We start from the raw sequence: 56,157 nt of genomic DNA on the forward strand, positions 1-56,157 counted from the left end.
CCCGCACGACCACCGTACGGACCCGTCCTGGGGCCTGTTCTGGGACCATTCGTCCGGCTGGAAGCGCGACCTGAACGTCCCGAACGGCCGCCACTACAGCTTCGTCGACTACCAGGCGCTGATCCCGTGGTTCCAGCGGTTCTTCACTGTCCCGGAGGAGCTCATCGCGAACACCATCGGTACGGCGAACGCCGACCAGGTACTGCGCGCCATGCGCACCTACATCCCGGCGTTCTTCGACCAGCATCTCCGGCACCGCCCGTACGACTGGACCCGTGCGCTGCCGGAGACGAGGTTCATTGCTTGATCGGGGCGCCGGTCTTCTCCTGGAGTTCGTCGAAGGTGACGCCCTCGGCGAGCTCCACCAGCTGCAGACCGTCGTCCGTCACGTCCAGGACGGCGAGGTCCGTGATGATCCGGTTGACCACGCCGCGGCCCGTGTACGGCAGGTCGCACTCCTCGAGGATCTTGTGCGAGCCGTCCTTGGCGACGTGCTCCATCAGCACGATCACCTTCTTCGCGCCGTGCACCAGGTCCATCGCGCCGCCCATCCCCTTGACCATCTTGCCGGGGATCATCCAGTTCGACAGGTCGCCCTTGGCCGACACCTGCATGGCGCCCAGGATGGCCGCGTCGATCGCGCCGCCGCGGATCATCCCGAAGGACAGCGACGAGTCGAAGAACGAGGCACCGGGCATCGTCGTGACGGTCTCCTTGCCGGCGTTGATCAGGTCCGGGTCCTCGTCACCCTCGACCGGGTACGGCCCGACGCCGAGGATGCCGTTCTCGGACTGCAGTACGACGGTGACGCCGTCCGGGATGTAGTTCGGGACCAGGGTCGGCAGGCCGATGCCCAGGTTCACGTACGAGCCGTCCTCGAGCTCGGCGGCGGCCCGGGCGGCCATCTGCTCACGGGTGAGTGGCATCTCAGGCCTCCAGCTTCTCGCGCTGAGCCTCGTAGGACTCCCGCGGTTGCACGGTGCGCTTCTCGATCCGCTTCTCGATGTCCTTGCCGACCGCAACGACGCGCTGGACGTAGACACCGGGTAGGTGGATCGAGTCGGGGTCCAGCTCACCAGGCTGGACCAGTTCCTCGACCTGCGCGATGGTCACCCGGCCGGCCATCGCGGCCAGCGGGTTGAAGTTCCGCGCGCTGCGGTCGAAGACCAGGTTCCCGTGGGTGTCGCCCTTGAGTGCGTGCACCAGCCCGAAGTCGGTGGTGATCGATTCCTCCAGCACGTACGTCGTACCGTTGATCTCCCGCGTCTCCTTGGGCTCCGACGCCTTCGCGACCGAACCGTCCGCGTTGTACTTCTGCGGCAGCCCACCCTCGGCGACCTGCGTCCCGACGCCGGCCAGGGTGAAGAACGCGGCGATCCCGCAGCCGCCGGCCCGGAGCTTCTCGGCCAGCGTGCCCTGCGGGGTCAGCTCGACCTCCAGTTCCCCGGACAGGAACTGCCGGGCGAACTCCTTGTTCTCCCCGACGTACGACGACGTCATCTTGGCGATCCGCTTGTCGGCGAGCAGGATGCCGAGTCCCCAGTCGTCGACGCCGCAGTTGTTCGACACGACGCTGAGCCCGGAGACCCCCTTGTCGTGCAGAGCGCTGATGAGCTGCATCGGATTGCCGCACAACCCGAAGCCGCCGACGGCCAGGCTTGCGCCGTCCCCGATGTCCGCCACCGCTTCCTGCGGCGACCCGTACGTCTTGTCCATCAGCTGCTCCGTTGCAGTGGCCGGTGTGTCTTCTGCCGATTCGCTCCGACTCTAACCAGCCGACCCGTGTCCCGCGATGTGAGTGGTACCACTCAGGTATGTGGTCGGGTGCTACGCGGAGGCTTCGGACGCATTCAGTGCCGCCAGTTCGTGCAGTGCCTCGTAGTGCGCGTCGTCCAGCTCAGGGATGGTGAGTACGGCGGACAGGTGCGCGCGGGCGGCCTGGAGATTGCCGAAGCCGCGCGCCGTACGCGCCAAACCGACCCGTGCCGCCGCAACGGTCTCCGGTTGATCAGCGTGCTCTCCGATCGACAGGGCCCGGCTGTAGTCCGCGTGCGCGTCCTCCAGCTTCCCCTGCCGTCGGTAGAGCTCGGCACGCTCGCACAGCAGCAGTGCGGTCTCGTCTGCGAGGCACAGCTGCTCGGCGAGCTCCAGCGCCTCGGTGGTGACGTCCAGCGGCTCGTCTACGACCTGCCGGAGCGCGCTGAGGGCAAGGAACATGCCCCACCGGTCCTCCAGCATCCGGAAGCGGCCCAGCGCCGTACGTAGGCTCTGTGCCGCGTCACCCGGTGCGGCTGTCGTCAGACCGGGGTAGCCACGGCACAGCTCCACAGCTGCCCGTGTCCACGCGTCACCGGCCTCGTTGCGCTCCAGCACGTCCTCGACCACAGCAGCCGGTTCGAACGGCCCGAACACGAGTGACCACAGCAGCACCGTCACGGAGTACCGGAACGGGCCGGTGGTCGTCAGCACGATCTGCTGGGCCAGCTCCACCTGCTCCTGCTCAGCCGAGGCCGCGCCATGGATGACGGCCAGCAGATACTCCTCGTCGAGCCCGACCGGGACGGTCCGGCCGAGCATGCTGAGCACCCGCTCGGCCGCGGCCGCAGCCTCGTCCTGGAGCCCGTTCGACCACCAGTACGCCGAATAGCGCGCAACCAGCCGTAAGGCGGTCCGCAGGTCGCTCTCACACGCGCGCTCGATCGCGCTGACGACCTGGTCCGCCTCCAGACTGTGTGGTTCGCCGGAGCCCCCCAAGTTCACGTGCTTCATTGTCGCTCGCCCGTGTTAACGCCGTGTCACGGGGTCAGAAACGGAGAACGCCCCAGGTGGCGGGCCGGTGCATGTCCGCGATGCCCTGCGGTGACCAGACCCAGAACTCGCAGTCGTCGCCCTTCACGTACGCGCCGTCGACGACCTCGTGCGGCCACTCGCAGCGCATCAGGTTCATCCGCCACTCGTCACCCGGGTTCGGCGGCGTCGCCCGCCCCTCGTTGTACGGCGCGAGCTCGGCCCACGGTACGGCGATCTCCGCCGACCACCCGGTGTCCGTGTCGGACGGGTCGTTGAGCGTGCCGTCGACGTGGACCGCGGTCCGCAGACCGGGCAGGTTCGTCGGGTCGATCGGCACGCCGCCGTCGACGTACGGCTTCGGCAGCGTGAGCTCCCAGATCGTCCCGAGTGGGTTGATCTCGAACTCGTAGTAGTTCTGCCCGTCTCCGTCCGGGTCGAGGAACAGTTCGAAGTTGTTCTCGTGGAACAGCTTGCTGTTGTGCTCGGTCATCGTCGACCAGACGTGTGGCTCCTCGAGCAGGCCGCCGACGTACAGGTACTCGTCGTCGTACATCAGCTTCGCCCGGGTCAGGAACCGCGGCGTGGGGCCGTCGTGGATCGGGACGAAGGCGGTCGTCCACGGCGCGGCCTGCCAGGCCGGGTCGGTCAGGGTGCCGTCGAGGTTCGGCGTGGTGGCGGTCCGCGGGCACTCGTAGACGGGCAGGTCAGGCATCGGCACGCTCCAGCAGTCGGGCGAGAAGGTTGGCGAGCAGGAAGGTGACGGCGGTCAGCACCGGTACGACGGCGAGGATCCACGGCGAGTCGAGATGGCCGGTCAGGAACGCCACCACCAGCGCGACCATGAACGCGACGCCGAGGAACGGGATCAGCTTCGGGTGCGGCATCGCCAGCCGGCTGAGCGCCGTACCGCCGAGCACCATCGTGACGACCACGATCAAGATCAGCAGCGGAAGCCCGAGAGCCCCGCAGTTCGTGGTGTCCCGGAACCGCTCGCAGCCGCGCTCACTCAGCCACACCAGCGCGATGGTCGCGAACCCGCACAGCAGCCCGACGACGGCAAGAATCAGCCCCGGCGGCAGCGGCGGCGCGTCGTACCGCCCCGGGCGCTCCTCCTCCGCCTCGTCGTCGGCGGCCTCCAGCACGGCCTCCAGATCGTCCGGCATCCGGTCGCCGTCGTCCTCCTGACTCATTGCGGCAGGCTATCGGGCTCCCAGGCTGTTCGCGATGGCATCGCGCACCTCGGCGTCGGTGGGCGCGGCGAGGCCCTGCTCCGCGGCCAGTTCGGCGAGCGAGACCATCGTGACGTCGTGCAGCCCGCAGCTGGTGAACGTGTGAAACACGGTCATGTCCGGGTCTACGTTCACCGAGAACCCGTGACTGGTCACACCGCGCCGGATCCGCATGCCGATCGAGCACAGCTTCCGGCCGTCCTCGGTCCAGACACCGACGAGGCTGCTGGCGCCCTTCGGCGTGTCCCGGCGTACGAGCGGGAAACCGAGCGACCCGAGAGCCTCGATCAGGCCGTTCTCGACCCAGCGCACGATGTCGACCGGTCCGCGCTGGTGCAGGTCGATCACCAGGTAGCCGACCAGCTGTCCGGGGCCGTGGTACGTCGCGAAGCCGCCGCGGTCGACCTGCACCCTCGGGATCGCGGCCGCCTCCGCGGGCAGGTCGTCGAGGACGGTCCTTGGTCCGTAGGTGATCACCGGCGGATGACTCAGCAGGAACAGACGGTCCTCGGCCTTCCCCTCGACGCGCTCTTCGACCCAACCACGCATGTCCTTCGCGGCGACGTCGTACTCCACCTCGCCGAGATCAACCCGCTCCATGCGTTCAGATTAGGCCGTACGGTGCGCGGCGCAGGACGTCGTACAGGAGCCGGCGGTCGAGCACGTTGCCCTCCGGCTCCAGCCAGTTGAGGAGTTCGCGGTCGGCGGACCGTGCGGACAGGCACGTCACGGCGGCCTCGGAGCCGGAGTCCGTCATGATCCCGCCCTGGCCCTCCACGGTCGGGTGGACGATCAGGAAGCCGCGTACCTGAGCCGTCCGCAGCCGTCCGCTCCAGGCAGCAACGGCGGCCTCCAGCGCGGGCACCGGGCTGTCGATCGGCTGGCCGTTGAAGACGAGGGACCCGTAGGCGTCGAGGGAGTACGCGCCGGGCGATCCCACCAGCGACACGATCAGCGCGACGCGGTGCCCGTTGAGCAGCATGTGATCGACGGCGACGGCACCGAGTTGCGCACCGTGCACCAGCTTCGCCGCGGGCAATGCGCCGACCACAGGGTCGAGGAGGCTGGCCGTACGCCGCTGCAGCAGCACGTCGTACGCCGAGATCGGTGCGGCGAGCGCATCGTCGACGAGCGGCTCGCCGGGACGGCCCCACAGGTTGAACTCGTACGCCGCGGTCCGGTCGATCGCGAGATCCAGCGCGTGCGCTTTCGACCAGCGACCGGTGAGGATCCGAACCACCACCAGACCCGCGACGACCGCGCCGAGCAGAATCCGGCCGACCGTGGACGCGCCGCTCGCCGCGAACGGATTGAACGTCAGGATCAGCGCCAGCAGGAAGAAGGCCGCGGTGAGGACGCCGAGCGTCTTGAACAGGCCGCCGAGCGGCACTCGCCTGCTCCAGTGCGGTGGCATCGCCACCACGATCATCGCGGCGGTGCCGACGCCGAAGACAACGTCCCAGAAGCCGTGGTAGTCGATGCTGACAAGGATCCAGATGACGAGCGCGCAGAAGACGGTCAGCGCGACGAGGGCAGGAGCCCGCCAGCGGCCGAAGGGCGGACCGACGAGGATGGGCCCTGCATCCACCGGTTGGACCCGCTCACCGGTCGTCCTGGGCTGCTCCGGCTGCTCGCTCGACGAGCTCGACGTGCTGGACCAGGGCTGGTCGGTCGACCAGCTCCAGGTGGGCTCAGGCTCGGGCTGTGGATCAGGGTGGGGCTGCGGATCCGGCTTGCGGGTGGTCGTCGTCGACTGGCCGGCGAGCAGGCGGTCGTAGGAGGCGCGCTTGGCCGGGTCTGAGAGCGTGTTCCAGGCTTCCTGCACGAGGCGGAAGAGTGCCGCGTTGCCGCCCTGGTCCGGATGGACCTGGCGAACGAGCTTCCGGTACGCGGTCTTGATCTCGGCGGCGCTGGCCGTGCGCTCGACATTCAGCACTTCGTAGTGATCGGCCCCGCTCACCCCAGCACCTCCGCGACACGACAGAACGCACTGAGGGCCAGTCACCGCAGTGACTGACCCTCAATGGTGGTCGGGCTGACAGGATTTGAACCTGCGACCTCTTCGTCCCGAACGAAGCGCGCTACCAAGCTGCGCCACAGCCCGAAGTCGCGAGTAGCTTACATGGGCTCAGCGTCCGGACGAAATCGGGTTATTGCGTGGGACGAGGGTGAGCAAGGTCGCCTCGGGGCGGCAGGCGAAACGGACCGGCGCGTACGGCGACGTACCGAGCCCTGCCGACACGTGCAACGCCGCCTGACGGCCGCCGTACCCCCAGGTCGACAGGCCCTTCACGCGCGACGTGTCGAGGTCGCAGTTCGTCACCAGGGCGCCGTACAACGGCACTGCCAGCTGACCGCCGTGCGTGTGACCGGCGAGGACCAGCGGATAACCGTCGCCGACGAAGCCGTTCAGGACCCGCTGGTACGGCGCGTGCGTGACGCCGATCGACAGGTCCGCCGTCGGGTCGATCTCGCCCGCGACCTCGTCGTACCGGTCGCGCCTGATGTGCGGGTCGTCGGTGCCGGCGAAGTCCAGGCGCAGGCCGTTCACCTTCAGGGTGGCCTTGGCGTTGTTCAGGTCCGTCCAGCCGGCGCCGCTGAACGCACGGCGCATCTCCTCGTACGGCAGGTCGGGCCCGTGCGGCTTGTGGCGCTGCTTGTTCGCGGGCAGCAGGTACTTGCCCGGGTTCTTGAAGTGCGGCTTCCAGTAGTCGTTGGAGCCGAACACGAACACGCCAGGAAGATCGAGCAGATCGCCGTACGCACGGAGCAGAGGAGGAACCGAATGCTCGCTCGCGAGGTTGTCGCCGGTGTTGACGATCAGGTCGGGCTCGAGCGCGGCCAGGTCGTTGACCCAGCGGACCTTCTTCTCCTGTGTGGGCATCAGGTGCAGGTCGGACAGGTGCAGCACCCGCAGCGGCGCGGTCCCCTCCGGCAGCACGGGCACCGTCACTCTGCGCAGGGTGAACCAGCGCACCTCGATGCCCGCCGCGTATGCGACACATGCGGCGCCGATGGCGCTGACAACGCCCGTAGTCTTCAGGGCGGTCCTGACGATGCTCATTTCACCAGCCTGCCACAATCTCAGGTATGTCCAACTCCGGAATGAAGCAGCGCCTGCACGACGACATGACCGCCGCCCTCAAGGCGCGCGACGAGATCCGCAAGTCGACGCTGCGGATGGCGCTCACGGCAATCACCAAGGCGGAGGTGGCCGGTAAAGAGGCCCGCGAGCTCACCGACGCCGAGATCGTCGACGTACTCAGCTCCGAGGCCAAGAAGCGCCGCGAGTCCGTCATCGCCTACCGCGACGCCGGCCGCGCCGAGCTCGCCGAGAAGGAGCAGGCCGAGGCGGACATCCTGGCCGACTACCTCCCCGAGCAGCTCACCGAGGACGAGATCAAGGCCCTGGTCACCGAGACCATCGCCGCCACCGGCGCCGCCGAACTCGGCCCCCGCGGCATCGGCAAGGTCATGGGCGCCCTCCAACCCAAGGTCAAAGGCAAAGCCGACGGCGCGGTCGTCTCCGCCGAAGTAAAACGCCAACTCGGCGCATAGTGAACTTCTTGCAACAAGCTGCAATTCTCCGTAGGAACCTTGCAGGGCCTGCCGGTCTGCCCATAAGTTGTGACGGCACGACTACGTAAGGTTCACAAGGGGGCAAGTGATGCGTGTCCGAAGAACAATCTCAACTCTGATTGCAGCTGTCGCCGCCGTCGCGGGGATCTCAGTGCTGAACACGGTGCCTGCAGCGGCGGCTCCGTGCACATATGCGGGATGTAACGGCCTAGATCCAGAAACTACTGGCTGCTCGAACGACGCCGTAACCAAGCTCGACCTGATCACGACCTATGGGTTATACCTGGCGGAGCTCAGGTGGTCTCCGAGTTGCCACGCGTTCTGGACGCGCATCCGCCCGCACGACTCAGAGGGTGGGGATGGGGCGCAGGCTTACATCGCAGGCGGCGTCTATGACGCCAATGGAAGCCCTGTCACTAAAATTGTGTACACCTCAGTCCCCCAGAATGGGGAAACCTGGACGAAGATGATCTCTCAAGCGTATCCATGGGAGCGATTCTGCGCCTTCATTGGTTTTGATTCGGGGTGCAAGATTACTACCCTTTGACGAACCTGCTCTTTCCGCAAATCTCCTTCCGCGGAAAGACTCTTCGGCGTGTGCGGGTCGCCTAGATATGTGCGCTCTTGGGTTTGGTTGCGCTGATCCTCGGGGGTCGAAGGTGGGGGTGATGGCCAGCAAAACCGGCTGTGCGAACGACGCTGCAATCAAACTGGTCTGCTGAAAAAGCTCGGTGGTTACCGGGTGGGGGGAGCTCGATCGGTCGCCCTGGGTCCGCGTATTCTGGACAGGGTCAGTCCGCTGAGGGCGTCGAACGGCAATACGCCAACATAAGTGGGGGGTGTGCGACGCAAGCGGCCGCGGTCACGGACATCGTATACGCGGCAGAGTCTGAAAAAGCCGACGTAAGCCGTGTCCTGGACGGCGATTACTTCGTGGGCGTATCCGTTGATACACCAGTAGCCACAATGATGGTGGCTGAAAATTACAACCTGCAGTACTTGACCAGTCTTTCTGTCCGCCCGTAGTGGAAAGGCTTTTCGATGTTCATAAGGTCGTTTCGGTGTACCCTGTTTGCTGTTTTGGCACTGGTTTCTGGGATCGTTGCACAAGGTGCGCAGCCGTCGTCGGCCGAGGCGCATGACGGCCACGGGCAGTCATCTGCCGACTCTTCGAGCGGACCACCCGTGGCTCCAGCGAACGGTGCGGACCTGGCGTCTGTCAGCCCACGCTGGTGGGAAGGTGACGATGTTCTCCTGTCTGGACGCAGCCACTCCGACGGCTACACGCTGTACGTCGCCTTGGAAAAGGAGAAGTACGTCCTGCGCCCGTTGGCGACCATCAGGCCGGCCGGATACGCCGGTGACGATTGGCTCGGCTACACCTGCCTGACTGGTGACCGGCGTTTCGCGGTCGCGACCTTGATGCCGCGGTGGGCGGTCAACGTGCCGCGGCTGCGAGATCGCGGTGCGCTCGCCTATGTCGTGTCAACCGCCAACGGCAAGATCTGGCCACTGGCTAACGAGGTGGCGTTCAAGTACCACGCCACGAACTGTGGAGTGGGTTCAAAGGTCGCCCTCATGCGAAATCTCGGCGATGACCAGCGGCAGAGCGAAGTGCTCGTCGCGGACGCGGCGACCAGGCGAGTGACGAGTCTCGGAGTCGTTAGGCAACAGTTGACGTCACCCGTGCCTGACGGTACGGCGGCCGTCGCACTAGGGCTGGGCGGCATCCTGGCCGTGCAACCAGGCGGAAATACCGTCCTGCGCACCAAGATTGTGGGCGGAATCCCCTATCGGATGGTCGCCAGGGGGACGGGGCAGACCGTCGCCGTGCTGCGTGGTGAGAACGTCGATGCCTATGCGGTCGAGGGATCCCGGCTTCTCCTCGCCGGCTCCGGCGCCAAAGACGACGCGCAGATCTACGCATCGGAGGGCTCGATTCCTCGGCTGAGCGGCCTCCAGGCACCGCCGAAGCGTGCGATCGCGACGAGCCCAGTCGCTCGGCCGAAGCTAACGGCTAATGACGGAGCCGGCGTAGTTGGCCGGGATCTGGCCATCGACGCGGTCAGTGCCGAGGGCAAGGTCGTACTGGCAACCACGACTGCCGGAATGATTTCCCAGCGCACCGTCGTGCCTGGCGAGCCTGAGTCGGAGACGACGCAGGCAGCCCCCGCACCGGAAGAGAAGCGACTGTTCTCGGCGCTGACTGGAGCGCTTTTGGTCGGTCGGTTCCCCGTCGAGTCGGCCGCCTCAGTGAGCGAGGTGGTGCCGACGACGGTGACCAAGGCAGGGCGGTTCGCGCCGGCCGGTAACTTCACGACTCCGAAATGCGGTGTACCCCGGAACGAGCCGACCCGCATGGCGTACGGCGCGAACGACGTGCAAGCCCGGTGGGCTGTCGAGCAGGCCAGTCGCAACTCCCTGCCGACGCGCCCCACGGACTACCTGAAGAGTGGACTGCCGTCGTACAACCCGAGCAGCGACTTCCGCCTGCAGACGATCAAGCCCTCCGGCGGAAATGTCCCGCCGGCGGTCTTCAATGGCGTCCTCGCTCAGGAGTCCGCGTATCGACAGGCCTCCCGGCGTACGTTGCCCGGCTCAGGCGGCAACTCGGTCATCGGCAACTACTACGGCGCGGGCGGAACGCTCGACGTCATTGACTACACGAAGGCGGACTGCGGTTACGGCATCTCGCAGGTTACGTCCGGTATGGCGACATCCGAAACCTCGATCACGCCGAACGGCAAGGCCAAGATCGCGATCGACTACGCCGAGAACATCCAGGCCGGCATGAACATTCTCGTCAAGAAGTGGAATCAATTGCAGGATGCAGGTATCAAGCTGAACAACAGCGACCCGGCGGCGGTCGAGAACTGGTACCTGGCGCTGTGGGCGTACAACTCGGGCGTGCAGCCCGACGCCCGCTTCGGGAACACCACAGGTTGTACGCCGAGTCCGACATGCACCGACGAGTTTGGCAACTGGGGCCTCGGCTGGAGCAACAACCCGCGCAATCCTGACTATCCACCGACTCGCAATGTGTTCCTCCGTGCCACGTACGCAGACGCCGAGCATCCCTCGGACTGGCCCTACCAGGAGCGGATCATCGGGTGGGCCGAGACGCCCATCAAGAACTACAAGGGCGAGGACGCTTACGAAGCGGCAGCGCCCGGGACGAACTACCCCTACCCGAACATCAATACTTTTTGCACCGCTGCGAACTCGTGCGACCCGGCGACGGTGACGGGCTGCACGCGAGCGGACTACCGCTGCTGGTGGCACGAGCCGGTGAGCTTCAAGAGCTGCTCGCCCTTGAACCTTTGTACGACCTCAAACTTCACGACCACAGTCGGTGCCCCTGAGCCGTCGGCGCCGAACCCGTGGGAGCCCGCGTGCGACTCAGAGCTCGGGCCGGACGCGATCATCGTCGACGACATCCCGGATCCGTCGAAGAACATCTTCTGTCCGAACCGCAACTGGACCAACCAGGGCACATTCACTTATGAGGTCGGGAAGGACGCCTCGGGCGCACCGCTGGGGGTCATCGACTTTCATCAGGCTGCCGTCGGCTTTGGTGCCCACACCTTTTTCACCGGCAACCGGGTGGCGAGTGACACCGCGCACAAGGTGACAGGGACCTGGAAGCCGGCCAACCTCCAAGGGTCATACCTGGTCCGGGCACATATTCCGCGTGCGGGTGCGAGCGTCTCGTCTGCGGTGTACAAGATCACGACCGCCGACGGTAACGTCAGTGAGAAGGTGGTCAACCAGCATGAGCACTTTAACCACTGGAAGACCCTGGGGGCTTTCCAGTTGGACTCCAATGCCCAAGTGCAATTGACAAACGTCACCCAGGACGACGTCATCGGGGGTGCTGGCACCGTCGCGTTCGATGCGGTGGCGTTCATCCCTGTTCTGGGCGTCGCCGTCAACGAGGACATCGACGCCTACGCCTACTTCGACCCTGATACCGACGTGACCACGTCCGGTACGACGTCGTGGCTGGCGGGACCGCTCGGCGGCCCGCAAGCTCTGTACGACTGGGGTGCCGCGAGAGCGCCTGGACTGGTCCAGGACGGAGGTCCGGCGACCCGGCTCATGGGCACGGTGTGGCGCGACGAGAACCTTGCCGCCTACACCAGCCCGGACGCCGACGACGACGGCATGAGCCCCGCTGTCCTGTTGGGCGAGGCGAACAAACTCGAGTACCGGCCGACGATCGCCCAGAAACCACCGGAGTTCGACACGGATGCGGACGCGTACAAGGTGCGGACAACCGTGAGGGTCAGCTATGTCAGCACTGGTGTCAACCAGATCATGGAGGGATCCGCGGATGTCGACTACCGCCAGCGGGCAGGCAACACCTACATACCGCGGCTGATCACCGACTTCTTCGACGCGGTTACGCAGGACTATGGCATCGCCAAACCGGACCTGAGCTACTCGACCACCAATCTGAACACCTACGACCATCAGATCAGATCGGTCACCCCTAACACGACGTTCTTCCCCGCGCGTGCGTTCAAGCCCGCCGGTCGGGCGCCGTTGCTGGTGAACGAGTCCGGCCAGCCGGGAACGGACTGCATTTTCGCGATCCACACGTTCGGAGGCGTGGATGGCTTCCGACCTATGCTGGGCGTCGGGTACGTCTCCAGCCGGGTCGAAGCGTGGAAAGAGCGAATCAACGATCGCACTGACATCCCGGCAGCGGTGAAGAACGTCGCGAAGGACATCTACGACGTCTGGTTCGACACGGGTGCATTCAATGGGGCTCCGCCCGCATCGGTCTTCAACCAGGCACCACCAATCTGGCAGGAACTGGCGTTCACCATTTGCGCGAACGGCAAATTGATCGCTCCGCAGTCTCAGGGCCACGTCCTGCGTGCTTCCTGGATGACCGACCAGTACCTGTACCGCAACGGCGCCGCCGTCGAGAACACAGGCGAATGGCGGTTCTCCCCCGATCCCTTGATGCGCGGCGATTTCGTCAAGTTCAGCCGCATCCCCGACCCTGACAACTTCTGGGACAACCCGTTCGGGGAGTGTGACACCAATACCGGCAGATCAGGTAACCCGTGGGGCCTATTCGCCGGTCTGAACGCACCAGGCGTCGACCCGGCGAGTGTGCACTTCTGCATCGATAAGGATCTCGGGGTCGATCCGGACGCCGGCGGGTAATCGTGGCGCTCTGGCTCTACCTGTTAAGTGTGCCGGTGCCAGGTCTTCTGCTGGCCTGCATTCCGGTGCGGCGGGCGCGCAACAAGGCACTCGCCGCAGCGGAACTGCGCTGGAGATACCTGACCAGAGTCCTGATCCTTCTAGCCGTGACTATCGCCCTGACGGCGATCGCCGTGTCGCTCAGCCGTAACCACCCGAACACCCCGCTCTACCCGCTCCTTGCCTGTGCTCCTGGCCTGTGCCTGGCGCTCCTCCGGCTGGCGCTCGAGGCGAGGTATCTGAAGGAAACGTTTATCAACCACGTGCGGTGAACCATGCGACTTCTGAGGATCTTCCTGGCCTGTGCAACGCTCCTGACCGGAGTATTCGCCCTAGGCGCGCCGAGTGCGTATGCCGTCGGGTGCGTCGGCGAGTCGCGCTACAACAAGGGACCGGTGTCGATGGGCTGCACCAAGGACCAGCGCGCCATTGCCGTCGATCCACTGACCCGAGAGCTCCTTTGTCAATTACTCGCCCGCGTGCCAGGCGGTCTGGGCGATCTCGTTCGAGCCTCCCAGTATTGGATATCCCTGCCACACGGTGCAGCTCGAGCGGGCCCGGAGCAACCTGATCGTTCAAGCCCGACTGACGCAGACGTTTTGTCCTGAAGGGACGTCGGAATGGACGAATATGTTCCCTAAGGGATGGTATTTCCGCGGGATCACCAAATCCGGGGGAGGATCTCCGGACGACTACACGCCGTGGGTCTTCCGCTAACAGTATGACTGAGGGCCTCGTCCGCGGTGGGCGAGGCGCTCAGTGGTGTCAGCGGTGGCCGCGGCCGCCGCAGTTGGGGTATTTCGGGTTCCAGGGTGGGCAGTTCGGGTTGATTGTGGTCGGCGACCCGGGTGGTTGCACGGTCTGTGTGGTTGTCGGCTTCCCGGGCTTGACCTGTTTGCTGCCGTTGGAGACGTAGATCGTCACCAGCGAGCCGGCGGGGGCGCCGTCGCGCTGCCTCGGGTCCGTGTAGGCGACCGTGCCGGCGGTCTCCTCGGAGTTGACGGTGCCGGAGGCGATGGCGACCTCGAAGCCGGCCTGGCGAAGCTTGTTCGCGGCGTCCTCGGGGTTCATACCGTTGACGAACGGCAGGCTCTTCACGTCACCGCGCTGCGTCTTGTCGGTAGGCGCAACGAAGCGCGTGGTCGGGTATCCCTGCAGGGCCGCCTTCATCGCGGCCTCCCAGATTGGGCCGGCCGTACCGGAACCTGACGGGTCGTTGATGCGCTTGCCATTCAGTGTCTGGTTCTGCAGCTTGGTGTATGGCACCGATGCGTCGGCCACCGTTGCTGCCGCGGCGAGCTTGGTCGAGTAGCCGGCGTACCAGACAGCCTTGGCGTCGTTGATGGTTCCGGTCTTGCCGGCCAGGTCGCTCTTGCCGAACTTCAGCTTGCCGCCGGTGCCGTTCGGCTCCATGACCTGATGCAGGACCGCGTTGACGCCGTCCGCGACCTCAGGCGCCAGCACCTGCTTGCAGTTCGCGCCGGGGACGCTGACTGACTTGTTGGCCGAGTCCTTGACCGATGTGATCAGCCACGGCGTGCAGTACATGCCCCGTGCGGCGAAGGCGGCGTACGCGTTCGACAGCTGCAACGGAGTGACGTAGTCGACGCCGAGGGTCATCGACGCGACCTGCTCGAGTGGCTTGAGGTTCTGCGCGTTGTACATCCCCAGGGAGCCGGCGAGCTTGGCGATCGGGCACAGGCCGACCCGCAGCGACAGTTGCAGGAAGTAAGTGTTCGTGGACTTCTGCGCGGCCTCGATCATGGTTGGGTCCGCGACATTGGTCGTCGAGTTCTTCGGCGAGTAACCGTCCGGGATCTTGCGAGGTCCGTCGCAGGTGCTGTACTTCATGCCGCCCATGTCCAGCGGGCTCGGCGAGTTGATCTTGTAGTTGAGCGGGATGCCCTTCTGGATCGCGGCCGCGATCGTGAATGCCTTCATCGTCGAGCCGTTCTGGAAACCGCCGTACCCGCCCGGATACGTCTTCGGGGCGTTGTAGTTGTACGCCGTCTGGCCGCGCTTGCTGCCGTACCCGCGGCTCTGCGCCATCGCCTTCACCAGACCCGTGCCCGGCTCGACGATCGTGATCGCCGCGATCGCCTGGTCGGTCGGCTTGGAGTGGGTGTCGATCGACCGCTGGGCGTCGGCCTGGATCTTCGGGTCGAGCGAGGTGCGGATCGTCAGGCCGGCGGTTTTGATGTAGTTCGCACGCTCGGTCTTCGTCTTGCCGAAGGCCGGGTTGTCCTCGAGCTCGGCGACGACGTACTCGCAGTAGAACGGGTATGGGCCGTTGCCGCAGCCGAGTTTGTTCGGGCGGACCTTGTTGGGGTCGATGACCGGGGTCTTGAGGGCCGAGTTGGCCTGGGCGACCGAGATGACGTTGAGTTCCAGCATCCGGCGGATGACCACGTCGCGGCGGTCCTTGGCGCGCTTGGCGTTGTTGGTCGGGTCGTAGCCGGTCGGGTTCTTGACCAGGCCGGCCAGCATCGCGGCCTGCGGGAGCGTCAGCTGGGACGCGTTCACCGAGAAGTAGTGCTGGGCGGCGGCCTGGATGCCCCACGCGCCGTCGCCGAAGTTGGCGAGGTTGAGGTACTTCTCCAGGATCTCGTTCTTCGAGTACTGCTTCTCGACCGCGACCGCGTACCGCAGCTCGGCGACCTTGCGCTGGTACGTGTCGGCGGTCGCCGCGGCCACCTCGGCCGGCGTCTTCGCCTTCTCGACCAGGCTGATCTTCACGTACTGCTGGGTGATGCTCGAGCCACCCTGCTGCACCGAGCCCGAGGACTGGTTCTGCAGCAGCGCGCGCAGCGTGCCCTTCGCGTCCAGCGCGCCGTGCTCGTAGAAGCGGTCGTCCTCGATCGCGACGATCGCCTTCTGCATGATCGGCGCGACGTCCTTGAGCTTCACCGGAACCCGGTTCTGCTCGGCGAGCGTGGCGATCACCGTACCGTCGGCGGCCAGGATGGTGCTCTTCTGCTTGAGCGGCACCTCGTCGAACTGCTGCGGCAGGTCCTGCAGCGTGTCGGAAGTCTTCTCCGTGGTGAATCCGGCGAGGCCGGCGAACGGGATGGCGAGACCGGCGGCCAAGGCCCCCGACAGCACGCTCACCCCTAGGAACAGAACCACAGATTGGACGACGCCTCGGTCGCCCTTTTCCCTGACGCGCATGGTTGTTAAGACTACGGGACCGCAGATAAGGGTTACCGCTCCGCGTGTGAGTTCGGTCACCCTCGCTGGACAAAGTTCATCCAAAAGGAGGAGGGCCCGAGCAATTGCTCGGGCCCTCCTTCGGTACGCCCGGTCAGGCGGCGAACTGGTGTGCGCCGACCTCGGCCGGCTCCAGCGCCAGATCCAGCACCTCACGGACGTCGCTCACCGGGTGCACGGTCAGCTCCGCGAGCACGGACGCCGGCACGTCTTCCAGGTCCGGCTCGTTCCGTTTGGGGATCAGGATCGTGGTCAGCCCGGCCCGGTGCGCGGCGAGCAGCTTCTGCTTCACCCCACCGATCGGGAGCACCCGTCCGGTCAGCGACACCTCACCGGTCATCGCGACCTCCGAGCGGACCGGCCGCCCGGACAGCAGCGACGCCAGCGCCGTTGTCATCGTCACACCCGCCGACGGTCCGTCCTTCGGGACGGCACCGGCCGGCACGTGGATGTGCGCGTTCCGCTCGGCCAGGTCACCGACAGGCAGCCCCAGCTCCGCGCCGTGCGAGCGCAGGTACGACAGGGCGATCTGCGCCGACTCCTTCATCACGTCACCCAACTGCCCGGTCAACGTGACTCCGGTCGGGCCGGTCTCCTTGTCGGCCAGCGACGCCTCGACGAAGAGCACGTCACCACCCGCACCGGTTACTGCCAGTCCGGTCGCCACACCCGGAAGCGCCGTACGCTCCGCCGACTCCGGCGTGAACTTCGGCGAACCCAGGTACCCCTTCAGCCCACCGCCGTCGATCGTGAGGTTCCCAACGTCCTCGCCCAGAGCGAGCTTCGCCGTCACCTTCCGCAGGACCCGCGAGATCGACCGCTCGAGCTGCCGTACGCCGGCCTCCCGGGTGTACTCACCCGCGAGCACCCGGAGCGCCGACTCCTCGATGGTCACTTCGTCCGCCGTCAGGCCCGCCCGCTCCAGCTGACGCGGGAGCAGGTGGTCACGGGCGATGATGACCTTCTCGTCCTCGGTGTACCCGTCCAGCTGCACCAGTTCCATCCGGTCCAGCAACGGCGCCGGGATGGAGTCCAGCACGTTCGCCGTGGCCAGGAACACCACGTCGGACAGGTCCAGCTCGACCTCCAGGTAGTGGTCCCGGAAGGTGTGGTTCTGCGCCGGGTCGAGGACCTCGAGCAACGCGGCCGTCGGGTCGCCCCGGTAGTCCGCACCGACCTTGTCGATCTCGTCCAGCAGTACGACGGGGTTCATCGAACCCGCCTCGGTGATGGCCCGGACGATCCGGCCCGGCAGCGCGCCGACGTACGTCCGCCGGTGGCCACGGATCTCGGCCTCGTCCCGCACGCCACCCAGGGCGACCCGGACGAACTTCCGGCCCATCGCACGCGCCACGGACTCACCCAGCGAGGTCTTACCCACACCAGGAGGACCGACCAGCGCCAGTACGGCGCCACTGCGGCGACCGCCCACGACACCGAGACCACGGTCCGCACGACGACGCCGTACGGCGAGGTACTCCGTGATGCGCTGCTTCACGTCGTCCAGGCCGGCGTGGTCCGCGTCCAGCACGGCCCGCGCCTCACGGATGTCGTAGCTGTCCTCGGTCCGCTCGTTCCAGGGCAGCTCGAGAACGGTGTCCAGCCAGGTCCGGATCCAGCCGACCTCGGGAGACTGCTCGGAGGTCCGCTCCAGCTTGTCGACCTCGGCCAGCGCGGCCTTCTGCACGTGCTCCGGCAGGTCGGCCGCCTCGACGCGGGCCCGGTAGTCCTCTTCCTCGGACTCGGCCTTGCCGTCGAGCTCGGCCAGTTCCTTGCGGATCGCGGCCATCTGCTGGCGCAGCAGGAACTCCCGCTGCTGCTTCTCCATGCCTTCCTGGACGTCCTTCTGGATCGTCTCGGAGACCTCGAGCTCGGCGAGGTGGTCCTTCACCCAGCCGATCAGCTTCTCCAGCCGCTCGGAGACGTTCGCGTTCTCCACCAGCCAGGACTTCTGCTCGTTGTTCAGGTACGACGCGTAGCCGGCCAGGTCGGACAGCTCCGCCGGGTCGTCGACCTGCTTGATCGAATCGATCACCTGGTACGCGCCGCGCCGCTGCAGCACCGAGGTGGTCAGGGTCTTGTACTCGCGGGCCAGCTCGACGGAGCGGTCGTCGGTGATCTCGTGCATCACCGTCGCGCCCACCCAGAGCGCCGCACCCGGGCCGGTGGTCCCGGCGCCGATGCGGACCCGCTGGGTCCCGCGGATCACGGCCGCCTGGGCACCGCCCGGCAGCCGGCCGATCTGCTCGATCTCACCGAGCGTCCCGGCCTTGGCGTATTTTCCGTCCAGCCGCGGGACCAGGAGCACCTGGTCCTGACCGGCGGCCTGCGCGGCATCGATCGCCGCCCGGGCCTCGCTGTCGGCGAGTCGGACCGGCACGACCATTCCCGGCAGGACCACGACGTCGTCCAGCGGCAGTACAGGAAGATTCAACGTATCGGTCACGCTGTCACACCCTTTTCCAAGTTGAGTCTGATGGGCTCAACCACAGGTGTAAGCAAGTAATTCCCGACGCTTCCCGACGTTCGCTGACGGTGAAATCAGGCAGTCAACAGGTCGCCGATCTGGCGTAGACCGGTCAGGTCGTGCACGTCGTCGGCCAGTGCGGGCACCTCGACGGTCCGGATCGCGCGGTGACCTCGCCGGAAGCGTTCGGCCCGCTTGTGGTCGCCTACGACCTGCTGCATCTTGTCCGCGTGCAACCGCAGTACGGCGGCCGTCAGCGGCGACTTGTCCGCTTCCTCCAGCTTCTCGGCTGCGGCGAGTGACCGCTCCGCCGACAGTTCCGGCGCTTCCGTGTTCGTCACGCGGTTCAGCACGACGCCCGCCAGCGGCATTCCCTCGGCCCGCAGCCGCTCCGCGAAGTACGACGCCTCCCGCAGCGCATCGTTCTGCGGCGAGGCCACGACGAGGAACGCGGTGTGCGACTCCCGGAGCAGCGCGACCGTCTGCTCGGCCCGCTGCCGGAACCCGCCGAACAACGTGTCGAACGCCGCCACGAACGTCTGTACGTCGGTCAGCACCTGAGCGCCGAGCACTTTGTTCAGCACCGACATCGCCATGTTCACCCCGGCCGACATCAGCTTGAATGGGCCACGAGCCGGCGCCAGGAGCAGCCTGAGGAAGCGGCCCTCGAGCAGCGACGCCAACCGCTCAGGCGCGTCCAGGAAGTCCAGCGCCGACCGCGACGGCGGAGTGTCCACGACGATCAGGTCCCACTCGCCGGTCCGCTCGGCCTGCTTGTGCAGCTGCCCGAGCTTCTCCATCGCCATGTACTCCTGCGTGCCGGCGAACGACGAGGAAAGCGCTTGATAGAAGGGATTCGCGAGAATCTGCTCGGCCTTCTCCGGCGTCGCATGCTGCAGGACGACGTCGTCGAACGTCCGCTTCATGTCGAGCATCATGGCGTCCAGCCGGCCGCCGTTCTTCGCGTTCACCTCCGCCACCGCACGCGGGGTGTTGTCGAGCTCGGTCAGCCCCAGCGACTGCGCCAGCCGCCGGGCGGGGTCGATCGTGAGGACGACGACCTTCCGGCCGCGCTCCGCCGCGCGCAGACCGAGCGCGGCCGCGGTCGTGGTCTTCCCGACCCCGCCGGAACCGCAGGTGACGATGATCCGCGTTTCGGCGTCGTCGATGAGCGCGTCCAGATCCAGATTCATGCCCGGAACTCCTCGGCCAGGTCGATCAGGGTGCCTTGGTCGATCCCGTCCGGCTGCAGCGTCAGCTCCGTCACCTGTTTGCCCAGGGCATCGATCCGGTCGCGGTTCTCGCGTTCGAGCCCGACCCGGATCGCGTGGTCGTGCGCCTCGCTCGCGAGCGTCTGCACGAGGTCGTCGCCGATCGTGAGACCGGCTGCCTTCAGGCCTCTGGTCAGCTCGGCAGCAGGCAGTTTCTCCTTCACCGCAAGGGCAAGTGCGTCGTCGTCGAGCGGGCTGTTGCGGACCATGTTCACCACGATCGACCCGATCCGCAGGTCCAGTGCCTCGAGTTGCCCGACCGCGTCGAGGGTCTCCTGGACCGGCATCTCCTCGAGCAGCGTGACCAGGTGGATCCGGGTGATGTCCGAGCGCAGCATGCCCATGATCGCGTCCGCCTGGTTGCGGATCGGTCCGACCTTGGCGAGTCCGGCGACCTCGGTGTTGACGTTCAGGAACGGCGCGATCCGCCCGGTCGGCGGGGCGTCCACCACCACGGCGTCGTACGCGAGCTTCCCGTGCACCTTGCGGCGGGTGGCCTCGTACACCTTCCCGGTGAGCAGTACGTCGCGGAGCCCGGGGGCGATCGTGGTGACGAAGTCGATCGCGCCGACCTTCTCGAGCGCCTTCCCCGCGCGGCCGAGGTGGTAGTACATGTCGAGGTACTCCAGGAGCGCGGCCTCGGCGTCCACGGCCAGCGCGAACACCTCACCCCCGGCGGGGCCGTGCGCGATCCGGCGTTCGACGTACGGCAGGGGTGGTACGTCGAAGAGCTGGGCGAGACCCTGACGGCCCTCGACCTCGACCAGCAGGATCCGTTTGCCCTGCTCGGCCAGCGCGAGCGCCATCGCCGCCGCGACGGTGGTCTTCCCGGTGCCGCCCTTGCCGGTCACCACGTGCAGTCGCGCCATAGGTCCCAGGGTAGGACGTGTCCCGCGACACACCGTTAGAGTCCCCTTCATGAAGAAGTTCGAGTACTTCACCGCGCCGCTGCTGGTCCACTCGACCAAGGAGATCCTGGACAACTTCGGCCAGGACGGATGGGAGCTGGTCCAGGTGATCCCGGGCCTCAACCCGGAGAACCTGGTCGCCTACTTCAAGCGGGAGATCGAGGACAAATGAGCCACCCCGAGGAGAAGCTCGCCGAGCTCGGCCTGAAGCTGCCCGAGGTGGCCAAGCCGGTCGCCGCGTACGTCCCGGCCGTCCGGACCGGTGACCTGGTCTACACGTCCGGCCAGCTGCCGCTGCGCGAGGGCACGCTGATCGCCACCGGCAAGGTCGGCGACGCGGTCACACCCGAGGTGGCCGGCGAGTGCGCCCAGCAGTGCGCGCTGAACGCCCTGGCCGCGGTCAAGGCGGAGATCGGCGACCTGGGGAACGTGAAGCGGATCGTGAAAGCGGTCGCGTTCATCGCCTCCACGCCGGACTTCACCGGCCAGCCGCAGGTGGCGAACGGGGCGTCCGAGCTGTTCGGCCAGGTCTTCGGCGGCGCCGGGCAGCACGCCCGGAGCGCGGTCGGCGTCCCGGTCCTCCCGCTCGATGCCCCGGTCGAGATCGAACTGATCGTCGAGGTCGGCTGACCGCTCGTGCGGGACCTGAAGTCGCAGCTGATGACCGGCCGGATGGCCGAGGTGGCCCTCGAGTACGCCGCGGGCACCCGGACGCCGGCCGATCCTCGCCCCGCCTCCACGGTCATCCTCCTCCGCGACCCACCACCGACCACACCGGCCGCCCCACCCCGACCCGCCGCACCAGCGAGCGGGCGCCCGGAGGTCTATCTGCTGCGACGGCAGCGGACCATGGCGTTCGCTGCCGGGATGACGGTGTTCCCCGGCGGGCGGGTCGACGCGACGGATTCCACCGTCGCGGACTCCTGGTCGGGACCTTCGCCGGAGTGGTTCGGCGAGCGGCTCGGCTGCTCCGCGCAGACAGCCGCGGCGTACGTCGCCGCCGCCGTCCGCGAGACATTCGAAGAGTCGGGCGTCCTGCTCGCCGGACCGTCGGACGACTCGGTCGTCGGCGACACCACCGGAGCCGACTGGGAGGCCGACCGGGTCGCCCTGGAAACCCGTGAGCTGGGCTTCTCGGAGTTCCTGCACCGCCGCGGGCTGGTTCTGCGCGCCGACCTGCTCGGCCCCTGGACGCACTGGATCACCCCGGAGTTCGAGCCCAAGCGGTACGACACCGCGTTCTTCGTCGCCGCGCTCCCCGCGGGACAGGTCACCCGAGACGTGACGAGCGAGTCCGACCAGGTCACCTGGATCCGCCCGGCGGACGCGGTCGCGGCCGTCGAGGCGGGCGAGATGCTGATGCTGCCCCCGACGTACATCTGCTGCCACGAACTCTCGCAGTACGACGACGTCGCGGCGATCCTGGACGCGGCCGGCGCGCGGGAGATCCGCGCGATCATGCCCACCGTGCGCGTCGACGGCGACCAGGCCTATCTGGAGACCACATGAACGTCACCGAGTACGCCACCCTGGTGCGGGCCGACAATCCCGGCCTGATGACGCTGGACGGCACCAACACGTGGATCCTCCGTGCCCCGGACGCCGAGCGGTCCGTGGTCGTCGACCCCGGCCCGATGCTGGAGGACCACCTCCGCGCGGTCCTGGACGCGGCCGGCAAGGTCGCCGTCGTACTGCTGACCCACAAGCACCCGGACCACTCCGAGGGCGCCGCGTGGTTCGCCAACCAGGCCGGCTGTGGCGTACGGGCTGTGGATCCCGAGTTCCGCATCCCCACCGATCACGCCCACGGCCTGACGGAAGGGGACGTGATCACCGCCGACGGCCTCCGGATCGAGGTGCTCCCGACGCCCGGCCACACGCTCGACTCGGTCTGCTTCTGGCTGCCCCAGGACGGCTCGCTCCTCACCGGAGACACCGTCCTCGGCCGCGGTACGTCGGTCGTCGCGTACCCGGACGGTGCCCTGGGCCCCTACCTCGACTCCCTCGAGCGCCTCCGGGCCTTCGCGAACTCCCCGGCCGACGTACTCCGTCTACTCCCCGGCCACGGCCCCGTGATCGACGACCCGTCCGACGTCCTCACGTACTACCTGGAACACCGCCAGGACCGCCTCAACCAGGTCAAAACCGCCATCGCCGAAGGCCACACCACCCCCGAGTCCATCGTCGAGCAGGTCTACGCCGACGTACCCCAATCCCTCTGGCCCGCCGCCGAACGCTCAGTCCGAGCCCAACTCGACTACCTGAACCCCTAGCTCCAGATGGGGTTGCCCACCGACCCGGAGGGTTGCCCCCTCATATTTTCAGTGGGTAACCCTCCAACCGAGGGGATGCCCACCGAGTTGGAGGGTTCGCGGTTATCCACAGGTTGGGGTTTGTGGCAGCCGGGGGAGGGCGATTCGGTTGATGCTTGGCTGGTGAATCCGAAGTTGAAGCTCCTCGCAGACACCCAGGGCGGGGTGTACAGCCGTGGTCAGGCCGCAGATTGCGGTTACACCCCAGGGCAGATCAACGACCGGATCCAGGACGGACGCTGGGAGCGGATCCGCCACGGGCAGTACGCCGAGGCAGTCGAGCTGGACCATCTCCCGGCGTGGGACCAGCAGAGCCTGAAGCATCGTCGACTCGTCCACGCGGTGATGAACTCGATGAGCCCCGGCAGGGTTGCCGTGAGCCATCAGTCCGCCCTGGTCCTGCACCGAGTGCCGCTGTGGGGGCCCGAGCTCGCAGAGGTTCACGTGAATCGACTCGACCGGCACCGTGGGGGTCGGATCGCCGGTGTCCGCCACCATCGCGGCAAGCTCACCGATGTCGATCTGACCGTCACGGACGGTCTGCTCGCGACGACCGTGCCGCGAGCCCTCTTCGAGACGGCGTGTACGTCGTCCTTCGAAGCGGCTGTCGTCAGCGCGGACGCCGTACGTCGGGATCATCCGATCAGCGAGGTCGACGTACAGCGTTTGCTGGAGGCTACCGAGTTCTGGCCGGGGAGTGCGACGGCGAGGGCGGCCCTCGGCTTCAGCGATCCGTTGTCGGAGTCGGTCGGCGAGTCGCGATTCCGGGTGCTGGTGCATACCTATGGACTCCCCGCGCCAGTGCTCCAGGCGGTGTTCACCGACGCCGCCGGATTCGTCGGCCGGGTTGACTTCTTCTTCGCCGCGGAGCGGACCGTGGTCGAGTTCGACGGTTTGCTCAAATACGGCGACGGGGCACGGGAAACCTTGATCCGGGAGAAGCTGCGGGAGGACCGTCTCCGCGCCCTCGGACTGCAGGTCGTCCGCGTCACGTGGGCGGACCTCGACCACCCCGCCAGCCTCATCGCGCGCATCCGCGCCGCCTTCGCCCGCGCCTGACCCGACCGAACGTTGCCCACTGATCTGGAGGGTTGCCCCCTCGTATTTTCAGTGGGCAACCCTCCAGTTGAGGGGATGCCCACCGAGCTGGAGGGTTCGCCGGCGGGCGGGAGTGGGGCTAGCGGGCGCGGCGTTGGAGGCGGTCTACGTCGAGGAGGACTACCGAGCGGGGTTCGAGGCGGACCCAGCCGCGGGAGGCGAAGTCGGCGAGGGCCTTGTTGACGGTTTCGCGGGAGGCGCCGACCAGTTGGGCGAGCTCCTCCTGGGTGAGGTCGTGGTGGACGTGGACGCCGTCGTCGGCGGTGCGGCCGAAGCGGCTGGCCAGGTCCAGGAGGGCCTTCGCGACCCGGCCCGGTACGTCGGAGAAGACGAGGTCGGCCACCACGTCCGAGACCTTGCGGAGCCGGCCGGCCAGCTGCAGCAGCAGGCCGCGGGCCACCGCGGGGCGGCCGTCGAGCCAGCGGAGCAGCTCGTCGTGGGTCAGCGACATCAGCTGGGCGTCGGTGACGGCGGTGACGGTCGCGGACCGCGGTCCCGGGTCGAACAGCGACAGCTCACCGAACATCTGGCCCGGCCCGAGCACGGCGATCAGGTTCTCCCGGCCGTCGGCTGAGGTGCGGCCCAGCTTGACCTTGCCCTCGACCACGACGAACAGCCGGTCACCGGAATCGCCCTCGTGGAACAGCACCTGACCGCGGCGCAGCCGGCTCTCGGTCATCGATGCGGCCAGGGCGTCGGCCGCCTCGTCGTCGAGCTGACTGAACAGCGGTGCCTGTCGGAGCACTGCGGCATCCACTTCTGGGCCTCCTAGGACCTTCGACCACGACTACGAACGTGGGATCCGCCACGTCCGTCGACCGATATGTGTACACCCGGTCGCCCCAAAACCGTAGCTCCTCGGGTGTCGGCACCGCCATGTAGGCTCGCCCCGACTCGCCGGAGCACCACACAGTGTGCCCTTCAGCACCCTCAGTAACCCGCGATTGCCTCGCCGCAGCCGCTGGGCAACGGCAGCGTGGGTTGTCGGTGGGCGGACGTAGGCTGGCCTCCATGCCATCCCCGCGCGTCGCGGAGCCCCTCGTGGCGGTCCCGCTCAAGCTTCCCCGCAAGGCCCCGGTGTACGTCGACGAGACGCATACCCAGCTGGTCCGCCGGGCCCGGAAAATGCACAAAGTACTGACCGAGACCTACCCCGACGCGCACTGCGAGCTGGACTTCACCACCCCGCTCGAGTTGCTGGTGGCCACCATTCTCTCGGCCCAGACCACCGACGTCACGGTGAACAAGGTGACCCCCACGCTGTTCGCGAAGTACCCGACCGCGCAGGCGTACGCCGAGGCCGACCGGGACGAGATGGAAGCGATCCTCAAACCGACCGGCTTCTTCCGGGCGAAGACCAACAGCGTCATGAAACTCGGCCAGGCGCTCGTCGACGACTACGACGGCGTCGTACCGAACAAGCTCGAGGAGCTCGTGAAGCTCCCGGGCACCGGCCGGAAGACGGCGAACGTGGTCCTCGGCAACGCGTTCGGCGTCCCGGGGATCACCGTCGACACGCACTTCGGCCGCCTGGTCCGCCGGTTCGGCTGGACCGCCGAGGAGGACCCGGTCAAGGTCGAGCACATCATCGGCGACCTGTTCCCGAAGAAGGACTGGACGATGCTGTCGCACCGGCTGATCTTCCACGGCCGCCGCCGCTGCCACGCGAAGAAGCCGGCCTGCGGCGCGTGCCCGATCGCCCAGTGGTGCCCGTCGTACGGCGCCGGACCCACCTCCCCCGACGTCGCCGCGAAGCTGGTGAAGGCCCCAGCGTGAGATCCGGTACGTCGTCCCGCGGCACGCGATCGCTCCTAGGGCATGTCTGGCAATCCATCGCCTACTGCGGGGCGGTCGCGTTGGTGTTGTCGGTGACACTGGCGGCGTGTGGATCGGAGCAAGCAGGTGACAGCGGTACGCCGTCGTCCGGGCGGAGCGCGGTGCCGGGCGCGGACCGGCTCAAGGCCTGCCCGTCGGCGCCCTCGAAGCCACCGGTCAGCAACGGCCTACCGGACATCAGCCTGCCGTGTCTGGGTACTGGACCGGACGTCCGGCTCGCCGATCTCCGGGGGCCACTGGTGATCAACGTGTGGGCGCAGTGGTGCGGCCCGTGCCGCGACGAAGCGCCGTACCTGGCCGCGCTCGCGAAGTCGGGCAAGGTGACGATGCTGGGGATCGACTACGACGACCCGCGGCCGGAGCTCGCGGTGAAGTTCGCCGACGCGGAGGGCCTGGCCTATCCGCATGTCGTCGACCAGGACAAGGCGATCCAGCGGGCGCTGAAGGTCGGCGGCCCGCCCTTGACCGTCTTCGTCGACGACAAGGGCACGGTCGCCTACGTGCACCGCGGCGTACTGACGTCCCGGCAGCAGCTGGATCAGCTGCTCGAGGAGAAGCTCGGGGTGACCCGATGATCTTCAGTAACGTCGGGATCCCGGACTGGCTTGGGCCGCTGGCGAAGGCCTCCGAGGACGTGGATCCGAACGTGTTGTCCCGGTTCCTGCCGCCGGACGACCCGTCGGTGCGCAAGTCCGCCGTCCTGATCTTGCTTGCTGACGGCAACGACGGGCCGGAGGTGCTGCTCACCGAGCGGGCCTGGACGCTGCGCAAGCACGCCGGGCAGATGGCGTTCCCGGGCGGCGGCGCCGACCCGGAGGACGGTCCCGGGGAGAGTGGTCTGGTCCGCACGGCCTTGCGCGAGGCCGAGGAGGAGACAGGCCTCGACCCGGACGGAGTCGTACCGTTCGCGATCTGGCCGGCGCTCTGGGTGCCGGTGAGCAACTTCGGCGTGTCGCCGGTGCTGGCCTGGTGGCGGGAGCCGTCGCCGGTCGCGGTGGTCGACCCGGCCGAGGTCGCGTCCGTTCACCAGGTGCCGGTCAGCGCGCTCGCCGACCCGGCGAACCGGATCAGCTGCCTGCATCCGAGTGGTTTCACCGGCCCGGCGTTCATCATCGGCGACCTCTACATCTGGGGGTTCACGGCCGGGTTGCTGGACAAAATGCTGCAGCTCGGCGGGTGGTACCGCGACTGGGACCCCTCGAACGTCGTACCGTTGCCCGACCGACTGGTCGAGGCGGCCTGGCGGAGCGAGGGACGACGGCCGGAGGACGTGCGGCGGATGACCGCCATCGAGCACGATCTCGGCCGGACGCCAGGTGACAAGTCGGAAGGCGTGGAATGAGCTTGCTCGACTGGGTGGTCGTGGGTGCGGCGGTAGCGCTGGCCATCTCGGGGTACGTCGAGGGCTTCGTCGTCGGAGCGTGCGCAACGCTCGGCCTGCTCGGTGGTGCGGCGCTCGGTGTCTGGGGAGTCCCCAAGGCGCTCGACAACTTCTCACCGAGCGTCACCGTGTCGTTCGTCGCGTTGTTGCTGGTGGTGGCGCTCGCGTCGTTCGGGCGATGGCGTGCCGCCGTGATCGGCGCCTGGTTACGCAACAAGATGTCGTGGCGGCCGGTGCGCTTCCTGGATGCACTCGCCGGTGCGGCGCTGGCGGCCGCGTCGGCGCTGATCGTCGCGTGGGTGCTCGGGGTCGCTGTGAGCGGTGCCCGGATCCCGAGCGTCACGTCTGCCGTCCGCGGGTCCGAGGTGCTCGCGAAGGTCGACGAACTACTGCCGAACAGCGCCGACCGCGCGTTGCAGTCGTTCAACGACGTCGTCAACACGGACCTGTTCCCGCGGTTCCTCGACCCGTTCGTCCCGGAGCGGATCCGGGAGACGCAGCCGCCGGACAGCGCGATCGCCCGGCAGCAGCCGGTCCGGGACGCGTACACCCGGATCGCCAAGGTCACCGGCGTCGCCAGCTGCTCGCGCGGCCTGGAGGGCAGCGGGTTCGTCTACGCGCCGAAGCGCGTGATGACCAACGCGCACGTCGTCGCCGGCGTCAGCTCGCCGCAGGTCGAGGTGAACGGGAAGAAGTACGACGCCAAGGTCGTGGTGTTCGACCCGGAGACCGACATCGCGGTGCTGTACGTGCCGAAGCTGACCGAGGCCCCGCTGTCCTTCGACCTGACCGGTAAGGCCGACGATCCGGCGGTCGTGCTCGGCTACCCGGAGAACGGCCCGTTCGACTCCGAGCCGGCCCGGATCCGCTCCGAGGAACGGCTGCGCGGCCCGGACATCTACGGCGACAGGACGGTCACCCGCGAGGCGTTCTCGATCTGGGCCTCGGTCCGCCCGGGCAACTCCGGCGGTCCGCTGCTGTCCGCGAAGGGCGTCGTGTACGGAGTGGTCTTCGCGGCCTCCGTCGAGGACAACCGCACCGGCTACGTCCTCACCGCCCGGCAGGTCGCCGACGACGCCCGCGCCGGCGCCTCCGCCACCCAAGAGGTTTCCACCCAATCCTGCACCTGATGCAGCAGGTCGTGGTGCTCACCGCGTTGAAGGACTGTGGCGGTGGCAGCGAGTGAGGTGGGGCGTGAGTTGTCGTTCGACGAGCTGGTAGCGGCGAACGAGCAACGGTTGCTGCGGTTCGCCGTCATGCTGACGGGCGGACGGCACAGTGCGGAGGACCTGGTCCAGACCGTCTTCACGCGGGCGTACCGCAAGTGGAGCCGGATCAGCGAGGTCGATCAGCCCGATGCCTACTTGCGCCGGATGGTGCTCAACGAGTTCCTCAGTTGGCGCCGGCTGCTGAAGCACGGCGAGCTGCCGGTCGCCGAGACCCGCGACGTACCCACCGACGAGGACATCGGCAACCGTCACGCCCAGCGCGATGCGGTATGGCGGCTGCTCGCCGGGTTGCCCCGCAAGCAGCGCGCCGTGCTCGTCCTGCGGTACTACGAGGACCTTCCGGACGACGAGATCGGCAAGCTACTCGACATCACGCCGAGCACAGTCCGATCCAACGCTTCCCGAGCCCTCGCGGCTCTTCGCGACCAACTGCCCGCAGAGGAGGCCTGACATGACCAAGCCGACCCGGCTGACCGACGAGGAGCTCGGCGACCTCCTCCGCGAGACCTTCACCGAGCGCGAGACCCTGGCCGATCATTTGCCCGAGGCAACCAAGCGCCGGAACCCGGTCCCGGTCCTGCTCGCGGCCGCCGCGGTCCTCGTCGTCCTCGCCGGCGTCCTGTACGGCGTCCACCGGCCCGACCGCCCCAGTCAGCCTCTGGCAGCGACCCCGGCGGCGACGTCGCCGGACTCCGATGACGGCCGCATCTGGGCTGCCGCCGTCGTCTCGATCGCGCGCCGGGTCGAGCCTTCTGACGGCTGGCAAGTCGTGCAGGTATTCGGCCAAGGCCAGCGTGCAGAAACTCAAGCGTTGAAAGCATCCCCGGCCCCGGTCGTGACATTCTCCGCCACCGCGAAGGCGCGGATCGAGATGGCGGTCCGGCCGCTGGCGCCGGTCACGTTCGACGGCGAGGACCCGTCCTGTGCCGACCGACGGGTTGCGACCGTCACCGTCGGCCCCGTGGTCAGCAAGACCGACCACAAGGAAGTACACACCAGCATCTTCTACGACTGCGGCCGCGGCTCGATCCTGACCTACCGGATCGAGAAGGTGGACGGCAGCTGGAGGGTCACCGGCATCATCGGCCGCATCATCGGCGTCGTGCCTGCGGGTGGATGTCCTTCAGCCAGTCCACGAGAAGGGTGTTGAACAGGTCCGGAGCCTCCTCGTGGGGGAAGTGGCCGGCGGGGGTGATGAGTTCGTGGCGCAGCGGTGCTGTGACCAGATCTGGGGGTGTGACCACGGTGGGGGACACCGCTGCGTCCCGTGCGCCTTGGAGCTGCAGGACGGGTACGGCGACCGGCGTACGCATCTTCGCCGAATACTTGCGGCCGTCCGGGCGCAACCGGGACCGGGCGAACCAGCGGTGGTACTCGAGCGCGCAGTGCGGTGCCGGCCAGACCTGGAGAGCGGCCCGGTAGCGCCGCGACGCCTCCGCGTCCGGGAAGGTCCCGCCCGGCGCGGCCCAGGCGCGGAGCAGACGCTCGATGTGGATCCCGTCCTGCGCCAGCAGCCGGCGCTCGGGCAGGATCGGCAGCTGGAACCACGCGCTTCGCGTCAGCGCCTTCGTCTGCCCGGACCGGGTGAGCAACAGCGGGTGCGGCGCCGACACGGCAGCCAGCCCCCGGACCTGCCGCGGCGTCAGTACGGCGGCCGACCACCCGATGAACCCGCCCCACCCGTGCCCGACGACGACCGCATCCGTTGCGCCGAGCGACCGGATCACCCCGGACACGTCGGCGGCCGCGGTGTACGGGTCATAACCACGAGGTGTCTTGTCGCTGGCGCCGTACCCCCGTAGATCCATCGCCACCGCGCGGTACCCGGCGGCCGCCACAACGGGCAGTTGGTGTCTCCAGGCCCACCAGAACTCGGGGAAGCCGTGCAGGAACAGGACGAGCGGATCCTGCGCCGCGCCACACTCCGCGACGTGGAACCGGGCCCCGTTGGCCGCGACCAGTGAGTGCGACCAGGGGCCGTCGACCAGGAGGTCGACGACTCCTGCCGGGCTCAGCGCCGTACGCCCGGCTCAGGCAAGGCCAACGTCTCGTCGTCGCCCTTGCCGATCGACTTGAGAACCTCGACCGACTCCTTCGAGGTCTCGATGGTCCGCGTCGGACCCTTCGCGCTCTTCAGCGCCCGCATCCCGATGAACACCAGGATCGCGCCGATCAGCAGGAAAGCGCCGGCGACGATCAGGAACGCGATGGCCGGGTGCAGGCCCGCCGCGGTCAGGCCGTACGCCGCGGCGATGCACAGCAGGATGACCGCGAGCAGCCCCAGGAACGCGGCCGCCGCGAACATCCCGGCTCCGGTTCCGGCCGCGACCGCGGTCTTCTTCAGCTCGGTCTTCGCGAGTTCGATCTCGCTGCGGACCAGGCTGGACAGCTCCTTGCTGGCATTCGCGACCAGCTGGCCGACCGTGGGCTCGTCCCCATTCATCGACATCGCGACTCCTTCCCGCACGTCCGTGCTCTGACACTACCGCCCACGCCCGCGGGTCAATCGGTGTACGCGCGGTTCCGGCGAGCCAGGAGCAGCGCGGCGATCAGCGCGGCCAGCACCGAGGCGATCAGTACGGCGGCCTTCGCGCGCTCGACCTGGGCGGCGTCCGACCCGAACGCGAGCTGCGCGATCAGCAGCGCGACCGTGAATCCGATCCCGGCCAGCACCGACACCGCGGCGACGTCCCGCCAGGCCAGATCGGAGTTCAGCTCGGCCCGGGTGAAGCGCGCGGTCAACCACGATCCGCCGAACACCCCGATGGTCTTCCCGGCCAGCAGCCCGGCGACGATGCCGATCGCGACCGGGTCGGTCAGCAACTGCCGTACGGCGCTGCCGCTCAACGTCACCCCGGCGGCGAACACCGCGAACAGCGGTACGCCGACCCCCGCGGACCACGGCCGCAGCCGGTGCTCGATCCGCTCGGCCGGCGCCTCGTCCTCACCGGGATCCGCGACCACCCGCGTGACGAGCCCGAGCGCGACGCCGGCGATCGTTGCGTGGATCCCCGACTCGTGCATGAACCACCAGGCCCCGATCGCGATCGGCACGTAGAGGAACGGCGTACGGACGCGGCGGCGCTGGAGGACGTACCAGAGCGCGACCAGGGCGACCGCGGCGAGCAGCTGGAACGGGTGGAACCCGTGCGAGAAGAACACGGCGATCACCAGGATCGCGCCGAAGTCGTCGACCACGGCGAGGGTGAGCAGGAACGCCCGCAGCGCGCTCGGCAGCGACGATCCGACGATCGCGAGGACAGCGAGCGCGAAGGCGATATCGGTTGCCGTGGGCACCGCCCAGCCCTCCGGCTTGCCGTCGTTGGTCACCAGGTTGGTGATCAGATAGATCATTGCCGGGAGCACCATTCCGGCGATCGCCGCGACCACCGGAACGACGGCCTCGTTGAGCTTCGACAGCGTGCCGACCACGATCTCGCGCTTCAGCTCGACCCCGGCCAGGTAGAAGAACAGTGTCAGCGCGCCGTCGGAGGCCCAGGCCTCGACGGTGAGCGGGCCGAGCTGCGCTTCGCGGACGTGGTGGTAAGCGTCCTGCCAGGGCGAGTTCGCCCAGACCAACGCGACCACGGCCGCGGCGAGCAGCAGCAGACCACCGGTCGTCTCGGCGCGCAGCGTGTCGGCGAGAAATGCCCGTTCACGGCCGAGAATGCGGGGAAATGCGCGCCTACGCTGCCGGATCCGTGGGTGCTCGCTCATGGACGGCCCTTCGTTCGGGGTCGGTCGGACGGACTGCCGACCAGACTTCCCGGCGCACCAACGCCATCCTAACGTGTCCCGACCGCTACTCCCGGATCAGTTCGGCCAGGGCCTCGAAGTCCGCGGCCGTGTGGTCCGGCGTGCCGAACACCTTCGGGTACGGCGTTTTCCGGCGGTCGATGTAGAAACCCTGGAGCCCGGCGCGCTGGGCGCCGTCGATGTCCCACGGGTGCACGGCGGCGAGACCGATCCGTTCCACGGGCACTCCGCAGACCTCGGCGGCGTACCGGTAGGCGTCGGGGTGCGGCTTCCAGCGTTGCGGCACCGACACATCCAGCCGGTGCTCGAGCAGGGGCAGGATGCCGCCGTCCCGGAACACGTTTTCGGACATCGCTGCCGAGCCGTTGGTCAGGGTGACGATGCGTACGCCGGCCTCGTGGATCTTGTGCAGACCCGGCGCGACGTCGGCGTGCAGCGGGAGGCGGGTGAATCCGGAAAGTACGTTCTTTGTGGTTTCCGCGGTCGGCTCGATCCCGGCCGTGCGGAGCTGCGCCTCGAGGAGCTCGGCGGCCAGGTCGCGGAAAGCGGCGTACGCACCGACCGCGGTCAGCGCGAAACCGTCCCGCAACGTCGCGGCGAACCAGGCGTCGAGGCTGTGCCGGGGCAGCCCGGCCGCCTCGAACCCGTCCCGCAGCGGCTCCATATCGGTCAGCGTTTCGTTGACGTCGAGCACCAGTACGTCGATCATCACGACTCCTCGCTATCTTGGATCGGTCGTTCCAAGATATGATGCCGGGTATGCCCGATGTCAAACATTTCGACGAGGCGGAGGCATTGGCTGCCGTCGAGCAGTTGTTCTGGCGCCGTGGGAGTGCGGCGACCGGGATCCAGGACGTGGTCGCGGCGACCGGACTGAGCCGGTCGAGCCTGTACAACGCGTTCGGCAGCAAGGACGACCTGTATGCGGCGGCCGCGCGGCGGTACCTCGAACACCGGTCGCGGCCGATGTTCGACGAGCTCGCCGCGGACGGCCGAGGTCTCGTTGCGGTGCGCGCGTTCTTCGAGCAGTTGCTGCGGTTGCGGTGTTCGGGGGAGTACGCCGGGTGGGGGTGCATGATGGCGAACGCGAACGCCGAGAGCCCGCCGGACGCCGTACGGGCGGTGTTGTCCGAGCATCACGCCGTACTGCGGGATTCGCTGGCCGCCGCGCTGAAGGTTGCTCAGGGCAACGGGGAGTTGCGGTCCGGGACCGACGTGCCGGGGGCGGCGGAGCTGCTGACGCTGCTTGCGTACGCGATCAACCTGCGTTCGCGATCAGGGGCGACCCGGGCGCAGTTGAGGTCGGCGGTCGACGCGGCGCTGGCGGCGCTCGCTACCTGATCCAGGCCAGTGGGTCCGGGCCCTTCGGGACGATGCCGGTCGGGTTGATGTTGTCGTGGGTGACGTAGTAGTGCCGCTTGATCTGGTCGAAGTCGACGGTCTCGCCGAAGCCGGGAAGCTGGTACAGGCGGCGCGCGTACGCCCACAGGTTCGGGAACTCGGTGAGCTTCTGCCGGTTGCACTCGAAGTGCCCGTGGTAGACCGCGTCGAAGCGGACCAGCGTGGTGAACAGCCGCACGTCCACCTCGCGGAACGTGTCGCCGAGCAGATACGTGCGATCCGCGAGCCGTTCCTCCAGTACGTCGAGCCGCGCGAACAGTACGTCGTACGCCGCGTCGTACGCCTCCTGACTGGTCGCGAAACCGCAGCGGTACACGCCGTTGTTCACGTCCCGGTAGATCTCCTCGATCAGCTGGTCCATCTCCGCGCGATCGGCCGGGATCAGTTGCGGGGCGTCGGGTCGGTGGAACTCGGTCCACTCGGTGGAGAGGTCGAGAGTGATCTGCGGGTAGTCGTTCGTGACCACTTCACCTGTGGTCGTGTCGACGATCGCGGGCACCGTCACGCGGCCGTCGTACGACGGGTCGGTACGCAGGTACGCCTCGGACAGGTACTCGATGCCGAGCACCGGGTCGCGACCGTCCGGGTCGAGCGTGAACCGCCAGCCGCGCTCGTCGCGGATCGGGTCCACGACCGCGAGGCTGATCGCGTCCTCGAGGCCGAGCAGCCGGCGGACGATGATCGAGCGATGCGCCCACGGGCAGGCCAGGCTGACGACCAGCCGGTACCGACCCGGCTCGACCGGCCAGCGGCCCTGGTCGTCCGGTCCTTCGCCGGGTGCTGCCGTGGAGTCGCGGGAGATCCGGCCGGTGAATCTGTTGCCCTGCCGCTTCCACTCACCGGTCGACGACGTCTCCTGCACGAACTGTCCCGGGGTCATAGCGCTAAAACTACCCCCGGCGGGAATTGCCGAGCCTGTGGATCGTCGCTGGCCGTGAGGCGGCACCGGACGTTACAGTCGGCCTGACAAGGTCGTCCGGGACGAAGTGGTCGCGGGTGCCTTGCGCGGCCAGGACCCAGCCGCGGCCCGCGTTCCCCGGCAACCGGTTTGCCGGGCAGATTCCCAGGGATACTGACCTCATGGCCCGCCCACGGAACAACCCCGGCGATCTCGCCGAGCTCCCTACCGCGCTGCGGCCCGATCGTCCGAAGGGTGACCAGATTCGCGAGATTCTGGAGAACCTCACGCGCTCGCTGGCCGTCGGCACCGTGCTGCCGTCCGAGCGCGTCCTCGCCGAGCGTTTCGGCGTCGCCCGGATGACCGTCCGGCAGGAGGTCGACCGCGTCGTGGCCGAGGGCCTGGCCAACCGCCGCCCCGGCGGCGGCACCTTCGTCGCGGAACCGCGCCCGTCCCGGATGCTCGCGTCCTCGTTCAGCCAGGACATGATCAACCGCGGCATCGAGCCCGGCGCCAAGGTCCTCGAACACCGCGTCGGTGCCGCGGACGAGCATCTCGCCCGAGAGCTCGAGGAGCCGATCGGTACGCCGGTCCTGCACCTGGTCCGCCTGCGCACCGCCGACGGCGACCCGATGGCGATCGAACGCACCGCCCTGTCCCTGAACCGCTACCCCGGCCTGGAGGAGATCGACTTCGCCGAGAAGTCCCTGTACACGATCCTCGCGACCCGGTACGGCGTCACGCTCGGCATGGTCTCCGCCTCCATCGTCGCCGCCCCACCCGAACCAGGCGACGCCGAACTCCTCGAGATCGACAGCTCCACCCCCTGCCTGATCATCACCTCGGCCCCCCGAACCGCCACCGACCAGGTCATAGAGTTCGGCCGCTCCATCTACCGCTCAGACCGCTACGACATAACAGTCGCCTACCGCGCCACCTGACCGTCATGGGGTGCGCGGACGGCTGAGCGTTCGTGGGGCTAGACGTTCAGGCTGCGGAGGATGTTGGGGGGTTGGCCGCGGTCGGTCAGGCGGGTTACTACTTCTACGGTTAGGGCCTGGAGGAGTAGGGCGCCTACCAGGGTGGAGGTGGCGCCGGTGGGTTCCGGCGTACCGGGGACCTTGATGAGGGCGTCGCCTGGTACGCCGCAGTTGTCGATGACGACGTCGGCGGTTTCGAAGAGGCGTTGGCCGCCGGGGGCGCGGGACGTGGTGGCGTTCGAGTGGGCCAGTGAGGTCAGGGCGATCACCTTCACGCCGCGGGCGCGGGCGCCGAGGGCGAATTCGACGGGTACGGCGTTGCGGCCGGAGTTCGACGCGATGAGCAGTACGTCGCCGGACTCCAGCGGATTGATCTCCAGCAGGACGTCGGCCAGGCCGGTGAGGCGTTCGAGGAGCGAGCTCTTCTGCAGGCCCTCGTGCAGCATCAGTCCCGGTTCGAGGATCGCCCGTACGTCGGCCAGTCCGCCGGCGCGCCCGTACAGCTCCTCGGCCAGCGTGTGACTGTGCCCCGTCCCGAACACCCAGAACGTCTTCCCGTCGGCGAGCGCCTCGGCGACCAGCTCCGCCGCTACCCGGATCGCGCCGAGTTGCGTCTCGGCCGCCTGCTGCGCGATCGCCAACGCCTTACCCAAGTACTCCTCGGCCCCAGCCATATGCCGAACCTATCGCCCGTACGTCGGCGCCCGCGACCCACCCGTCTAGACCACTACCCCGATCGCGGTGCGGTGGTGCGCCGGGTGGTCGACCTCGTCGACGAGCGCAACGGCGAAGTCGGCGTACGAGATCAGGTCCTGGGCATCCGCCTGCGCCACGCGATACCTCCCCTTCCGGGACGGATCGGCGTGGTCGAAGTCCCCGGTGGGTGCGATCGAGACCCAGTCGAGGGACGACTGCGCGAAGACGTCCAGCGCTGCCTGGTGGGCGAGGAAGAACGAGCGGTACTCCCGCGGGTATCCGTCGGTGTCCATCAGCAACGTCCCGTCCGCGGTCGGCAGGATCGACGCCAGCCCGACCCACACGAGCCGTCGTACCCCGGCCTTCTCTAGCGCGTCGACGAGGGCCTGAGCAGCCCGCGGGAAGAACTCACCCGGGTCGCTCCCGCCGTCGTACACCCCCGCAATCACCGCATCGCAACCCATCGCCAACTCCGCAAGCCGCCCCGCATCCGTCACATCCCCGACGACCAACCCCGTAGCCGTCCCATCTCCAACGACCTGCCCGGCAGTCGTCGTACGGGCGACGCCGACGACGGAATGCCCGCGGCTCTGGGCCTCCGTGACGGCCGCTGATCCGGCCCGTCCGCGGGCTCCGATCACCAGAATCTTGCTCACCGCAACCTCCTCGACAAAGTGGTACGGCGACCGTAGGAGGAAGGGTGGTTACCGATTGGATACCGTGGTGAGCATGGCGGCGCTGCGAGCGGACATGTTCGAGGAGATCTGCCCGTCGACGCTGCTCCCGTTCCGGATCGGCACCGACAAATGGGCGGGTATGGTGCTGCGCTGCCTCGAGGACGGCCCGCGCCGGTACTCCGAGCTGCGGGTCCCGCTCGCCCGGATCAGCCCGAAGATGCTGACCCAGTCGCTGCGGGCGCTCGAGCGCGACGGGTTCGTTCGGCGGACGGTTGGCGAGCGCCGCGTCACGTACGAGCTCACCGACCTCGGCCGCAGCCTGCTCGAACCGCTGAAGCTGATGTGCGCCTGGGCCGAGGACCACTGGGACGAGCTCCTGGACGCCCGCGAATCGTAGGTGACGCCAACATCGGTGGAAGCGAACCGTTGACGACCTAGACTGCGCGGGTGGATGAGCAGACCCCGACCGCCCTGACCGAATTGCCGAGCTGGTTGCTGACCCAGAGTGCGAGCCAGGCACACCGGATCGTCACCGAGTCGTTCGCCGCCGGAGGTGCGCGGGCGTACCACTTCCGGCTGCTCGCGACGCTGGTGGAGTTCGGGCCGGCCAGTCAGGCGACCCTCGGGCGGCGCAGCTCGATCGACCGCAGCGATGTGGTTGCCGCCCTCAACGAACTCGAAGCCGAGGGGTACGTCGAACGCAGCGCCGACCCGGCCGACGGCCGTCGTAACGTCATCACGATCACCACGGCCGGCAAGCGCCAGTACCGGCGGCTGACGACGCTGGTCGGCAAGGCGCAGGAGGAGATCTTCGCCCCGCTGTCGGCCACCGACCGTACGCGCCTGACCACGATTCTGGGCAAGCTCCTCGCCTACCACCAGGAATAGCTTCAGACCGGAAGCTGGGCGCGGGCCGCCTTCTGGGTGCGGCGAACGCGCAGCTCGCGGGCGTGCACCCGGCGGCGCGCGGCCCGCGAGATCTTCCGGCGTTCCGCGGCGTCGTGAGTCGGCGTCTGGCCCATCGGCTGCATCGGGTTCACATACCGTCCGATGCGCACAGCACCCGTTTGGTTCCGCCGTACGCCGGAATTCCGTGGCCGTCCGTCCGCTGAGCCTGCCTGTTCGGCGCAGATTTGGAGCGGCTGGGCGATACGCCGGTTCCCGTGGCGGGGTCGGCGTTGGTAGAAAGGTAACCGGGCGCTCCAGCGCGCCGAAGCCAGCGATGAGGAGTCGTCGACGTGACGAATGCAGAGTCACCCCAGTCCGACAGCCAGTCCGGGGCCCAGTCCGAGGCGCTGTCGAACCTGATGCACGAGGAGCGCCGGTTCGAGCCGCCCGCCGAGCTCGCGGCGAACGCGAACCTGAAGGCCGACGCCTACGACCGGGCCGCGGCCGACTTCGAGGGGTTCTGGGCCGAGCAGGCCAAGCGGCTGACCTGGGCGACCGAGCCGACCGAGACGCTGGACTGGAGCAACCCGCCGTTCGCCAAGTGGTACGCCGACGGCAAGCTGAACGCGGCGTACAACTGTGTCGACCGGCACGTCGAGAACGGTCTCGGCGACAAGGTCGCGTACTACTTCGAGGGCGAGCCCGGTGACACCCGCGAGATCACGTACGCGCAGCTCAAGGACGAGGTCAGCCAGGCCGCGAACGCGCTGCTCGAGCTGAACGTCAAGCCTGGCGACATCGTCGCCATCTACATGCCGATGATTCCCGAGACCGTGGTCGCGATGCTCGCCTGCGCCCGGATCGGGGCCCCGCACACGGTCATCTTCGGCGGCTTCTCCTCGGACGCGCTCAAGGGCCGGATCCTGGACTGCGACGCCCGCGTCGTGATCACCTCCGACGGAGGCTACCGCCGGGGCGCCGCGTCCGCGCTGAAGCCGGCCGTCGACGCCGCGCTGGTCGACTGCCCGGACGTGCGCAACGTGCTCGTGGTGAAGCGCACCGGCCAGGAGACCGCGATGACCGACGGCCGCGACCTGTGGTGGGAGGACTTCGTCGGCAAGCAGTCGACCGAGCACACCCCGGAGGCGTTCGACGCCGAGCACCCGCTGTACGTGATGTACACGTCCGGCAGCACGGGCAAGCCGAAGGGCATCTTGCACACCACGGGCGGCTACCTCGTCGGTACGTCGTACACGCAGTGGGGTGTCTTCGACCTCAAGCCGGACACCGACGTCTACTGGACCGCTGCCGACATCGGCTGGGTGACCGGCCACAGCTACATCGTGTACGGCGCGCTCGCGAACGCAACGACTTCCGTGCTGTACGAAGGCACGCCGGACACGCCGCACCAGGGCCGCTGGTGGGAGATCGTCCAGAAGTACAAGGTCTCGATCCTGTACTGCGCGCCGACCGCGATCCGGACCTTCATGAAGTGGGGCGCCGACATCCCGGCGAAGTTCGACCTGTCGTCGCTGCGGGTGATCGGGTCGGTCGGCGAGCCGATCAACCCGGAGGCGTACATCTGGTACCGCGAGCACATCGGCGGGAACCAGGCGCCGGTCGTCGACACCTGGTGGCAGACCGAGACCGGGATGCACATGATCTCGCCGCTGCCGGGCGTGACCGCCGGTAAGCCGGGCGCCGCGATGAAGGCGATCCCCGGTGTCAGCGTGGATGTCGTCGACGACGCGGGCAAGCCGGTGCCGGACGGTTCCGGCGGCTACCTCGTCATCACCAAGCCGTGGCCGGCGATGCTGCGGACGCTGTGGGGCGACGACCAGCGGTTCGTCGACACGTACTGGTCGCGCTGGCCGGGCGTGTACTTCGCCGGTGACGGTGCGAAGAAGGACGAGGACGGCGACCTGTGGCTGCTCGGCCGGGTCGACGACGTGATGAACGTGTCCGGTCACCGGTTGTCGACGACCGAGATCGAGTCCGCGCTGGTCTCGCACCCGAAGGTCGCCGAGGCTGCCGTGGTCGGTGCGTCCGACCCGACGACGGGCCAGGCGATCGCCGCGTTCGTGATCCTGCGCTCGGAGGCCGGCGACGGCGGACCGGACGTGGTCCAGGAGCTGCGCAACCACGTCGCGAAGGAGATCGGACCGATCGCGAAGCCGCGGCAGATCATGGTCGTCTCGGAGCTCCCGAAGACCCGCTCCGGCAAGATCATGCGCCGCCTGCTCCGCGACGTGGCCGAGAACCGCGAGGTCGGTGACGTCACCACCCTCGCCGACTCCACGGTCATGGACCTCATCAAGACCAACCTGGCCGCCGGCAAGTCCGACGAGGACTGACAACTCCAGAACAACAGGCCCCGGGTGCACGCCCGGGGCCTGTTGTGTTCAGAGGAAAGAAGGCATCTGCTCGAGCTCGACGACCGCGGCCGGCGGGAACGCCGCGGACGGCCCGTTAGGCCCTTCCTCCGCCCCGCGCAGGTACCGGTGCACGAACTGCTGGGTCGCGGTCAGAGCATCCGCGCACTGAGCGGGCGTGATCTTGCCGTCCCTCAGGGCATCGCCCAGCTCGTCCAGATCCAGGACCTGATACCGGTTCACCGCCGGCGGAAACAGCAGATCGACATACAGGTCGTGCACGATCAGGTCGTCCCCGGAGCGCTCGATCTCCACCAGGTCGACGTACCACCATCCCTCGAGTGCCCCCTCGAACACGGCCGGCCTGGTGAGCTGGGCCGCCTCGTCGAGCAGCAGGTAACACCGATCGACAGTCGGCCGGCCGGCGACCTGGTACTCGGGCAGGATCCGCACGTCGTACGCGACAACTTCTCCGACCTGCCGCGCCGGACACCACTGCCCGGTCCGGTGCAGGACTCTCATGCCGGCCGCGCGCGGAAAATGATGATTCCGACGTACTGTGCGAGCCATTCCTGCTTGTGCGGGTACTGCTGCTTCTTCTCCTCGGACAGTTGCGGTTCGAGGACTCGCTCGACCCGGAAACCGTTGTCGGTCAAGGAGTTGTGGATCGACGAGAACGTGTCGGTGGTGTGGGTGATGGTCACGTCCTCGTTCCACCGCGACGGGTACGAGTACGGGCCGACCGTGTGATAGGCGTCCCCGAGCCGGAGCTCGTCCCGCTCGGAGCGTTCCACCGCCCAGCGGATGGGATGCGCCATCGAGACGACCAGTACGCCGTCGTCGGCCAGCAACGATCGCACGGTGCGAAGGGTTCTTCCCCGGTCCTGCGCGTACGCGAGGGACTGCAGGAACAGTACGACGTCGAACCGGCGGCCCTCCAGCGCCGGGATCTCGTCGAGGGTCGACAGGTCCCCGGTGAGCAGAGCGACGTCGGCGCCGTCCGGCGGTGTCAGGAACTGGGCGCCGACGTCGACGCCGACGGCCGCGGTCGCGCCGTGGTCGCGGACGAGTTCGATCGCCTTCTCGCCGTTGCCGCAGCCGATGTCCAGAACGGTCCTGCCCTCGACCGGGCCGATCAGACAGCGTTGCGCGTCCCATTCCATCAGCTGGTCGAGGGAGTCTTCGCGGGCCCGGGATTGTTCGTAGTCGGTGGTCAGCGTTTGCCAGGGGTCCATACCGCGAGGCTATAAGGCGGTGGCCCCGGCTGGGGCATAGTTTCGGGGCGTGACTACCGCGACGACGGCCGTGCTGGCGATCATTCATGTCGGGCTGGCCGCGGCATGGGTCGGGGGGATGGCGTACTCGTTGTTCGTGGTGCAACCGAAGTTGAAGAAGTACTTCGGGAAGGACCAGGAGGGCCGCGAGATGCTCACCGCGGTGATTGCCTCGGGCAACCGGTGGAAGGTGATCGGGCTGATCGGCGCGATCACGCTCACCGGTGGCGCGCTGCTCGCGATCAATCGTGAGCACTGGTGGATCCACGCGGTCAAAGGCTTCCTGCTGCTGATCGCCACCGTGATCTTCTGGTATGTCTCCTGGCGGCATTGGCCGCAGCGCGTGTTCGCGACCACTGCCGAGCTACCGAAACTGCAGGCACGGCTCATCGCGCTCGCGACGACAATGCTCGGCCTCGCGGGAACGGCCTTCGCGCTCGGCGTCCTCGCCGAACACCTCTGAACAACCAGCGGCGCACCGTGGCGTGCGCGGCCGGTTGCGGATCGTGGGTATTTTGACCTGGTGACCCGCCCCGCACATCCCTCGTCCGCAGATCCCGCTGATCAGCCCGCCACGTACGGCGAGGTGTTCGGCGTGGCCGAGTTCCGATGGCTGTGGTTCGCGCAGCTCGGCTCGGTGATCGGGGACCAGTTGGCCCGGGTCGCGCTCGCCGTACTCGTGTTCGACCGGACCGGATCGGCCGGGCTGTCCGCGGTCACCTACGCGCTGACCTTCCTGCCCGACATCGCGGGCGGCCCGTTGCTGTCCGGACTGGCCGACCGCTATCCGCGCCGGCGGCTGATGATCGGCTGTGACGTCGCCCGCGCGGTGCTCGTGGCGGCGATGGCCATCCCCGGCGCCTCGCTGTGGATCCTGTGCGTGCTGCTCGTCGCGGTGCAGTTGCTCGCGTCGCCGTTCCAATCCGCCAGAGCCGCCTTGTTGCCGTCGATCCTGACCGGCGACAAGTACGTCCTGGCCAGCTCGGTGTCGAACATCACCGCGCAGGCCTCGCAACTGGCCGGGTTCGTGACCGGAGGCACCCTGGTCGCAGCCTTCGGCGCCGGGAACGCACTGCTGGCCGACGCCGTGACCTTCGCACTGTCGGCGGTGCTGCTGAGGCTCGGAGTGCGTGAACGTCCGCTGCCGGAATCGACCGATGCGCGCCCGGGATGGTGGCCTTCGCTGTCGGCCGGCGCGCGGCTCGTCTGGAGCGATCGGCGGCTGCGGTACCTGGTCGCGCTGGCCTGCGTCGCCGGTTTCTACGTGAGCATCGAAGGACTTGCCGCGCCGTACGCCGCAGTGGTCGGAGGCGGGCCGGCCGCCGTCGGGATCCTGCTCGCCGCCAACCCGGCCGGGCAGATGGTTGGAATGCTGCTGCTGACGCGGGCCGCGCCGGCGCGGCGGCTCACGCTGATGGGCCCACTCGCGATCGGTTCCTGTGCGCCGCTGATCGGCTGTGTCGCCGAGCCGGGACTGTGGGTGACTGTCGCGTTGTGGTTCGTGTCGGGGTTGTGTGCGTCGTACCAGCTGGCCGCGAGTGCGGCGTTCGTGCTGAACGTGCCGGACGCGCAGCGCGGCCAGGCGTTCGGCCTGGCGCGCACTGCGCTGATCGTGTCCCAGGGAATAGGTGTGCTGGTCGCCGGGGCCGCTGCGGACCGGTGGGAGCCGGCGCTGGTCGTGGCGGCCGCGGGGATTCTGGGCGTACTGGTCGCGGCGGGCGCGGCGTACGGATACGTCGGCGCCACGCGACAACCTGCGTGATGGGTCACCAGTCGTTGTTCTGCATGGTGACCGCCTCCTCTCGCGGGATCTGGGCTCGTCGGGGGTGAGCGCAGCGAGACAAATAACAGGGAAGCCATGACATTGCGTGCACATCGCGGCTACTCTGTGACAAGGACCGACTGTGAGGCGGGGGTCTTTTTCATGAGTATCCGGCATCGGCTGGCGCGCCGTCGCCTACGCCGACGTCAAGACGCGTCCTGGAGCCCGGCAAGGTGGGCGCTGTGGTCGCAGCCACGGAGCGTGCTCGGCTACGTCCTCGCGGTCGAGCTCATCACCGTTGTGGTCGTCGCGTCGACGTTCGACCTGGTGTCGGTCACCGCCGGTGACTGGATCCGGTTACTGGTCCTCGCGGCCGGATCGGCGATCCATCTGGAGGCCGCCCGCGACATCGAGCGGCTGCGCAAGGTCGGCGCCGAAGGTATTCCGTACGTCAACCTCAAAGGAATGTGGACCTTCGCCGGTGTCCTCATCCTGCCTCCGCCACTGGCCGCAGGGTTGATCGTCACCACCTACGTGCATTCCTGGATCCGGGTACGCCGGGTTCCGCCGTACCGATCGGTCTTCACCGCGACGACTCTTGTGCTCGCCGGTGCCGCGGGGGCTGTCGTTCTGGCCACCATCCGTCCTGGTGTCTACCCGGGCTACCCGTCCGGCCCACTCGGACTCGTCGCTGTTGTCGCGGCCGGCTTGGCGTACTGGTTCGTGAACTACGCGCTGGTCGCAGGGGCGATCATGATGGCCAACCCCGATTCCCCGGGCCGCAACGCGCTCGGACGGCTCTCGGACCAGCTGATCGTGGCCGGTTCTCTCGGCCTGGGTGTGGCGACCGCCGCGTTGCTGCTCAGCCAGCCGTGGGCCGTCGCGGTTCTGCTGCTCACCATCCTCGGTCTGCACCGCGCGCTTCTGGTCGAGCAGTTCCAGACGGCGTCACGCACCGATCCCAAGACCGGCCTGGCCAATGCGGCCTTCTGGCACGAGATCGCGCGTCGTGAGTTCGCCGGCGCCGAACGCACGAACTCCCGACTCGGCGTGCTGTATCTCGATCTCGACCACTTCAAGGCCATCAACGACACCTACGGCCACCTCGCCGGCGACGAGGCCCTGAAAGCGGTCGCTGCCGAACTGCGCCACGAGGTCCGCGACAACGACCTGGTCGGGCGGCTCGGCGGCGAAGAGTTCGCCATCCTGCTCCCGCAGACCTCCGCGGCCGACACCGCCTTGGCCGCCGAGCGGATCCGGCGTCGCGTCGCGGGGCTGGCGGTCACCGTCGCCGCCCCGAACGGCCCGGTGCTGTGCGGCCCCATCACGTGTTCGATCGGCGCCGCGACGTACCCGGAGTCCGGTGCCAGCCTCGACGAGCTCCAGATGGCCGCCGATCTGGCCATGTACCAGGCCAAGGACGCCGGCCGCAACCGCGTCGTCGCCGCACCGGCCAACGGTGAGGTGCCGCCCTCCTGACCCGCCGTCCCGGCCCGGGCAGAAGGCCGGAGCGGTAGGAGATGTTTGGGTGCCTGTGCCAGGATTGCGCTTCCCGACGGAGGTGATCTGGATGGCGCAGGAGGCATTGCAGCTGCTGGTCAGCATGCACCGAATCGTCAGGCACCTGCGCCGGAGCAGGACCACCACGCTCCTGCACCCGACGCAGTTCCTGGCGTTGATGCTGATCGCGGACGAGCAACCGATCCGGATCGGCGAGATCGCCGCCCGGGTCCCGTGCTCGCAACCCACCGCGACCACGACGGTCGCCGGTCTGGAGGAGGCCGGCCTGGTCCGGCGCGAACCGGACCCCGTCGACGGCCGGGCGACTGCGGTGGTGCTCACCGAGGCGGGGGCCGAGACGGTCGAGGCGTCCGGCCGTCAGGCCGCCGAGGAGCTCGCCAACCTCCTCAGCCGCCTCGACGACGCCGACCGCGCGCTGGTCCTGCAGGCAGGCGCGGTCCTGATGCGGGTCACCGACGACCTTTAACGCAGGCCCGGTACGACGGTCACGGTGTACGGCGGCGTACCGGGTGCGATGTCCAGTTGGCTGTTCACCCACAGCAGCCGGCCGTGGTCGCGGGCGATCGTCGTCGGGGTCGCACCGGCCGCGCCCGGGCTCGAGTCCGCGACCAGGGTCGCCGCGGTGAGATCGTCGTTCAGGATCGCGAGCCGGGTGACGTACTTCCCGCCGCCGGCGTTGTAGACGGCGTACAGCCGGCGGCCTTCGAGCAGGTACCCGTCGCCGGACAGGATGCCGTTCGGGACGTCGAGAACCGTGACCTGCCGGGTCCGGAGGTCGATCCGGTACGTGACGTCCTGGCCCTGCTCGCCGACCAGGAGCACGCGTCCGTCGGTGACGATGCCGTTCAGGAAGTACGGCGTCGGCTGGATCCGGTCGCGGGTGATCCATGGTTCGAGCTCGCCGAGGCCGTCGCGGGTGAGCGGCGCCCGCCAGATCTGGTTGTGCGCCGAATCGGTCACGTAGACGGCGTCGCCCGCGATCGTGAAGTCGTTGAGGAACGAGCCGTCCGACGCTTTCCGTACGGCGAGGAGCCGGCCGCGGGCGTCGTACAGGAAGAGTTTCGACGTACTCGCGCCGGCGACGAGGACCCGGCCCCAGCGGTCCAGGTGGATGCCGGTCGCCGCGGTACGTCCGTCGCTGCCGGCCGGCAGGAACAGGCTGAGGCGGGACGAGTGGGTGTTGCCGCGGTACACCGCGCCGGTGGCGACGCTGGTGACGTACATCGTGCCGCCGGGCGTCACCGCGATCCCTTCGAGGTTCTCGCCAGGGGTGGTCGAGACGACGTACTGCGTCGGTCGGTGGACTGCGCCCGCTTGCGCGGTGGTTGACGGGACGGCCGCCGCGAGGACCAGAACAGTGAGGACTGCGAGACGTTTCATCGGGCCAGGGTCGGAGCGTACGGCGACCGGCCGCGACCGGATTCGGCCTGAACCGAAGAGGTCTGGGCGGATGACCTCGTGGCCGTCACAATCGAGGGATGCTCCGCGTCCACTTCACCGCGGCGGACCTCGGCCGGGTCACGTTCCCCGCCGAGCCGCACCCGCTGTGGGAAGCCGCGCTCGCCGCCCGGGCGCTCGGAGACCGGTCGATCTCGCCGGTCGCACGGCGGTGGCGGCGTACCGCGGCACCGCTGGTGCGGGGATCGATGCGCCCGCTGTTCAAGCTGATCTCGCCGGGCGGGTTGTTCCCGGACTTCCTGATCCCGGAGGTCGCGGGGCCCGGTCTCGAGCCGGCCGTCGCGGCGTTGATGGAGACGCCGGCCTCCGTCATCCGGGACGAACTGGAGCCGTGGTTACCGCCGGAGATCGACCGGTACATGCGTGGATTGCTGGACGGTCGCGCGGGCTCGCGGCGAGCGCTTGGCGGCGCGGTCCGGGACTTCCATCAGGAGGTGCTTGCGCCTTCGTCGGGGGAGTTGCAGCGACGGTACGGCGCTGACCTCGGGATCCGGTCGCGGGCGGTCCTGCACGGTGGGATCGATGCGCTGCTGTCGTCCCTGCATCCCGATGTCGAGTGGGCGACTCCGGTGCTGACGACGTACGGCCCCGTCGACGACTGGACCGCGGACATCCACCTGAACGGCCGCGGGCTCGAGCTCTACCCGTCCCCGCTGGTTTCCAACTGCCTCGCGATGGACACCCCCGACCGCCGCCCCGTCCTCGTCTATCCCTGCGCCGACCTGACCGACCCGGACGATGCCGCCACCGACGCCCTGGCAGACCTCCTGGGCCGGACACGAGCCGCAGTACTCCGTTCCCTCACCCACCCCGCCACCACAACCCAACTGGCCCGCCGAGTAGGCATCTCCCTGGCCTCAACCTCCGACCACACCAGAGTCCTCCGAGCCGCCGCCCTGATAACCACCCACAGAACCCAAGGCACCGCCCTGCACGCCCTGACCCCCACCGCCCACAACCTCCTAACCGGCGCATCCAAGGGCATCCCAGGCCAGATCGCGAACTCCTGACCAAGCCTCCAGGGGCCGCCGGGGTGGCGGCCCCTGGGGGTGGGGTTAGTTGCGGTTGATTGTGAAGGTTGTGGTGGTGTTCTGGATGTCTTTGGTGTTGTTGGTGAGGGTCAGGTTGTTGAAGGTGACGGAGCCTACGGCGGGGCCTTGGCCTGGTTCGGGGAGTTCGTTGGCCCAGATGCCGAAGCCGGACTTGGCGTCGAAGGCGTCGCCGGACTTGCGGGCGCCGGAGATCGTCGTGTTGGTGAAGACGGTGTCCGCGACCGGGAACTGCGGCCGGCCGCCGACGTAGTTCGTCTGGAACATGATCCCGCTGTACGTCGGATCGACGATGTCGAGGTCGTTGACGCGGATCCCCTGGAAGATCTTCGACGCCGAGAAGATCCACACCGCGGGGAACGCCTGGTTGCCCCAGAAATGCCCACCGGAACGTACGACGGAAACGTTCTGGAACTGTGTCGGCGGAGTGGCTCCGAACCCGTTCATCGGGATCCCGAAGTCCAGGGAACTGATGGTGATCCCGGGGTAGGTGAGCATGTCCGCGGCGTACAGGTTCCGGAAAACGTTGTTCGTCCCGCCGTACACCGCGAACCCGGCGGCCCGCCAGGTCAGTGTCGCGGACAGGTTCTCGAACACGTTGTCCCGGACCTCGCCGCCGCCGTTGTCGGTGGCGTTGAACAGCGCGAAGCTGTCGTCACCCGTCGACCGGGCGTCGTTGTTGCTGACCGTGTTGCCGGCCGACCCGTTCGTCATGTTGATGCCGTCGGCGAAGGTGTCCCGGATCCGCGAGTTCTTGATCGTCGAGGTGTCGGTGTTCGAACCCCAGTACAGACAGACCATGTGCTCGACCCAGATGTTGTCGATGGTCATGTTCGCCGTCCCCGAGAAGTCGAACACCTTCCCGGGGCCGTCGATCCGCGACGTGTAGTTGCCGAAGTACGCGAACCCGCTGAACGTCGACCCGTTCGCCGACGCCTCGGACCGGAACCCGACGTCGGTGTTGTCCTGTGTGGTCGGCGCGTGGAACCGGGTGAACCACGGCCCGGCCCCGACGACCTTGACCGCCTTGCCGTACACCTGGAACTTCGACGACGTGTCGTAGTCACCGGCAGGCAGGTAAACACCCTGCAGGTTGCTGTTCTGCCGCACCTGGTCGAACGCGTTCTGCACGTCCTGATGGCTGAAGCCGGCCGGCGTGACGAAGCCCGCGCCGGGGTTCGGGACCGGCGTCGCCGCCTCGGTGTCGAGGAAGTCGATCGTGTACGTCAGGCTGTTCGCCGGATCCTTCTGCAGCCGGATCTTCGTCCCGGCCGGGTAGGTCTGGCCGAGCATCAGGTTGGCCTCGTCGTAGATGTGCCGCGCCGGTCCCGACCCGGGTGAGTTGTTCGGCGAAGCCTCTGCGCCGTACAGCCAGGCGTACTTCGACGTCAGTGGCAACGTCTTCGCGAAGCTGCCGTTCACGTACACGCTGATCGACGACGTCTGCCCGCCGCCGCCCGACGAGTCCGGCATCGAGAACCGGGTGACGAGCGTGTTCGTGCTGGCGCGGGTGGTGAACTCGACGTACGCGCCGTTCGCGCCGAGCGTGACCGCGCGCCGCCCGGAGGCCTCACCGGCCAGGTCACCGATCGTCCGGTTCGGTCCGATGACGGACGCGCCGCCGCCGACCGTGGCGTCCTCCGCCTCGAGGTGGTCGTACGGCATGTTCGCGCCGCGACCGACGAAGAACGGCCGCTCGCTGGTGTTGTTCGTACGCTTCACCGGCAGTTCGTTGGCGTCGTCCGCCAGCACGACACGCACGGTGTAGCGCCCGTTGACCGCGGTCCAGTTGCCGAGAGCAACAGCCGGCGTGGTCGCGCCGGCAGCGATCGATCCGTTGTAGGTCCCCGTCATCGTCGCGACAGCGGACGATCCGTTGAGAACCGTCAGCGTGATCCCATGCGCACCGGACGCAGAGGCGACACTGCCTTGGTTCTTCAAAGACACCGAGAACGCGACCGAGTTCCCGGCCGACGGGTTCCCCGGAGTCCAGTTCACCGCCGCCGCCACGAGGTCGGAGCTCGCCACCGGGGTCACCACGAGCGGACCAGATGCGGCCGCCGTGTTGTTCCCGTCGTTCTGCTCGATCACCGAGTTTGCTTCGTCGACCTTGGCGCTCAACGCGTACGAGCCCGCGTCGCGCGTCCCGATCGACGCGCTGACCGTCGTCGACGCCCCGGCCGCGAGTGCGCCGACAGCCGCCGTACCGACCTTGGTCGTGCCGAGGTAGAAGTTCACGTCGGTCGCCGCGGAGCCCGCCGTACCGCCGTTGTTGACCGTCGCGCGGACCGTGATCGCGTCGGTCTCCACCGGCGATGTCGGTGTCCACGAGACGTTGGAGAGCGTGAGATCCGGGTTCGGCGCCGGTACGCCGAGCACCTGCAGTTCAGCGACCTGCCCGGCCGGTGCGCCGGGTGTTCCCGGTGAAGTTCAGCCGTACGTCGGCCACTCGCGCGCTGACCGGGATCGTCACGCTGTTGCCGCTCGCCGGATTGAAGTCGTGGCCGGCCGAAGCGACGATCGTCGTGAAGTTCGACGCGCCCTGCTCCCGCCCGAGGATCGAGAACGTCTGCGTCCGCGGTCCCCACGCCGGATCGGGGTTGAGCCGCACCACGATCGAGCTGAGGTCCGCGTTCGCGCCCAGTTCGGTGGTCAGCGTGGCCGGGTTGGCGTTGCCCTCCCAGTACGTCGTCACGTCGTCGTCGTTCGCGTTCGCCGGGACGTAGGTGAACGTCGACCCGGACGCGCTGATCGGCTTGTGCAGTGCCAGGTTGCTGCCCGGGCCGCCGCTGCCGTTGCGGGTGACCGTGTTGCTGTTCGCGGACTGGTTGCCAGCGGCATCTTTCGCGCGAACGGTGTACGCGACCGACACGTTGGCCGGCTGGTTGTCGGTGTACGTGAGCACGTTGCCGGCCACGCTGGTGCGCAGTTGACCGTTCGCGTAGACGTCGTACCCGGTAACTCCGACGTTGTCGGTCGATGCGCTCCAGGTGAGTTTGATCTGCCCGGCGCCGGGTTCGGTGAGGGCCAGGTTGCCCGGGGCGGTGGGAGCCTGGGTGTCACCGGTCGACGGTCCGTAGACCTCGAGTTCGGAGAGTTGTCCGGCGGGCCAGCCGGTGTTCGCGGTGATCCGGATCCGGACGTATCGCTTGGTGGCGGTGCCGTAGTCGACGGTCACCGTGTTGTTCGGCGGGCTGAACGTGCGCGCCGCGGACGCGGACAGGTCGGTGAAGTTCTGCCCGTCGGTGCTGCCCTGGACGGCGAGGATCTCGTCGCGGGCTCCCCAGTTCGTGGTCGGCAGCTTGAGCACGACCTGGTTCGTCGCGACCGACGTACCGAGATCGACCTGGATCCACTGCGGGAACGCGTTGTTCGCGCTCTCCCAGTAGGTGCCCTGGTTGCCGTCGGTCACGTTCGACGCGACGTAGTTCTGGGTGCTGCTGCTGGCCGTCGCGACCTTGCCGGCGGCGAGATCAGGACCGGCGAGTACGGCGGCAGACGCGGTGCCGGCCTTCGTCGGGTGGAGCAGTGGACTCGCTGCGAGCGCCAGGCTTGCAGCGAGCAAGGCGACCGGCAGCCGCCATTTCGGGATTCGCATGGCCTCTCCTGGTGGGCGGGTGATGAGGAGGCAGAGGAAACGGACGCCACGCGAGAGTCCAGAACTTTCTCTACTTTTGCTCAATTCTTGCGTAGCGCTGGCTCATTGTTACGGCACGACTACGCGAGCGTCAACGGTTCATGACGCAGAAGGGCCGGCTCGCAGTGAATACGAGCCGGCCCTTGGGATGTACTGCGTCAGTACTGGGTCAATACTGCGTCAGTGCTTGGCGGCACCCTCCGCGCCGGCGCCGGTGAGGGCGCGGACCGAGAGTTCGCTGTAGCGGTTCTCACTCGACCTGTCCCGGCCGAGGTACGTGCCGAGTACGCCGAACAGGAAGCCGAGCGGGATCGACACGATGCCCGGGTTCGACAGCGGGAACCAGTGGAAGTCCGCACCGGTGATCATCGACTTCTCGCCGTTGCCGGACACCACCGGCGAGAAGACCACCAGGACGACGGCCGAGATCAGACCGCCGTAGATGCTCCAGACCGCGCCCGAGGTGTTGAACCGCTTCCAGAACAGGTTGAACAGCAGCGCCGGCAGGTTCGCCGAGGCCGCGACCGCGAACGCCAACGCGACCAGGAACGCGATGTTCAGCTTCTGCGCCGGGATCGCCAGCCCGATCGCGACCGCGCCGATCCCGATCGCCGCGAACCGCGCCACCCGCAGTTCCTGCTTCTCGGTCGGCTTCTCCTTGGACATGACGTTGGCGTACAGGTCGTGTGCGAACGACGACGCCGAGGTCAGCGTCAGCCCGGCCACCACCGCGAGGATGGTGGCGAAGGCGACCGCCGCGATCAGCGCGAGCAGGATCGCCCCACCGGTCGAGCCGGCCCCACCGCCGACGGCCTCGGCCAGCAGCGGCGACGCCACGTTGCCCTTGGAGGTCTCGACCGCGGAACCCTTGGCGGTGTTCAGCAGAGCCGCGGCGCCGAACCCGAGGGCCAGCGTCATCAGGTAGAACACACCGATCAGGCCGATCGCCCACTGCACCGAGCGCCTCGCGGCCCGCGAGTCCGGCACCGTGTAGAAGCGGATCAGGATGTGCGGCAACCCCGCCGTACCGAGGACCAGCGCAAGACCGAGCGACAGGAAGTCGATCTGGCCCGTGAGGTCCTTGCCGTACAGCAGGCCCGGCTGCAGGAAGTCCTCGCCCTTTCCGGACTTGCCGGCGGCCGAGCCGAGCAGGTCGGAGATGTTGAAGTGGAACTTCAGCAGCACCAGGAACGTGATCACCACCGTGCCCGTCATCAGCAGCACGGCCTTGACGATCTGCACCCAGGTGGTGCCCTTCATGCCGCCGATCGTCACGTAGACGATCATCAGCGCGCCGACGAGCACGATCACGGCGGCCTTCAGACCCTCGCTCTTCACGCCGAGCAGCAGTCCGACCAGCGAACCCGCACCGACCATCTGGGCCAGCAGGTAGAAGATCGAGACCACGATCGTCGAGGTCGCGGCCGCCGTCCGGACCGGCTTCTGCTTCATCCGGAAGGCGAGCTGGTCGGCCATCGTGAAGCGGCCCGAGTTCCGCAGCAGCTCGGCGACCAGCAGGAGGGCGACCAGCCAGGCCACCAGGAAGCCGATCGAGTACAGGAAGCCGTCGTACCCGTAGAGGGCGATCTGGCCGGAGATCCCGAGGAACGATGCCGCGGACATGTAGTCGCCGGCCACCGCCAGGCCGTTCTGCGCGCCGCTGAACGAGCGGCCGCCGGCGTAGTAGTCGGCCGCGGTCTTGTTCTGCCGGGACGCCCACCAGGTGATGTACAGCGTCACGGCGACGACGGCGGTGAACAGCGAGATCGTCAGGGTCCGGTTGCCGGGCTCTGCGGCCAACGGAAGGGCCAGCGGGACGAGAAGTGCGTTCACCGGCGGCGCTCCCTCTTGTACTTGGCGTTCAGGCCGTGGGCCAGCGGATCGAGCTTGCGGTTGGCGAACCGGCCGTACAGGGCCGCGATCACGAACGTCGACACGAACTGCAACAGGCCGAAGATCAGCGCGACGTTGATGTGGCTGCCGCCCAGCCGGTGATCCATGAAACCGCGGGCCCAGTTGTTGCAGGCGACGTACGCCAGGTACCACGCCATGAAGGCGATCGTCCACGGTACGACGAAGTTCTTGTACCGCCGCTTCAGCTCTTTGAAATCGGCCGCGTCGTGCACCGCCTCATAGGCGCGGGCGTCCCGCTCGCGCACCACTTCCTCGTCCATGCGTTCCCCTTCGGTGGACTAGAACAGGTGCACGTTAGCCCCAAGTTGCGCATTTCTGACCTACCGCAACCAAAACGTTCTAAAGGTGCGGTGCCACCGGGCCGTCGACCGTACGGCGGTAGTTCGCGAACTCGCTGGGGTGGGCCCGGAAGCAGTCGGTGAAGTACGGCATCCGCAAGGCTTCCGGGGGCCGGGCGGTGTGCTCGTAGATCAGGTCGATCTGGTCCAGGACCTGGTCACGCCGGGTGTCCTTGAGTACGGCGACCCGCGAGTGCGACTGGGCCAACTGCCGCAGGCCCTCGCGGTTCAGGTCGTGCCAGTGCCGGAACCGGGCGCTCTCCAGGAAGGTGAACAGGTTCGACTGCTCGATGATCGGCACCGGGTCGAACCGGTCGCTGCCGCCGACGCCGTCACCCTGCATCACCTGCCAGATCCGGCGGACCCATGGGACCACGGTGTCGGCGTTGTTCCAGAGCAGGCCGAGGACGCCGCCCGGGCGCAGGACCCGGGCGATCTCGGGCAGCGCCCGGGCGTGGTCGAACCAGTGGAAAGCCTGCCCGACGATCACCGCGTCCACCGAGGCGTGCGCGAGCGGGATCGACTCCGCGGCCCCGACCATCGTGTCGATCCCGGGCCGCCGGCGGCAGACCTCGAGCATCTCCTGCGACGGGTCGACCGCGATCACGTCGTGCCCGAGACCGGCTGCGACCGCCGCGAGCTTGCCGGTGCCGGCCCCCAGGTCGAGCACCTGCAGCCCGCGGCCCGGGCCCAGGATCCAGCTCAGCGCCTCGACCGGGAACGTCGGCCGGCCCAGGTCGTAGGCCGCCGCGACGGCGCCGAACGACGTGGCCCGCGCGGCGTGCGCGCCGTTGCCCGCGCCGTTCTCCGGGGCAGCGGCGGAGTCCCCGGCCGGATCATTGGTGGTCATCACGGTAAATCATGCCCCAGGAACCAACACAGCGGAGCGTGCGATAGCTGCTACTCGCCGAGTTTCTTCTGTTCGATGTGCGCGTTCAGCGCGGCCAGCTCCGGGTGCTCGTCCAGAATCGCGACCAGTTCGGCACAGCCGAGCTCGGTCCCGCCGAAGTCCTCGATGAGGGCATCGAGCAACTTCCAGTCGTCTGCGGTGTCCAGCGTGAGCCGGTACTGCGCGCCACCGCCGGACCAGGGGAGGTTCAGCAGCCGCATCTCGCCGGACCGGTTCTGGTGCAGGTACGGCGTGACGTGCTCGCGGTCGGCCTTGAGCGTGGCGTTCGCCTCCGCGTCGTACAACCGGGCGCTGGAGAAGATCTCGAAGTCCATGCCGCGCGGGTAGGTGCGCACCAGACAGTTCGAGATGTAGAGGTCGGGGTCGTTCTCGGCACGCCACCGATCGACGCCCGCGGCAACGATCTCGGGATCGATCAGCGGGCAGTCGGAGGTGACCCGGACGACGGCGTCCAGGTCGTGCTCGCGGGCGGCGCCGGCGAACCGGCTGAGGACGTCGTCCTCGCTGCCGCGGAAGACCGGGATGCCGTCCTCCTCGCAGACCTGGACGACCAGGTCGTCGTGGAGGTTCGTGGTGGTCGCGACGATCACCGGCAGGCCGGTCCGGCGCAGCCGGTCGAGGTGGTGCTCGAGATAGGAGCGCCCGGCAACGGCCAGCAGCACCTTGGCCGGCAGCCGGGTGCTGGTCACGCGGACCTGCGTGATGATTCCTACCTTCAGCTGTTCCATCGGAACATCTCCCGAATTTCTGCGGGTCCGGCGACGTGGTCGACGCCCAGTTCGGTGTCGGTGAACTCACGGGCGACCGCCGGCGGGACATACGGCTGGTCCATCTCCGGCCACAGCCGTTTGATCCGCGCCTGTCCGCCGAACGACGGGTGCTCGTTCTCCAGCACCATGGGATCACCGTAGACCCCTGCCCCCAGGCCGAGCGAGGCGCCGTACAGAACGGCGGAGCTGAGCCGGTTGGAGGCGACCCGCTCGTGCTTGCGGAGCTCGCGCAGTTGCTTGACCAGGAACTTGGCGTCGGTCTTGCGCCAGTGCAGGCCGCGGTAGCCGTGCGTGATGACCCGGAATCCGGCGTCCTTGTAGACGTTGCGGATCGCGGGTTTCTCGAACTCGTTCCAGTACAGGCAGACGGTCACCGGGCCGGTCTCGTGCTCGTTGATCGAGGCAACGATCCGGCCGTGGTCGCCGAGCACGTGCTGGCCTTCCCAGCCGTGGAACGGGTAGAAGATGGTGCCCTTGGCCCGTTTCGACGGGGTCGCGAGCTCGGGGTGGGTCTTCAGCAGGTACAGCCAGACCGAGCCGATCACCGAGTAGTTGCGCAGACCGAGTGCGTGGCCGCGGCGGCGGACGCTGTCCGACCAGACGAACTTGGGCATCCCGGGCGCGAAGTTCGTGCCGTGGGCGAAACCGTCGAGGATGTTCCAGCCGTGCTGCAGGTAGCCCCAGATCCGCGGTGGTTTCGGGAGTCCGGCGTACGTCGCCATGATGTTGGCGTGCCCGTAGAAGTGGTTGGCGTGGTGCATCAGCGGCGTACCTTCCGCAGCACCCGCTTGAGGCGGCGGCGGATCACCCGGGCCGGGTTCAGGACGGCGTGGCCGACGCGATAGGGGAGCGAGCGGCGGATGCCGCTGACCGTGCCCTCGAAGAGGATCGCGCGGGCGCTCGCGTGCGCGAGCTCGTCGGCGAGCCGGGCGACGGTGGTCAACTGCTCGGCGCTGCCGCGCGGGCGGACGACCTCGTCCGGGGTGAATTCCTGCTCCGGCACGGTGATCCCCGCCATCGCCGCGAGCCGTGCGGTCAGCGCGTGCGGGTCGGCCGCCGCGGGCCATGGTTGCCGTGCGCCACTTTCCAGCGCTCGCCGCGCGAACCGCCGGAGGTGTTCGACAACATCCAGTTCCTGCGCCTCCCCGAACAACCGGTACGACGTCCCGTCCAGGATCACGTTGTCCGGCGACCCGGCACCACTCGCACCCAGCCAGGCGACGTACGTCGGAATCACCCGTCGAAGCTCCGCCTGATCATCACAGCGCAGGGCCATCAGAAGGTGTTCCTCCAACAGGACGCCTTCGCCCTCCGGCACCACACCTTCAGGCA

General features: G+C 68.0%; 58 protein-coding genes and 1 tRNA gene (2 of these 59 only partly in view). 26 read left to right on the forward strand and 33 right to left on the reverse strand.

Annotated features, from left to right (window positions below):
• On the forward strand, positions 1 to 307 hold the end of the coding sequence (locus tag EV137_RS19580) for an alpha/beta hydrolase family protein (protein ID WP_134130265.1). The gene continues 959 nt to the left of window position 1, outside the view; the window shows 307 of its 1,266 coding nt (coding positions 960–1,266); its start codon lies beyond the left edge, outside the window; the stop codon is at positions 305 to 307.
• Here EV137_RS19580 and EV137_RS19585 read toward each other — a convergent pair.
• The 9 genes from EV137_RS19585 to EV137_RS19625 all read right to left on the reverse strand — a co-directional run bounded on the left by EV137_RS19585 (position 297) and on the right by EV137_RS19625 (position 7,083).
• Entirely contained in the window at positions 297 to 926 is a 630-nt protein-coding gene (locus tag EV137_RS19585) for a CoA transferase subunit B (protein WP_133786556.1), read from the reverse strand. The genes EV137_RS19580 and EV137_RS19585 overlap by 11 nt on opposite strands.
• 1 nt (position 927) lies before the next feature.
• Positions 928 to 1,716, reverse strand: a complete 789-nt coding sequence (locus EV137_RS19590) for a CoA transferase subunit A (protein ID WP_134002364.1) — start codon at positions 1,714 to 1,716, stop codon at positions 928 to 930.
• 111 nt (positions 1,717 to 1,827) lie between these two features.
• Positions 1,828 to 2,760, reverse strand: coding sequence for a tetratricopeptide repeat protein (locus EV137_RS19595; protein ID WP_166679939.1), 933 nt, complete (start codon positions 2,758 to 2,760; stop codon positions 1,828 to 1,830).
• Between the two features lie 43 nt (positions 2,761 to 2,803).
• Complete coding sequence (locus EV137_RS19600; RefSeq protein ID WP_134130266.1) at positions 2,804 to 3,502, reverse strand: carbohydrate-binding family 9-like protein; 699 nt, start codon at positions 3,500 to 3,502, stop codon at positions 2,804 to 2,806.
• On the reverse strand, positions 3,495 to 3,980 hold the full coding sequence (locus EV137_RS19605) for a hypothetical protein (protein ID WP_134130267.1): 486 nt from the start codon (positions 3,978 to 3,980) through the stop codon (positions 3,495 to 3,497). Before EV137_RS19605 ends, EV137_RS19600 begins: the two co-directional genes overlap by 8 nt.
• Before the next feature lie 9 nt (positions 3,981 to 3,989).
• A complete protein-coding gene (gene lipB / locus EV137_RS19610; protein ID WP_134130268.1) occupies positions 3,990 to 4,619 on the reverse strand; it encodes a lipoyl(octanoyl) transferase LipB in 630 nt (209 codons plus the stop codon).
• Between the two features lie 4 nt (positions 4,620 to 4,623).
• Complete coding sequence (locus tag EV137_RS19615) at positions 4,624 to 5,979, reverse strand: J domain-containing protein (protein ID WP_134130269.1); 1,356 nt, start codon at positions 5,977 to 5,979, stop codon at positions 4,624 to 4,626.
• Positions 5,980 to 6,046: 67 nt separating this feature from the next.
• Positions 6,047 to 6,123 (reverse strand) — tRNA-Pro (locus EV137_RS19620).
• Between the two features lie 24 nt (positions 6,124 to 6,147).
• Complete coding sequence (locus EV137_RS19625) at positions 6,148 to 7,083, reverse strand: metallophosphoesterase (RefSeq protein WP_134130270.1); 936 nt, start codon at positions 7,081 to 7,083, stop codon at positions 6,148 to 6,150.
• 26 nt (positions 7,084 to 7,109) lie between these two features.
• Here EV137_RS19625 and EV137_RS19630 point away from each other — a divergent pair, with 26 nt between their 5' ends.
• From EV137_RS19630 to EV137_RS19645, 4 genes are all read left to right on the forward strand, one after another.
• A complete protein-coding gene (locus EV137_RS19630) occupies positions 7,110 to 7,577 on the forward strand; it encodes a GatB/YqeY domain-containing protein (RefSeq protein WP_134130271.1) in 468 nt (155 codons plus the stop codon).
• A 109-nt stretch (positions 7,578 to 7,686) separates the two neighbouring features.
• Positions 7,687 to 8,145 (forward strand): DUF2690 domain-containing protein, encoded by a 459-nt coding sequence (locus EV137_RS42020; protein WP_134130272.1) that lies wholly within the window; start codon positions 7,687 to 7,689, stop codon positions 8,143 to 8,145.
• A gap of 494 nt (positions 8,146 to 8,639) precedes the next feature.
• On the forward strand, positions 8,640 to 12,776 hold the full coding sequence (locus EV137_RS19640) for a golvesin C-terminal-like domain-containing protein (RefSeq protein WP_134130273.1): 4,137 nt from the start codon (positions 8,640 to 8,642) through the stop codon (positions 12,774 to 12,776).
• 35 nt (positions 12,777 to 12,811) lie between these two features.
• The gene (locus EV137_RS19645) at positions 12,812 to 13,087 is read left to right on the forward strand and encodes a hypothetical protein (RefSeq protein WP_134130274.1); all 276 of its coding nucleotides are present in this window, start codon (positions 12,812 to 12,814) and stop codon (positions 13,085 to 13,087) included.
• Positions 13,088 to 13,580: 493 nt separating this feature from the next.
• Here EV137_RS19645 and EV137_RS19650 read toward each other — a convergent pair whose 3' ends face one another.
• The 4 genes from EV137_RS19650 to bagA form a co-directional block, all read right to left on the reverse strand.
• A complete protein-coding gene (locus EV137_RS19650) occupies positions 13,581 to 15,983 on the reverse strand; it encodes a penicillin-binding protein (RefSeq protein WP_134130275.1) in 2,403 nt (800 codons plus the stop codon).
• A 133-nt stretch (positions 15,984 to 16,116) separates the two neighbouring features.
• Positions 16,117 to 18,468 carry an endopeptidase La gene (gene lon, locus EV137_RS19655; protein WP_134002383.1) on the reverse strand — a complete coding sequence of 784 codons (2,352 nt, stop codon included), beginning with the start codon at positions 18,466 to 18,468 and terminating at the stop codon, positions 16,117 to 16,119.
• A gap of 95 nt (positions 18,469 to 18,563) precedes the next feature.
• Positions 18,564 to 19,682, reverse strand: coding sequence for an ArsA family ATPase (gene bagB, locus EV137_RS19660; protein WP_134130276.1), 1,119 nt, complete (start codon positions 19,680 to 19,682; stop codon positions 18,564 to 18,566).
• Positions 19,679 to 20,629, reverse strand: a complete 951-nt coding sequence (bagA, locus tag EV137_RS19665) for an ATPase BagA (protein WP_134002388.1) — start codon at positions 20,627 to 20,629, stop codon at positions 19,679 to 19,681. The genes bagB and bagA overlap by 4 nt, the downstream gene beginning before the upstream one ends.
• 49 nt (positions 20,630 to 20,678) lie before the next feature.
• Here bagA and sp36 point away from each other — a divergent pair, with 49 nt between their 5' ends.
• The 5 genes from sp36 to EV137_RS19685 all read left to right on the forward strand — a co-directional run bounded on the left by sp36 (position 20,679) and on the right by EV137_RS19685 (position 24,039).
• Entirely contained in the window at positions 20,679 to 20,840 is a 162-nt protein-coding gene (gene sp36, locus EV137_RS40645) for a Sp36 family protein (protein ID WP_166679940.1), read from the forward strand.
• A complete protein-coding gene (locus EV137_RS19670; RefSeq protein ID WP_134002390.1) occupies positions 20,837 to 21,298 on the forward strand; it encodes a RidA family protein in 462 nt (153 codons plus the stop codon). Before sp36 ends, EV137_RS19670 begins: the two co-directional genes overlap by 4 nt.
• 6 nt (positions 21,299 to 21,304) lie before the next feature.
• Positions 21,305 to 22,177 carry an NUDIX hydrolase gene (locus EV137_RS19675; protein ID WP_311136378.1) on the forward strand — a complete coding sequence of 291 codons (873 nt, stop codon included), beginning with the start codon at positions 21,305 to 21,307 and terminating at the stop codon, positions 22,175 to 22,177.
• Positions 22,174 to 22,941: an MBL fold metallo-hydrolase gene (locus EV137_RS19680; protein WP_134130277.1), complete on the forward strand. Its 768-nt coding sequence runs from the start codon at positions 22,174 to 22,176 to the stop codon at positions 22,939 to 22,941. The genes EV137_RS19675 and EV137_RS19680 overlap by 4 nt, the downstream gene beginning before the upstream one ends.
• Positions 22,942 to 23,103: 162 nt before the next feature.
• Entirely contained in the window at positions 23,104 to 24,039 is a 936-nt protein-coding gene (locus tag EV137_RS19685) for a type IV toxin-antitoxin system AbiEi family antitoxin domain-containing protein (RefSeq protein ID WP_134130278.1), read from the forward strand.
• Positions 24,040 to 24,157: 118 nt separating this feature from the next.
• Here EV137_RS19685 and EV137_RS19690 read toward each other — a convergent pair whose 3' ends face one another.
• Entirely contained in the window at positions 24,158 to 24,835 is a 678-nt protein-coding gene (locus EV137_RS19690) for a Crp/Fnr family transcriptional regulator (protein ID WP_130386963.1), read from the reverse strand.
• A 254-nt stretch (positions 24,836 to 25,089) separates the two neighbouring features.
• On the opposite strand from EV137_RS19690, the gene nth reads away from it, so the two are divergent.
• Genes nth through EV137_RS19720 form a run of 6 tightly spaced genes read left to right on the forward strand, consistent with a single transcriptional unit; the run spans position 25,090 to position 29,674 of the window.
• A complete protein-coding gene (gene nth / locus EV137_RS19695; RefSeq protein WP_134002398.1) occupies positions 25,090 to 25,854 on the forward strand; it encodes an endonuclease III in 765 nt (254 codons plus the stop codon).
• A complete protein-coding gene (locus tag EV137_RS19700; RefSeq protein ID WP_238175425.1) occupies positions 25,851 to 26,489 on the forward strand; it encodes a TlpA family protein disulfide reductase in 639 nt (212 codons plus the stop codon). Before nth ends, EV137_RS19700 begins: the two co-directional genes overlap by 4 nt.
• Positions 26,486 to 27,256, forward strand: coding sequence for an NUDIX hydrolase (locus EV137_RS19705; RefSeq protein WP_134002400.1), 771 nt, complete (start codon positions 26,486 to 26,488; stop codon positions 27,254 to 27,256). Before EV137_RS19700 ends, EV137_RS19705 begins: the two co-directional genes overlap by 4 nt.
• Positions 27,253 to 28,425: a MarP family serine protease gene (locus EV137_RS19710; RefSeq protein ID WP_134130279.1), complete on the forward strand. Its 1,173-nt coding sequence runs from the start codon at positions 27,253 to 27,255 to the stop codon at positions 28,423 to 28,425. The genes EV137_RS19705 and EV137_RS19710 overlap by 4 nt, the downstream gene beginning before the upstream one ends.
• A gap of 42 nt (positions 28,426 to 28,467) precedes the next feature.
• Positions 28,468 to 28,974 carry a SigE family RNA polymerase sigma factor gene (locus EV137_RS19715; protein WP_238175426.1) on the forward strand — a complete coding sequence of 169 codons (507 nt, stop codon included), beginning with the start codon at positions 28,468 to 28,470 and terminating at the stop codon, positions 28,972 to 28,974.
• A 1-nt stretch (position 28,975) separates the two neighbouring features.
• A complete protein-coding gene (locus EV137_RS19720) occupies positions 28,976 to 29,674 on the forward strand; it encodes a hypothetical protein (RefSeq protein WP_134130280.1) in 699 nt (232 codons plus the stop codon).
• On the opposite strand, the gene EV137_RS19725 is transcribed toward EV137_RS19720, so the two are convergent.
• From EV137_RS19725 to EV137_RS19740, 4 genes are all read right to left on the reverse strand, one after another.
• Positions 29,616 to 30,539, reverse strand: a complete 924-nt coding sequence (locus tag EV137_RS19725; protein WP_134002406.1) for an alpha/beta fold hydrolase — start codon at positions 30,537 to 30,539, stop codon at positions 29,616 to 29,618. The two genes, EV137_RS19720 and EV137_RS19725, sit on opposite strands and share 59 nt — an antisense overlap.
• Positions 30,536 to 30,973 (reverse strand): phage holin family protein, encoded by a 438-nt coding sequence (locus EV137_RS19730; RefSeq protein WP_134002408.1) that lies wholly within the window; start codon positions 30,971 to 30,973, stop codon positions 30,536 to 30,538. The genes EV137_RS19725 and EV137_RS19730 overlap by 4 nt, the downstream gene beginning before the upstream one ends.
• A gap of 53 nt (positions 30,974 to 31,026) precedes the next feature.
• Positions 31,027 to 32,241, reverse strand: coding sequence for a Na+/H+ antiporter NhaA (gene nhaA, locus EV137_RS19735; RefSeq protein ID WP_134130281.1), 1,215 nt, complete (start codon positions 32,239 to 32,241; stop codon positions 31,027 to 31,029).
• Positions 32,242 to 32,326: 85 nt separating this feature from the next.
• Positions 32,327 to 32,989: a haloacid dehalogenase type II gene (locus EV137_RS19740; protein ID WP_134002412.1), complete on the reverse strand. Its 663-nt coding sequence runs from the start codon at positions 32,987 to 32,989 to the stop codon at positions 32,327 to 32,329.
• A 50-nt stretch (positions 32,990 to 33,039) separates the two neighbouring features.
• On the opposite strand from EV137_RS19740, the gene EV137_RS19745 reads away from it, so the two are divergent.
• A complete protein-coding gene (locus EV137_RS19745) occupies positions 33,040 to 33,621 on the forward strand; it encodes a TetR/AcrR family transcriptional regulator (protein ID WP_134130282.1) in 582 nt (193 codons plus the stop codon).
• Here EV137_RS19745 and EV137_RS19750 read toward each other — a convergent pair.
• Positions 33,614 to 34,561, reverse strand: a complete 948-nt coding sequence (locus EV137_RS19750; RefSeq protein WP_134130283.1) for a glutathione S-transferase family protein — start codon at positions 34,559 to 34,561, stop codon at positions 33,614 to 33,616. The genes EV137_RS19745 and EV137_RS19750 overlap by 8 nt on opposite strands.
• A 200-nt stretch (positions 34,562 to 34,761) precedes the next feature.
• On the opposite strand from EV137_RS19750, the gene EV137_RS19755 reads away from it, so the two are divergent.
• On the forward strand, positions 34,762 to 35,520 hold the full coding sequence (locus tag EV137_RS19755; RefSeq protein ID WP_134002418.1) for a GntR family transcriptional regulator: 759 nt from the start codon (positions 34,762 to 34,764) through the stop codon (positions 35,518 to 35,520).
• Between the two features lie 38 nt (positions 35,521 to 35,558).
• Here the strand turns inward: EV137_RS19755 and EV137_RS19760 are convergent, their stop codons facing one another.
• A complete protein-coding gene (locus EV137_RS19760; protein WP_134130284.1) occupies positions 35,559 to 36,233 on the reverse strand; it encodes a sugar isomerase domain-containing protein in 675 nt (224 codons plus the stop codon).
• Between the two features lie 45 nt (positions 36,234 to 36,278).
• Positions 36,279 to 36,911, reverse strand: a complete 633-nt coding sequence (locus EV137_RS19765) for an NAD(P)-dependent oxidoreductase (RefSeq protein ID WP_134130285.1) — start codon at positions 36,909 to 36,911, stop codon at positions 36,279 to 36,281.
• A gap of 73 nt (positions 36,912 to 36,984) precedes the next feature.
• Between EV137_RS19765 and EV137_RS19770 the strand changes: the two genes are divergently transcribed.
• Together EV137_RS19770 and EV137_RS19775 are read left to right on the forward strand one after the other, a co-directional pair.
• Positions 36,985 to 37,329, forward strand: a complete 345-nt coding sequence (locus EV137_RS19770; protein ID WP_134002424.1) for a winged helix-turn-helix transcriptional regulator — start codon at positions 36,985 to 36,987, stop codon at positions 37,327 to 37,329.
• Between the two features lie 50 nt (positions 37,330 to 37,379).
• Positions 37,380 to 37,820 (forward strand): MarR family winged helix-turn-helix transcriptional regulator, encoded by a 441-nt coding sequence (locus tag EV137_RS19775; protein WP_134002426.1) that lies wholly within the window; start codon positions 37,380 to 37,382, stop codon positions 37,818 to 37,820.
• A 2-nt stretch (positions 37,821 to 37,822) separates the two neighbouring features.
• Here EV137_RS19775 and EV137_RS40650 read toward each other — a convergent pair whose 3' ends face one another.
• Positions 37,823 to 37,990 carry a hypothetical protein gene (locus EV137_RS40650; protein ID WP_166679941.1) on the reverse strand — a complete coding sequence of 56 codons (168 nt, stop codon included), beginning with the start codon at positions 37,988 to 37,990 and terminating at the stop codon, positions 37,823 to 37,825.
• Positions 37,991 to 38,239: 249 nt separating this feature from the next.
• On the opposite strand from EV137_RS40650, the gene acs reads away from it, so the two are divergent.
• On the forward strand, positions 38,240 to 40,174 hold the full coding sequence (acs, locus tag EV137_RS19780; protein ID WP_134004268.1) for an acetate--CoA ligase: 1,935 nt from the start codon (positions 38,240 to 38,242) through the stop codon (positions 40,172 to 40,174).
• A gap of 48 nt (positions 40,175 to 40,222) precedes the next feature.
• Here the strand turns inward: acs and EV137_RS19785 are convergent, their stop codons facing one another.
• A complete protein-coding gene (locus tag EV137_RS19785; RefSeq protein WP_134130286.1) occupies positions 40,223 to 40,714 on the reverse strand; it encodes a DUF402 domain-containing protein in 492 nt (163 codons plus the stop codon).
• A complete protein-coding gene (locus tag EV137_RS19790) occupies positions 40,711 to 41,427 on the reverse strand; it encodes a class I SAM-dependent methyltransferase (RefSeq protein WP_134130287.1) in 717 nt (238 codons plus the stop codon). Before EV137_RS19790 ends, EV137_RS19785 begins: the two co-directional genes overlap by 4 nt.
• Before the next feature lie 49 nt (positions 41,428 to 41,476).
• Between EV137_RS19790 and EV137_RS19795 the strand changes: the two genes are divergently transcribed.
• The 4 genes from EV137_RS19795 to EV137_RS19810 all read left to right on the forward strand — a co-directional run bounded on the left by EV137_RS19795 (position 41,477) and on the right by EV137_RS19810 (position 45,215).
• Positions 41,477 to 41,929, forward strand: coding sequence for a hypothetical protein (locus tag EV137_RS19795; RefSeq protein ID WP_238175427.1), 453 nt, complete (start codon positions 41,477 to 41,479; stop codon positions 41,927 to 41,929).
• A 132-nt stretch (positions 41,930 to 42,061) separates the two neighbouring features.
• A complete protein-coding gene (locus EV137_RS19800) occupies positions 42,062 to 43,228 on the forward strand; it encodes an MFS transporter (protein WP_238175428.1) in 1,167 nt (388 codons plus the stop codon).
• A 162-nt stretch (positions 43,229 to 43,390) separates the two neighbouring features.
• Complete coding sequence (locus tag EV137_RS19805) at positions 43,391 to 44,707, forward strand: GGDEF domain-containing protein (RefSeq protein WP_166679942.1); 1,317 nt, start codon at positions 43,391 to 43,393, stop codon at positions 44,705 to 44,707.
• A gap of 49 nt (positions 44,708 to 44,756) precedes the next feature.
• Positions 44,757 to 45,215 (forward strand): MarR family winged helix-turn-helix transcriptional regulator, encoded by a 459-nt coding sequence (locus EV137_RS19810; protein ID WP_238175429.1) that lies wholly within the window; start codon positions 44,757 to 44,759, stop codon positions 45,213 to 45,215.
• On the opposite strand, the gene EV137_RS19815 is transcribed toward EV137_RS19810, so the two are convergent.
• On the reverse strand, positions 45,212 to 46,129 hold the full coding sequence (locus EV137_RS19815) for an SMP-30/gluconolactonase/LRE family protein (protein ID WP_134130288.1): 918 nt from the start codon (positions 46,127 to 46,129) through the stop codon (positions 45,212 to 45,214). The two genes, EV137_RS19810 and EV137_RS19815, sit on opposite strands and share 4 nt — an antisense overlap.
• 98 nt (positions 46,130 to 46,227) lie before the next feature.
• On the opposite strand from EV137_RS19815, the gene EV137_RS19820 reads away from it, so the two are divergent.
• Entirely contained in the window at positions 46,228 to 47,217 is a 990-nt protein-coding gene (locus tag EV137_RS19820; protein ID WP_134130289.1) for a winged helix-turn-helix domain-containing protein, read from the forward strand.
• Between the two features lie 45 nt (positions 47,218 to 47,262).
• Here the strand turns inward: EV137_RS19820 and EV137_RS19825 are convergent, their stop codons facing one another.
• The 8 genes from EV137_RS19825 to EV137_RS19855 all read right to left on the reverse strand — a co-directional run.
• Positions 47,263 to 49,635 (reverse strand): CARDB domain-containing protein, encoded by a 2,373-nt coding sequence (locus EV137_RS19825; protein WP_238175430.1) that lies wholly within the window; start codon positions 49,633 to 49,635, stop codon positions 47,263 to 47,265.
• 7 nt (positions 49,636 to 49,642) lie between these two features.
• Positions 49,643 to 50,854: a discoidin domain-containing protein gene (locus EV137_RS41480; RefSeq protein WP_238175431.1), complete on the reverse strand. Its 1,212-nt coding sequence runs from the start codon at positions 50,852 to 50,854 to the stop codon at positions 49,643 to 49,645.
• A 219-nt stretch (positions 50,855 to 51,073) separates the two neighbouring features.
• Complete coding sequence (locus EV137_RS19830) at positions 51,074 to 52,726, reverse strand: monocarboxylic acid transporter (protein WP_134002441.1); 1,653 nt, start codon at positions 52,724 to 52,726, stop codon at positions 51,074 to 51,076.
• Positions 52,723 to 53,067, reverse strand: a complete 345-nt coding sequence (locus EV137_RS19835; RefSeq protein WP_134130290.1) for a DUF485 domain-containing protein — start codon at positions 53,065 to 53,067, stop codon at positions 52,723 to 52,725. Before EV137_RS19835 ends, EV137_RS19830 begins: the two co-directional genes overlap by 4 nt.
• A 79-nt stretch (positions 53,068 to 53,146) precedes the next feature.
• Positions 53,147 to 53,995 (reverse strand): class I SAM-dependent methyltransferase, encoded by an 849-nt coding sequence (locus EV137_RS19840; RefSeq protein ID WP_134002445.1) that lies wholly within the window; start codon positions 53,993 to 53,995, stop codon positions 53,147 to 53,149.
• A 50-nt stretch (positions 53,996 to 54,045) separates the two neighbouring features.
• Positions 54,046 to 54,783, reverse strand: a complete 738-nt coding sequence (locus EV137_RS19845; RefSeq protein ID WP_238175432.1) for a cytidylyltransferase domain-containing protein — start codon at positions 54,781 to 54,783, stop codon at positions 54,046 to 54,048.
• Positions 54,771 to 55,586, reverse strand: coding sequence for a hypothetical protein (locus EV137_RS19850; protein ID WP_134130291.1), 816 nt, complete (start codon positions 55,584 to 55,586; stop codon positions 54,771 to 54,773). Before EV137_RS19850 ends, EV137_RS19845 begins: the two co-directional genes overlap by 13 nt.
• A protein-coding gene (locus EV137_RS19855) for a class I SAM-dependent methyltransferase (RefSeq protein ID WP_238175433.1) crosses the window boundary here: on the reverse strand, positions 55,586 to 56,157 show its end. The gene runs 808 nt beyond the window's last position; 572 of the gene's 1,380 nt are visible here — the last part of the coding sequence; its start codon lies off the right edge, out of view; it ends in the stop codon at positions 55,586 to 55,588. Before EV137_RS19855 ends, EV137_RS19850 begins: the two co-directional genes overlap by 1 nt.

The organism is Kribbella pratensis, from assembly GCF_004366075.1.
Classification (GTDB): domain Bacteria; phylum Actinomycetota; class Actinomycetes; order Propionibacteriales; family Kribbellaceae; genus Kribbella; species Kribbella pratensis.

Coding starts and splice junctions, on each gene's coding strand:
- EV137_RS19835 (WP_134130290.1), bottom strand. CDS start 53,067: ATGGACGAGGAAGTGGTGCGCGAGCGGGACGCCCGCGCCTATGAGGCG.
- EV137_RS19770 (WP_134002424.1), top strand. CDS start 36,985: ATGGCGGCGCTGCGAGCGGACATGTTCGAGGAGATCTGCCCGTCGACG.
- nth (WP_134002398.1), top strand. CDS start 25,090: ATGCCATCCCCGCGCGTCGCGGAGCCCCTCGTGGCGGTCCCGCTCAAG.
- EV137_RS19600 (WP_134130266.1), bottom strand. CDS start 3,502: ATGCCTGACCTGCCCGTCTACGAGTGCCCGCGGACCGCCACCACGCCG.
- EV137_RS19705 (WP_134002400.1), top strand. CDS start 26,486: ATGATCTTCAGTAACGTCGGGATCCCGGACTGGCTTGGGCCGCTGGCG.
- acs (WP_134004268.1), top strand. CDS start 38,240: ATGCACGAGGAGCGCCGGTTCGAGCCGCCCGCCGAGCTCGCGGCGAAC.
- EV137_RS19785 (WP_134130286.1), bottom strand. CDS start 40,714: ATGAGAGTCCTGCACCGGACCGGGCAGTGGTGTCCGGCGCGGCAGGTC.
- EV137_RS19680 (WP_134130277.1), top strand. CDS start 22,174: ATGAACGTCACCGAGTACGCCACCCTGGTGCGGGCCGACAATCCCGGC.
- EV137_RS19730 (WP_134002408.1), bottom strand. CDS start 30,973: ATGTCGATGAATGGGGACGAGCCCACGGTCGGCCAGCTGGTCGCGAAT.
- EV137_RS19605 (WP_134130267.1), bottom strand. CDS start 3,980: ATGAGTCAGGAGGACGACGGCGACCGGATGCCGGACGATCTGGAGGCC.
- sp36 (WP_166679940.1), top strand. CDS start 20,679: ATGAAGAAGTTCGAGTACTTCACCGCGCCGCTGCTGGTCCACTCGACC.
- EV137_RS19585 (WP_133786556.1), bottom strand. CDS start 926: ATGCCACTCACCCGTGAGCAGATGGCCGCCCGGGCCGCCGCCGAGCTC.
- bagB (WP_134130276.1), bottom strand. CDS start 19,682: ATGAATCTGGATCTGGACGCGCTCATCGACGACGCCGAAACGCGGATC.
- EV137_RS19815 (WP_134130288.1), bottom strand. CDS start 46,129: ATGAAACGTCTCGCAGTCCTCACTGTTCTGGTCCTCGCGGCGGCCGTC.
- EV137_RS42020 (WP_134130272.1), top strand. CDS start 7,687: ATGCGTGTCCGAAGAACAATCTCAACTCTGATTGCAGCTGTCGCCGCC.
- EV137_RS19710 (WP_134130279.1), top strand. CDS start 27,253: ATGAGCTTGCTCGACTGGGTGGTCGTGGGTGCGGCGGTAGCGCTGGCC.
- EV137_RS19840 (WP_134002445.1), bottom strand. CDS start 53,995: ATGACCACCAATGATCCGGCCGGGGACTCCGCCGCTGCCCCGGAGAAC.
- EV137_RS19670 (WP_134002390.1), top strand. CDS start 20,837: ATGAGCCACCCCGAGGAGAAGCTCGCCGAGCTCGGCCTGAAGCTGCCC.
- bagA (WP_134002388.1), bottom strand. CDS start 20,629: ATGGCGCGACTGCACGTGGTGACCGGCAAGGGCGGCACCGGGAAGACC.
- EV137_RS19630 (WP_134130271.1), top strand. CDS start 7,110: ATGTCCAACTCCGGAATGAAGCAGCGCCTGCACGACGACATGACCGCC.
- EV137_RS19740 (WP_134002412.1), bottom strand. CDS start 32,989: ATGATCGACGTACTGGTGCTCGACGTCAACGAAACGCTGACCGATATG.
- EV137_RS19850 (WP_134130291.1), bottom strand. CDS start 55,586: ATGCACCACGCCAACCACTTCTACGGGCACGCCAACATCATGGCGACG.
- EV137_RS19720 (WP_134130280.1), top strand. CDS start 28,976: ATGACCAAGCCGACCCGGCTGACCGACGAGGAGCTCGGCGACCTCCTC.
- EV137_RS19805 (WP_166679942.1), top strand. CDS start 43,391: ATGAGTATCCGGCATCGGCTGGCGCGCCGTCGCCTACGCCGACGTCAA.
- EV137_RS41480 (WP_238175431.1), bottom strand. CDS start 50,854: ATGCGAATCCCGAAATGGCGGCTGCCGGTCGCCTTGCTCGCTGCAAGC.
- nhaA (WP_134130281.1), bottom strand. CDS start 32,241: ATGAGCGAGCACCCACGGATCCGGCAGCGTAGGCGCGCATTTCCCCGC.
- EV137_RS19745 (WP_134130282.1), top strand. CDS start 33,040: ATGCCCGATGTCAAACATTTCGACGAGGCGGAGGCATTGGCTGCCGTC.
- EV137_RS19790 (WP_134130287.1), bottom strand. CDS start 41,427: ATGGACCCCTGGCAAACGCTGACCACCGACTACGAACAATCCCGGGCC.
- EV137_RS19650 (WP_134130275.1), bottom strand. CDS start 15,983: ATGCGCGTCAGGGAAAAGGGCGACCGAGGCGTCGTCCAATCTGTGGTT.
- EV137_RS19750 (WP_134130283.1), bottom strand. CDS start 34,561: ATGACCCCGGGACAGTTCGTGCAGGAGACGTCGTCGACCGGTGAGTGG.
- lipB (WP_134130268.1), bottom strand. CDS start 4,619: ATGGAGCGGGTTGATCTCGGCGAGGTGGAGTACGACGTCGCCGCGAAG.
- EV137_RS19760 (WP_134130284.1), bottom strand. CDS start 36,233: ATGGCTGGGGCCGAGGAGTACTTGGGTAAGGCGTTGGCGATCGCGCAG.
- EV137_RS19625 (WP_134130270.1), bottom strand. CDS start 7,083: ATGAGCATCGTCAGGACCGCCCTGAAGACTACGGGCGTTGTCAGCGCC.
- EV137_RS19640 (WP_134130273.1), top strand. CDS start 8,640: ATGTTCATAAGGTCGTTTCGGTGTACCCTGTTTGCTGTTTTGGCACTG.
- EV137_RS19820 (WP_134130289.1), top strand. CDS start 46,228: ATGCTCCGCGTCCACTTCACCGCGGCGGACCTCGGCCGGGTCACGTTC.
- EV137_RS19755 (WP_134002418.1), top strand. CDS start 34,762: ATGGCCCGCCCACGGAACAACCCCGGCGATCTCGCCGAGCTCCCTACC.
- EV137_RS19845 (WP_238175432.1), bottom strand. CDS start 54,783: ATGGAACAGCTGAAGGTAGGAATCATCACGCAGGTCCGCGTGACCAGC.
- EV137_RS19590 (WP_134002364.1), bottom strand. CDS start 1,716: ATGGACAAGACGTACGGGTCGCCGCAGGAAGCGGTGGCGGACATCGGG.